The 56900-nt window shown below is 72.5% G+C and carries 52 protein-coding genes, 1 pseudogene and 1 riboswitch (2 of these 54 cut by a window edge); of the genes and pseudogenes, 42 read left to right on the top strand and 11 right to left on the bottom strand.

The genetic code is table 11. The features are described from left to right. From carA to metK, 9 genes are all read left to right on the top strand, one after another. Positions 1–464, top strand: partial view of a glutamine-hydrolyzing carbamoyl-phosphate synthase small subunit gene (carA, locus tag ACLJWH_RS18600; RefSeq protein WP_411142839.1) — the 3' portion only. It extends 679 nt beyond the left edge of the window; 464 of the gene's 1143 nt are visible here — the last part of the coding sequence; its start codon lies off the left edge, out of view; the stop codon is at positions 462–464. Then, positions 457–3768, top strand: a complete 3312-nt coding sequence (gene carB / locus ACLJWH_RS18595; protein WP_411142838.1) for a carbamoyl-phosphate synthase large subunit — start codon at positions 457–459, stop codon at positions 3766–3768. The genes carA and carB overlap by 8 nt, the downstream gene beginning before the upstream one ends. Before the next feature lie 117 nt (positions 3769–3885). Next, complete coding sequence (locus tag ACLJWH_RS18590) at positions 3886–4995, top strand: quinone-dependent dihydroorotate dehydrogenase (protein ID WP_411142963.1); 1110 nt, start codon at positions 3886–3888, stop codon at positions 4993–4995. Then, positions 4992–5843: an orotidine-5'-phosphate decarboxylase gene (pyrF, locus tag ACLJWH_RS18585; RefSeq protein ID WP_411142837.1), complete on the top strand. Its 852-nt coding sequence runs from the start codon at positions 4992–4994 to the stop codon at positions 5841–5843. The genes ACLJWH_RS18590 and pyrF overlap by 4 nt, the downstream gene beginning before the upstream one ends. Positions 5844–6035: 192 nt before the next feature. Further along, a complete protein-coding gene (locus ACLJWH_RS18580; protein ID WP_019059734.1) occupies positions 6036–6359 on the top strand; it encodes an integration host factor in 324 nt (107 codons plus the stop codon). 38 nt (positions 6360–6397) lie between these two features. Continuing rightward, positions 6398–7015 (top strand): guanylate kinase, encoded by a 618-nt coding sequence (gene gmk / locus ACLJWH_RS18575; protein ID WP_411142836.1) that lies wholly within the window; start codon positions 6398–6400, stop codon positions 7013–7015. A gap of 70 nt (positions 7016–7085) precedes the next feature. Next, on the top strand, positions 7086–7358 hold the full coding sequence (gene rpoZ, locus ACLJWH_RS18570) for a DNA-directed RNA polymerase subunit omega (RefSeq protein ID WP_005319902.1): 273 nt from the start codon (positions 7086–7088) through the stop codon (positions 7356–7358). Between the two features lie 102 nt (positions 7359–7460). After that, positions 7461–8696: a bifunctional phosphopantothenoylcysteine decarboxylase/phosphopantothenate--cysteine ligase CoaBC gene (gene coaBC, locus ACLJWH_RS18565; protein ID WP_411142835.1), complete on the top strand. Its 1236-nt coding sequence runs from the start codon at positions 7461–7463 to the stop codon at positions 8694–8696. Between the two features lie 241 nt (positions 8697–8937). Next, complete coding sequence (gene metK, locus ACLJWH_RS18560; protein WP_397671800.1) at positions 8938–10161, top strand: methionine adenosyltransferase; 1224 nt, start codon at positions 8938–8940, stop codon at positions 10159–10161. A 215-nt stretch (positions 10162–10376) separates the two neighbouring features. Here the strand turns inward: metK and ACLJWH_RS18555 are convergent, their stop codons facing one another. Further along, positions 10377–11279, bottom strand: coding sequence for an ornithine cyclodeaminase family protein (locus tag ACLJWH_RS18555; RefSeq protein WP_411142834.1), 903 nt, complete (start codon positions 11277–11279; stop codon positions 10377–10379). A gap of 184 nt (positions 11280–11463) precedes the next feature. Then, positions 11464–11670, bottom strand: a complete 207-nt coding sequence (locus tag ACLJWH_RS18550) for a hypothetical protein (protein WP_411142833.1) — start codon at positions 11668–11670, stop codon at positions 11464–11466. A 742-nt stretch (positions 11671–12412) separates the two neighbouring features. On the opposite strand from ACLJWH_RS18550, the gene ACLJWH_RS18545 reads away from it, so the two are divergent. Beyond that, a complete protein-coding gene (locus tag ACLJWH_RS18545) occupies positions 12413–14548 on the top strand; it encodes a primosomal protein N' (protein ID WP_411142832.1) in 2136 nt (711 codons plus the stop codon). 288 nt (positions 14549–14836) lie between these two features. Here the strand turns inward: ACLJWH_RS18545 and ACLJWH_RS18540 are convergent, their stop codons facing one another. Beyond that, positions 14837–15382 (bottom strand): hypothetical protein, encoded by a 546-nt coding sequence (locus ACLJWH_RS18540; RefSeq protein WP_411142831.1) that lies wholly within the window; start codon positions 15380–15382, stop codon positions 14837–14839. 250 nt (positions 15383–15632) lie between these two features. Between ACLJWH_RS18540 and fmt the strand changes: the two genes are divergently transcribed. The 15 genes from fmt (at position 15633) to ACLJWH_RS18465 (ending at position 31922) form a co-directional block, all read left to right on the top strand. Further along, a complete protein-coding gene (gene fmt, locus ACLJWH_RS18535; RefSeq protein WP_411142830.1) occupies positions 15633–16568 on the top strand; it encodes a methionyl-tRNA formyltransferase in 936 nt (311 codons plus the stop codon). A 121-nt stretch (positions 16569–16689) separates the two neighbouring features. Beyond that, positions 16690–18123, top strand: coding sequence for an RsmB/NOP family class I SAM-dependent RNA methyltransferase (locus ACLJWH_RS18530; RefSeq protein ID WP_411142829.1), 1434 nt, complete (start codon positions 16690–16692; stop codon positions 18121–18123). A 220-nt stretch (positions 18124–18343) separates the two neighbouring features. Then, positions 18344–19024 carry a ribulose-phosphate 3-epimerase gene (rpe, locus tag ACLJWH_RS18525; protein WP_411142828.1) on the top strand — a complete coding sequence of 227 codons (681 nt, stop codon included), beginning with the start codon at positions 18344–18346 and terminating at the stop codon, positions 19022–19024. A 231-nt stretch (positions 19025–19255) separates the two neighbouring features. Beyond that, complete coding sequence (locus ACLJWH_RS18520) at positions 19256–20272, top strand: sugar-binding transcriptional regulator (RefSeq protein WP_411142962.1); 1017 nt, start codon at positions 19256–19258, stop codon at positions 20270–20272. Between the two features lie 144 nt (positions 20273–20416). Continuing rightward, a complete protein-coding gene (locus ACLJWH_RS18515) occupies positions 20417–20887 on the top strand; it encodes a ribonuclease domain-containing protein (RefSeq protein WP_411142827.1) in 471 nt (156 codons plus the stop codon). After that, positions 20884–21327: a barstar family protein gene (locus ACLJWH_RS18510; protein ID WP_411142826.1), complete on the top strand. Its 444-nt coding sequence runs from the start codon at positions 20884–20886 to the stop codon at positions 21325–21327. The genes ACLJWH_RS18515 and ACLJWH_RS18510 overlap by 4 nt, the downstream gene beginning before the upstream one ends. A gap of 174 nt (positions 21328–21501) precedes the next feature. Next, positions 21502–22941, top strand: a complete 1440-nt coding sequence (locus ACLJWH_RS18505; RefSeq protein ID WP_411142825.1) for a GuaB1 family IMP dehydrogenase-related protein — start codon at positions 21502–21504, stop codon at positions 22939–22941. Positions 22942–23316: 375 nt separating this feature from the next. Further along, the gene (locus ACLJWH_RS18500) at positions 23317–24789 is read left to right on the top strand and encodes an amino acid permease (RefSeq protein ID WP_411142824.1); all 1473 of its coding nucleotides are present in this window, start codon (positions 23317–23319) and stop codon (positions 24787–24789) included. 10 nt (positions 24790–24799) lie between these two features. Beyond that, on the top strand, positions 24800–25255 hold the full coding sequence (locus ACLJWH_RS18495; protein ID WP_411142823.1) for an Lrp/AsnC family transcriptional regulator: 456 nt from the start codon (positions 24800–24802) through the stop codon (positions 25253–25255). Between the two features lie 377 nt (positions 25256–25632). Next, the gene (locus ACLJWH_RS18490; RefSeq protein ID WP_411142961.1) at positions 25633–26994 is read left to right on the top strand and encodes a DUF4157 domain-containing protein; all 1362 of its coding nucleotides are present in this window, start codon (positions 25633–25635) and stop codon (positions 26992–26994) included. A 166-nt stretch (positions 26995–27160) separates the two neighbouring features. Further along, positions 27161–27973, top strand: a complete 813-nt coding sequence (locus ACLJWH_RS18485) for a carbon-nitrogen hydrolase family protein (protein WP_411142822.1) — start codon at positions 27161–27163, stop codon at positions 27971–27973. Between the two features lie 209 nt (positions 27974–28182). Continuing rightward, positions 28183–29874 carry a flavin monoamine oxidase family protein gene (locus ACLJWH_RS18480; RefSeq protein ID WP_411142821.1) on the top strand — a complete coding sequence of 564 codons (1692 nt, stop codon included), beginning with the start codon at positions 28183–28185 and terminating at the stop codon, positions 29872–29874. A gap of 180 nt (positions 29875–30054) precedes the next feature. Beyond that, positions 30055–30510, top strand: a complete 456-nt coding sequence (locus ACLJWH_RS18475) for a GyrI-like domain-containing protein (protein WP_411142820.1) — start codon at positions 30055–30057, stop codon at positions 30508–30510. Positions 30511–30558: 48 nt separating this feature from the next. Further along, positions 30559–30969, top strand: a complete 411-nt coding sequence (locus ACLJWH_RS18470; RefSeq protein WP_411142819.1) for a hypothetical protein — start codon at positions 30559–30561, stop codon at positions 30967–30969. A 41-nt stretch (positions 30970–31010) separates the two neighbouring features. Further along, complete coding sequence (locus ACLJWH_RS18465; protein ID WP_411142818.1) at positions 31011–31922, top strand: GyrI-like domain-containing protein; 912 nt, start codon at positions 31011–31013, stop codon at positions 31920–31922. 79 nt (positions 31923–32001) lie between these two features. On the opposite strand, the gene ACLJWH_RS18460 is transcribed toward ACLJWH_RS18465, so the two are convergent. From ACLJWH_RS18460 to ACLJWH_RS18450, 3 genes are all read right to left on the bottom strand, one after another. Then, the gene (locus ACLJWH_RS18460) at positions 32002–32934 is read right to left on the bottom strand and encodes a TIGR03619 family F420-dependent LLM class oxidoreductase (RefSeq protein ID WP_411142817.1); all 933 of its coding nucleotides are present in this window, start codon (positions 32932–32934) and stop codon (positions 32002–32004) included. Between the two features lie 79 nt (positions 32935–33013). After that, positions 33014–33646, bottom strand: coding sequence for a DUF5995 family protein (locus tag ACLJWH_RS18455; RefSeq protein WP_411142960.1), 633 nt, complete (start codon positions 33644–33646; stop codon positions 33014–33016). A 271-nt stretch (positions 33647–33917) separates the two neighbouring features. Then, positions 33918–35324, bottom strand: coding sequence for a uracil-xanthine permease family protein (locus tag ACLJWH_RS18450; RefSeq protein WP_411142816.1), 1407 nt, complete (start codon positions 35322–35324; stop codon positions 33918–33920). Positions 35325–35557: 233 nt separating this feature from the next. On the opposite strand from ACLJWH_RS18450, the gene ACLJWH_RS18445 reads away from it, so the two are divergent. Next, positions 35558–36040, top strand: coding sequence for an acyl-CoA thioesterase (locus tag ACLJWH_RS18445; protein ID WP_411142815.1), 483 nt, complete (start codon positions 35558–35560; stop codon positions 36038–36040). Positions 36041–36146: 106 nt separating this feature from the next. On the opposite strand, the gene ACLJWH_RS18440 is transcribed toward ACLJWH_RS18445, so the two are convergent. Continuing rightward, on the bottom strand, positions 36147–37379 hold the full coding sequence (locus ACLJWH_RS18440) for an MFS transporter (protein ID WP_411142814.1): 1233 nt from the start codon (positions 37377–37379) through the stop codon (positions 36147–36149). A gap of 70 nt (positions 37380–37449) precedes the next feature. Here ACLJWH_RS18440 and ACLJWH_RS18435 point away from each other — a divergent pair, with 70 nt between their 5' ends. After that, positions 37450–38715: an ROK family transcriptional regulator gene (locus ACLJWH_RS18435; RefSeq protein WP_411142813.1), complete on the top strand. Its 1266-nt coding sequence runs from the start codon at positions 37450–37452 to the stop codon at positions 38713–38715. 22 nt (positions 38716–38737) lie between these two features. Here the strand turns inward: ACLJWH_RS18435 and ACLJWH_RS18430 are convergent, their stop codons facing one another. Continuing rightward, positions 38738–39517: an SDR family oxidoreductase gene (locus ACLJWH_RS18430; protein ID WP_411142812.1), complete on the bottom strand. Its 780-nt coding sequence runs from the start codon at positions 39515–39517 to the stop codon at positions 38738–38740. 175 nt (positions 39518–39692) lie between these two features. Then, positions 39693–39823: riboswitch (FMN riboswitch) on the top strand. Positions 39824–40010: 187 nt separating this feature from the next. Between ACLJWH_RS18430 and ribD the strand changes: the two genes are divergently transcribed. The 10 genes from ribD to ACLJWH_RS18380 all read left to right on the top strand — a co-directional run bounded on the left by ribD (position 40011) and on the right by ACLJWH_RS18380 (position 48749). Beyond that, complete coding sequence (gene ribD / locus ACLJWH_RS18425; RefSeq protein ID WP_411142959.1) at positions 40011–41105, top strand: bifunctional diaminohydroxyphosphoribosylaminopyrimidine deaminase/5-amino-6-(5-phosphoribosylamino)uracil reductase RibD; 1095 nt, start codon at positions 40011–40013, stop codon at positions 41103–41105. 1 nt (position 41106) lies between these two features. Further along, a complete protein-coding gene (locus ACLJWH_RS18420) occupies positions 41107–41760 on the top strand; it encodes a riboflavin synthase (RefSeq protein WP_411142811.1) in 654 nt (217 codons plus the stop codon). Then, positions 41757–42410 (top strand): nicotinamide riboside transporter PnuC, encoded by a 654-nt coding sequence (locus tag ACLJWH_RS18415; RefSeq protein WP_411142810.1) that lies wholly within the window; start codon positions 41757–41759, stop codon positions 42408–42410. The genes ACLJWH_RS18420 and ACLJWH_RS18415 overlap by 4 nt, the downstream gene beginning before the upstream one ends. Then, complete coding sequence (locus tag ACLJWH_RS18410; RefSeq protein WP_411142809.1) at positions 42407–43714, top strand: bifunctional 3,4-dihydroxy-2-butanone-4-phosphate synthase/GTP cyclohydrolase II; 1308 nt, start codon at positions 42407–42409, stop codon at positions 43712–43714. Before ACLJWH_RS18415 ends, ACLJWH_RS18410 begins: the two co-directional genes overlap by 4 nt. A gap of 91 nt (positions 43715–43805) precedes the next feature. After that, the gene (gene ribH / locus ACLJWH_RS18405; protein ID WP_411142808.1) at positions 43806–44291 is read left to right on the top strand and encodes a 6,7-dimethyl-8-ribityllumazine synthase; all 486 of its coding nucleotides are present in this window, start codon (positions 43806–43808) and stop codon (positions 44289–44291) included. A gap of 90 nt (positions 44292–44381) precedes the next feature. Further along, a complete protein-coding gene (locus ACLJWH_RS18400) occupies positions 44382–44666 on the top strand; it encodes a phosphoribosyl-ATP diphosphatase (RefSeq protein ID WP_411142807.1) in 285 nt (94 codons plus the stop codon). Positions 44667–44733: 67 nt separating this feature from the next. After that, on the top strand, positions 44734–45582 hold the full coding sequence (gene hisG, locus ACLJWH_RS18395) for an ATP phosphoribosyltransferase (protein ID WP_411142806.1): 849 nt from the start codon (positions 44734–44736) through the stop codon (positions 45580–45582). A gap of 63 nt (positions 45583–45645) precedes the next feature. After that, on the top strand, positions 45646–46098 hold the full coding sequence (locus ACLJWH_RS18390; protein WP_411142805.1) for a PH domain-containing protein: 453 nt from the start codon (positions 45646–45648) through the stop codon (positions 46096–46098). Positions 46099–46272: 174 nt separating this feature from the next. Next, on the top strand, positions 46273–47616 hold the full coding sequence (locus ACLJWH_RS18385; protein ID WP_052853593.1) for a hemolysin family protein: 1344 nt from the start codon (positions 46273–46275) through the stop codon (positions 47614–47616). Beyond that, complete coding sequence (locus tag ACLJWH_RS18380) at positions 47613–48749, top strand: hemolysin family protein (RefSeq protein WP_411142804.1); 1137 nt, start codon at positions 47613–47615, stop codon at positions 48747–48749. The genes ACLJWH_RS18385 and ACLJWH_RS18380 overlap by 4 nt, the downstream gene beginning before the upstream one ends. Before the next feature lie 33 nt (positions 48750–48782). On the opposite strand, the gene ACLJWH_RS18375 is transcribed toward ACLJWH_RS18380, so the two are convergent. Together ACLJWH_RS18375 and ACLJWH_RS18370 are read right to left on the bottom strand one after the other, a co-directional pair. Beyond that, entirely contained in the window at positions 48783–50696 is a 1914-nt protein-coding gene (locus tag ACLJWH_RS18375; RefSeq protein ID WP_411142803.1) for an AAA family ATPase, read from the bottom strand. 484 nt (positions 50697–51180) lie between these two features. Continuing rightward, the gene (locus ACLJWH_RS18370; RefSeq protein ID WP_411142802.1) at positions 51181–51765 is read right to left on the bottom strand and encodes a uridine kinase; all 585 of its coding nucleotides are present in this window, start codon (positions 51763–51765) and stop codon (positions 51181–51183) included. A 177-nt stretch (positions 51766–51942) separates the two neighbouring features. Here ACLJWH_RS18370 and ACLJWH_RS18365 point away from each other — a divergent pair, with 177 nt between their 5' ends. Then, on the top strand, positions 51943–53331 hold the full coding sequence (locus ACLJWH_RS18365; protein ID WP_411142801.1) for a peptidase C39 family protein: 1389 nt from the start codon (positions 51943–51945) through the stop codon (positions 53329–53331). On the opposite strand, the gene ACLJWH_RS18360 is transcribed toward ACLJWH_RS18365, so the two are convergent. After that, a complete protein-coding gene (locus tag ACLJWH_RS18360) occupies positions 53284–53739 on the bottom strand; it encodes a tyrosine-type recombinase/integrase (RefSeq protein ID WP_411142800.1) in 456 nt (151 codons plus the stop codon). The genes ACLJWH_RS18365 and ACLJWH_RS18360 overlap by 48 nt on opposite strands. A gap of 589 nt (positions 53740–54328) precedes the next feature. Between ACLJWH_RS18360 and ACLJWH_RS18355 the strand changes: the two genes are divergently transcribed. From ACLJWH_RS18355 to ACLJWH_RS18340, 4 genes and pseudogenes are all read left to right on the top strand, one after another. Next, positions 54329–54670, top strand: a complete 342-nt coding sequence (locus ACLJWH_RS18355; RefSeq protein ID WP_411142958.1) for an ArsR/SmtB family transcription factor — start codon at positions 54329–54331, stop codon at positions 54668–54670. Next, positions 54667–56403 (top strand): SulP family inorganic anion transporter, encoded by a 1737-nt coding sequence (locus ACLJWH_RS18350; RefSeq protein WP_411142799.1) that lies wholly within the window; start codon positions 54667–54669, stop codon positions 56401–56403. Before ACLJWH_RS18355 ends, ACLJWH_RS18350 begins: the two co-directional genes overlap by 4 nt. After that, positions 56400–56846, top strand: a complete 447-nt coding sequence (locus ACLJWH_RS18345) for a pyridoxamine 5'-phosphate oxidase family protein (protein WP_411142798.1) — start codon at positions 56400–56402, stop codon at positions 56844–56846. Before ACLJWH_RS18350 ends, ACLJWH_RS18345 begins: the two co-directional genes overlap by 4 nt. Then, positions 56843–56900 (top strand): annotated as a pseudogene (locus ACLJWH_RS18340) (ATP-binding protein) (it continues 363 nt past the right edge of the window). Before ACLJWH_RS18345 ends, ACLJWH_RS18340 begins: the two are co-directional and overlap by 4 nt.

Genomic DNA, 56900 nt, shown 5'->3' with positions numbered 1-56900 from the left:
GGCCGGACGGGGTGTTCTTCTCCAACGGCCCCGGCGACCCGTCGACCGCCGACCACCCGGTCTCCGTCATGCGGAGCGTCCTGGAGCGCCGGACGCCGCTGTTCGGCATCTGCTTCGGCAACCAGATCCTGGGCCGCGCGCTGGGCTTCGGCACCTACAAGCTCAAGTACGGCCACCGCGGCATCAACCAGCCGGTGCAGGACCGCACCACCGGCAAGGTCGAGGTCACCGCGCACAACCACGGATTCGCCGTCGACGCACCGCTCGACAGCGTCTCCGACACCCCCTACGGCCGCGCCGAGGTCTCCCACGTCTGCCTGAACGACAACGTGGTGGAGGGTCTGCGCCTCCTCGACCAGCCGGCCTTCAGCGTCCAGTACCACCCCGAGGCCGCCGCGGGTCCGCACGACGCCGCGTACCTCTTCGACCGCTTCGTTTCCCTGATGGAGGGCCAGCGTGCCTAAGCGCTCCGATATCCAGTCCGTTCTGGTCATCGGTTCCGGTCCGATCGTCATCGGTCAGGCCGCCGAGTTCGACTATTCCGGTACCCAGGCGTGCCGCGTGCTGAAGGCCGAGGGCCTGCGCGTCATTCTGATCAACTCGAATCCGGCGACGATCATGACGGATCCGGAGATCGCGGACGCCACGTATGTGGAGCCGATCACGCCGGAGTTCGTGGAGAAGATCATCGCGAAGGAGCGGCCGGATGCGCTGCTGCCGACGCTGGGCGGGCAGACGGCGCTGAACACCGCGATCTCGATGCACGAGCAGGGGGTGCTGGAGAAGTACGGCGTCGAGTTGATCGGCGCGAATGTGGAGGCGATCCACAAGGGCGAGGACCGCGAGCTGTTCAAGGGTGTGGTGGAGGCCGTCCACGCCCGGATCGGCCACGGTGAGTCGGCGCGTTCGGTGATCTGCCACTCGATGGACGAGGTGCTGGCGGGCGTGGATTCGCTCGGCGGCTACCCGGTGGTGGTGCGTCCCTCGTTCACGATGGGCGGCGCGGGTTCGGGTTTCGCGCACGACGAGGAGGAGTTGCGGCGCATCGCGGGGCAGGGCCTGGCGTTGTCCCCGACCACCGAGGTGCTCCTGGAGGAGTCGATCCTGGGGTGGAAGGAGTACGAGCTGGAGCTCATGCGCGACCGGCACGACAATGTCGTGGTCGTGTGCTCGATCGAGAACTTCGATCCGATGGGCGTGCACACCGGTGACTCGATCACGGTGGCTCCGGCGATGACGCTCACCGACCGGGAGTACCAGACGCTCCGGGATGTGGGCATCGCCATCATCCGCGAGGTGGGGGTCGACACCGGGGGCTGCAATATTCAGTTCGCGGTGAATCCGGTGGACGGGCGGATCATCGTCATCGAGATGAATCCGCGGGTGTCGCGGTCGTCGGCGCTGGCGTCGAAGGCGACGGGTTTCCCGATCGCGAAGATCGCGGCGCGTCTCGCCGTCGGTTACACGCTGGACGAGATTCCCAACGACATCACGGAGAAGACCCCGGCATCCTTCGAGCCGGCGCTGGACTACGTCGTCGTGAAGGTGCCGCGATTCGCGTTCGAGAAGTTCCCGGCCGCCGACGCCACCCTCACCACCACCATGAAGTCGGTCGGTGAGGCGATGGCGATCGGCCGGAACTTCCCCGAGGCCCTGAACAAGGCCCTGCGGTCGCTGGAGAAGAAGGGCAGCGCGTTCGACTTCACCGCGGCGCCCGGGGACAAGGCGGCGCTGCTGGCGAAGGCGCGGGTGCCCACCGACGGGCGGATCAACACGGTCATGGCGGCGATCCGGGCCGGTGCCGGTGCGGAGGAGGTGTACGAGGCCACGAAGATCGACCCGTGGTTCGTCGACCAGCTCTTCCTGATCAAGGAGACCGCGGACGAGATCGCGGCGGCCGGCGAGCTCGGCCCGCAGATCCTCGCGGACGCGAAGCGGCTGGGCTTCTCCGACGCGCAGATCGCCGGGATCCGGGGGCTGGGCGAGGACGTGGTGCGCGAGGTCCGCCACGCACTGGGCATCCGCCCCGTCTACAAGACCGTCGACACGTGCGCGGCGGAGTTCGCCGCCCGCACCCCGTACTTCTACTCCTCCTACGACGAGGAGAGCGAGGTCGCGCCGCGCAGCAAGCCGGCGGTGATCATCCTGGGGTCGGGGCCCAACCGGATCGGGCAGGGCATCGAGTTCGACTACTCCTGTGTGCACGCGTCCTTCGCGCTGTCGCAGGCGGGGTTCGAGACGGTGATGGTCAACTGCAACCCGGAGACCGTCTCGACCGACTACGACACCTCCGACCGCCTCTACTTCGAGCCGCTCACCCTTGAGGACGTGCTGGAGATCGTCCACGCCGAGCAGCAGGCCGGGCCGGTGGCGGGCGTCCTCGTCCAGCTGGGCGGGCAGACCCCGCTGGGGCTGGCGCAGGCGCTCAAGGACAACGGCGTGCCGATCGCCGGGACGTCGCCGGAGGCGATCGATCTGGCCGAGGAGCGAGGGGCGTTCGGCCGGGTGCTGGCCGAGGCCGGACTGCCGGCGCCGAAGTACGGCACCGCGTTCTCCTTCGACGAGGCCAAGACGATCGCCGCGGAGATCGGCTACCCGGTCATGGTCCGCCCCTCCTACGTCCTGGGCGGCCGCGGGATGGAGATCGTCTACGACGAGGCGTCCCTCGCCGGGTACCTCACCCGGCACGCGGGGCTCATCTCCGAGCACCCGGTGCTGATCGACCGCTTCCTCGACGACGCCATCGAAATCGACGTCGATGCCCTCTACGACGGCCATGAGCTCTACCTCGGCGGGGTCATGGAGCACATCGAGGAGGCCGGGATCCACTCCGGTGACTCCGCGTGCGCGCTGCCGCCCATCACGCTGGGCGGGTACGACATCAAGCGGCTGCGGGCCTCCACCGAGGCCATCGCCCGCGGGGTGGGCGTACGGGGCCTGATCAACATCCAGTTCGCGATGGCCGGTGACATCCTCTACGTCCTGGAAGCCAACCCGCGTGCCTCGCGCACCGTGCCGTTCACCTCCAAGGCCACCGCGGTGCCGCTGGCCAAGGCCGCCGCCCGGATCTCCCTGGGCGCCACCGTCGCCGAACTGCGGGCCGAGGGCATGCTCCCCGCGACCGGCGACGGCGGGACCCTGCCGCTGGACGCGCCGATCTCCGTCAAGGAGGCCGTCATGCCCTGGTCGCGGTTCCGGGACGCGGCCGGCCAGGGCGTCGACACCGTTCTGGGCCCCGAGATGCGCTCCACCGGCGAGGTCATGGGCATCGACACCGTCTTCGGCACCGCCTACGCCAAATCCCAGTCCGGCGCGTACGGCGCCCTGCCCACCAAGGGCCGGGCCTTCGTCTCCGTCGCCAACCGCGACAAGCGCTCCATGATCTTCCCCGCCCGCGAACTGGTCGCCCACGGCTTCGAGCTGCTGGCCACCTCCGGCACCGCCGAAGTCCTGCGCCGCAACGGCATCAAGGCCACCGTCGTCCGCAAGCACAGCGAAGGCGAAGGCCCGCACGGCGAGAAGACCATCGTCCAGCTCATCCACGACGGTCAGGTCGACCTCATCGTCAACACCCCCTACGGCACCGGCGGCCGCCTCGACGGCTACGACATCCGCACCGCCGCCATCACCCGCGCCATCCCCTGCCTCACCACGGTCCAGGCCCTCGCCGCCGCGGTCCAGGGCATCGAGGCGATGTCCCGTGGTGATGTGGGCGTGCGTTCCCTCCAGGAACACGCGGAACATCTCACCGCCGCTCGCGCGGAGTAGGACGACAGAGGGGGACACCGGAAGCGGTGTCCCCCTCCTCATGGGACCGCCGAGGCCCCCTGGCCCCGTATCCCCGTATCCCGCTCCCGCCCGCTCTCTCGCGTGGAAGGCACGCCCGTGTACCACCTGTTCTTCAAGCTCATCTTCCAGCGCATGGACCCCGAGAAGGCCCACTACCTGGCCTTCCGCTGGATCCGCCTGGCGGCCCGGGTCCCCGTGCTGCGTACCTTCGTCGCGGCCGTCCTCGCGCCCCGCCACAAGGAACTGCGCGTCGAGGCGCTCGGCCGCCGGATGCACGGCCCGTTCGGGCTGGCCGCCGGCTTCGACAAGAACGCCGTCGCCATCGACGGCATGACGATGCTCGGCTTCGACCACGTCGAGATCGGCACCGTCACCGCCCAGGCGCAGCCGGGCAACCCCAAGAAGCGGCTGTTCCGGCTCGTGCCGGACCGCGCGCTCATCAACCGTATGGGGTTCAACAACGAGGGTTCCGCGGCCGTGGCGGCCCGTCTGGCCGCCCGCAAGCCGGTCTTCGCGACCACCGTCGGCGTCAACATCGGCAAGACCAAGATCGTCCCGGAGGACGCGGCGACCGCCGACTACGTCACCTCCACCGAACGGCTCGCCGCGCACGCCGACTACCTGGTGGTCAATGTCTCCTCCCCGAACACCCCGGGGCTGCGCAACCTCCAGGCCACCGACCACCTCCGCCCGCTGCTGACCGAGGTCCGCGCGGCCGCCGACCGTACGGTCACCGACCGCCGGGTGCCGCTCCTCGTCAAGATCGCGCCGGACCTCGCCGACGCGGACATCGACGCCGTCGCCGACCTCGCCGTCGAACTCGGCCTGGACGGCATCATCGCCACCAACACCACCATCGCCCGCGACGGCCTCGGCCTGACCTCCGGCCCGGCGCTGACCGCCGAGACCGGCGGCCTCTCCGGCGCGCCCGTCAAGCAGCGCTCCCTGGAGGTCCTGCGCCGGCTGTACGCCCGGGTGGGCGACCGGATCACCCTCGTCGGGGTCGGCGGCATCGAGACCGCCGAGGACGCCTGGCAGCGCATCCTCGCCGGCGCCACCCTCGTCCAGGGCTACAGCGCCTTCATCTACGAGGGCCCGTTCTGGTGCCGTGCCGTCCACCGGGGCCTCGCCGACCGGCTGCGCGACAGCCCGTACGCCACCCTCGCCGACGCCGTCGGCGCCGAGCACAAGAAGGTGACCGCATGACGACCCTGGAACCGTTCGGCGCCCGCCTGCGCCGTGCCATGGACGAGCGCGGGCCGCTCTGCGTCGGCATCGACCCGCACGCCTCGCTGCTGGCCGACTGGGGACTGAACGACGACGTCGCGGGCCTGGCGCGGTTCACCCGCACCGTCGTGGAGGCGCTCGCCGACCGCGTCGCCGTCCTCAAGCCGCAGTCCGCCTTCTTCGAACGCTTCGGCTCGCGCGGTCTCGCCGTCCTGGAGACGGCCGTCGTGGAGGCCCGCGAGCGCGGCGCGCTGGTCCTGATGGACGCCAAGCGCGGCGACATCGGCTCCACCATGGCCGCCTACGCCGCCACCTATCTGGACCCGGCCTCCCCGCTCTTCTCGGACGCCGTCACGGTCAGCCCGTTCCTGGGCTACGGCGCGCTGCGCCCCGCCGTGGACCTGGCCCGGAAGAACGGCTGCGGCCTGTTCACCCTCGCCCTCACCTCCAACGCGGAGGGCCAGGAGGTCCAGCGCGCGGTACGCGCCGACGGCAGCACGGTCGCCGCCACCATGCTCGGCCATCTCGCGGCCGAGAACGCCGGCGCCGAGCCGCTGGGGTCCTTCGGCGCGGTGGTCGGCGCCACACTCGGCGATCTCTCCGCGTTCGACCTGGCGATCAACGGCCCGCTGCTCGCGCCCGGCATCGGTGCCCAGGGCGCCACCCCCGCGGATCTTCCCGCCGTCTTCGGCGACGCGGTCCGCAATGTCGTGCCGAGCGTCAGCCGGGGTGTGCTGCGGTACGGTCCGGACCCCGAGGCGCTGCTCACGGCGGCGGCCCGATTCGCCGACGAAGTGCGGAAGGCGGTCGATCAGCCGGGACTTTAGTCCCGAAATGTCCTGGTCAGCAGAGTCTGACCAGGACTTTTCGTCTGTTCTCGCTGACTCCGGCGCGCTCGGCCGCTAGTCTCCGTCGAGAGCACCGCACGTAAGAGCGTTGCTCGTTGCTCCGCGGTTGCGGGGCGACTAGGTTCCACACCGGTCCGTATCCGACAGTTCGACATCCGAGGTGACGTAGGCGTGGCTCTTCCGCCCCTTACCCCTGAACAGCGCGCAGCCGCGCTCGAAAAGGCCGCCGCGGCTCGCCGGGAGCGCGCCGAGGTCAAGAATCGGCTCAAGCACTCCGGCGCATCGCTCCATGACGTGATCAAGCAGGGCCAGGAGAACGACGTCATCGGCAAGATGAAGGTCTCCGCCCTCCTGGAGTCGCTCCCCGGCGTGGGCAAGGTCCGCGCCAAGCAGATCATGGAGCGGCTCGGCATCTCCGAGAGCCGCCGTGTCCGGGGTCTTGGCTCCAACCAGATCGCTTCTTTGGAGCGTGAGTTCGGCAGCACCGGTTCCTGAGTTTCCCGGCACCACCGGGAAGCTGGAATAATCGCTGCATGGCTGCAACATTCCGGGGTACGACCCCCGTGCCCCCGGACGCTCGTCCGCGACTGACCGTGCTCTCCGGCCCCTCGGGGGTCGGCAAGAGCACGGTCGTCGCCCATCTGCGCACCGTCCACCCCGAGGTCTGGCTCTCGGTGTCGGCCACCACCAGGAGGCCGCGCCCCGGAGAGCGGCACGGTGTCCAGTACTTCTTCGTCGACGACGAGGAGTTCGACAAGCTCGTCGCCAACGGTGAACTGCTGGAGTGGGCCGAATTCGCAGGCAACCGCTACGGCACCCCGCGCAAGGCGGTCCTGGACCGCCTGGAGGCCGGCGAACCCGTTCTGCTGGAGATCGACCTCCAGGGCGCCCGTCAGGTCCGCGAGTCCATGGCGGACGCCCATCTGGTCTTCCTGGCCCCGCCGAGCTGGGAGGAACTGGTCCGCCGGCTCACCGGCCGGGGCACCGAGGCACCCGAGATCATCGAGCGCCGGCTGGCGGCCGCGAAGGTCGAGCTGGCCGCGGAGACGGAGTTCGATGTGACCCTTGTCAACACCTCCGTCGAGGACGTCAGCCGTGAGCTGCTAGCCTTGATGTTGCGTCAATCCGGGGAGCGGGACATCAGCGGCTGAGGCCGCCGGCCCCGGACCGCCGAGGATTTTGCGCTTTACACCGGCTCCATACCCCTTCGGAAGGCAGAGAGTGTCCTCTTCCATCACCGCACCCGAGGGCATCATCAATCCGCCAATTGATGAGCTTCTCGAGGCCACCGACTCGAAGTACAGCCTCGTGATCTACGCCGCCAAGCGCGCGCGCCAGATCAACGCGTACTACTCGCAGCTCGGTGAGGGCCTGCTCGAGTACGTCGGCCCCCTCGTCGACACGCACGTCCACGAGAAGCCGCTGTCGATCGCGCTCCGCGAGATCAACGCGGGCCTGCTGACCTCCGAGGCCATCGAGGGTCCGGCTCAGTAAGCAGTACACCGTCCATACCAAGGGCCCGGCAGCGCGACTGCCGGGCCCTTGGTGTGTCATAGGGGCATACGTACGGACCGAGGCTCGGGGAGCAGCGAAGCGATGGACAAGCGGGAGCGGGACCAGCCCAGGGTCGTCCTGGGGGTCAGCGGCGGTATCGCCGCGTACAAGGCGTGCGAGCTGCTGCGGCGGCTGACCGAGTCCGGGCACGACGTACGGGTCGTGCCGACCGCCGCCTCGCTGCACTTCATCGGCGAGGCCACCTGGTCGGCGTTGTCCAGCAATCCGGCCGGTACCGAGGTGTGGGAATCCGTCCACGAGGTCCCGCACGTCCGGATCGGGCAGGGCGCCGACCTCGTCGTGGTCGCCCCGGCCACCGCCGACCTGCTGGCCAGGGCCGCCCACGGCCTCGCCGACGACCTGCTGACGAACACGCTGCTCACCGCGCGCTGTCCGGTGGTCTTCGCGCCCGCCATGCACACCGAGATGTGGGAGAACCCGGCCACCCGGGAGAACGTCGCCACGCTGCGCCGCCGTGGCGCGATCGTCATCGAGCCGGCGGTCGGCCGGCTGACCGGTGTCGACACCGGCAAGGGCCGCTTCCCGGACCCGGTCGAGATCTTCGAGCTCTGCCGCCGGATCCTGGCCCGCGGCCCCGAGGCGCGGCCCGCGGACCTCGCCGGCCGGCATGTCGTGGTGAGCGCCGGCGGTACCCGTGAACCGCTGGACCCCGTGCGCTACCTGGGGAACCGCTCCTCCGGCAGGCAGGGCTACGCGCTCGCCCGCACCGCGGCGGCCCGGGGCGCCCGGGTCACGCTCGTCGCCGCCCATACCGAGCTGCCCGATCCGGCGGGGGTGGACGTGGTGCACATCGGGACGGCCGGCCAGCTGCGTGAGGCGGTGCTGAAGGCCGCGGCGGACGCCGACGCGGTCGTCATGGCGGCCGCAGTAGCCGATTTCCGGCCCGCTGTCTACGCCACCGGCAAGATCAAGAAGAAGGACGGTGAGGAACCGGAACCGATCACTCTGGTTCGTAACCCGGACATTCTCGCCGAAATTTCCGCCGACCGGGCCCGTTCCGGCCAACTCGTCGTCGGCTTCGCCGCCGAGACCGACGAGGTACTCGCCAACGGGCGCGCCAAGCTCGTCCGCAAGGGCTGTGACCTGCTGGTGGTGAACGAGGTCGGAGAGCACAAGACGTTCGGTGCGGCGGAGAACGAGGCGGTGATCCTCGCAGCCGACGGAACCGAGACCCCGGTGCCGTTCGGACCGAAGGAAGTGCTGGCCGACAGGGTGTGGGACCTTGTCTCGGCCCGGTTCGGCGAGGCTCGTTCCTGATTTCCGATATCGCCTCATCGGTCGTGTGAATTCCGGTGCGACCTCTTGACCGGGCCCGGTCCGCACCGTGATCGTCCCACTGTGGGCCGAAGTGTCCCAGGTCACGAGGGGTCCATAAATCGAGACTGCGTGCCCGAACGCCACCCATGACCGATAAACTGGCGGAAGGATCGAGCCGAGCGCAGCTCTCGGCCTTTCCGTCAATGATCAGCCAGCAGCCGCTGCAACCCCAGGGAGCGATGTGTCCCGCCGCCTGTTCACCTCGGAATCTGTTACCGAGGGCCACCCCGACAAGATCGCTGACCAGATCAGCGACACGATTCTCGACGCGCTCCTCAAGGAAGACCCGACATCCCGGGTCGCCGTGGAGACGCTGATCACCACCGGCCTGGTGCACGTGGCCGGCGAGGTGACGACGAAGGCGTACGCCGACATCCCCAACCTCGTCCGCAACAAGATCCTCGACATCGGCTACGACTCGTCCAAGAAGGGCTTCGACGGCGCTTCCTGTGGCGTCTCGGTCTCGATCGGCGCACAGTCCCCGGACATCGCCCAGGGTGTTGACACCGCGTACGAGAAGCGGGTCGAGGGCGCCGCCTCCGGTGACGGGGAAGACGAGCTGGACAAGCAGGGCGCCGGCGACCAGGGCCTGATGTTCGGCTACGCCTGCGACGAGACCCCGGAGCTGATGCCGCTCCCGATCAACCTCGCGCACCGACTGTCCCGCCGGCTGTCCGAGGTCCGCAAGAACGGGACGATCCCGTACCTGCGCCCCGACGGCAAGACCCAGGTCACCATCGAGTACGACGGCCACAAGGCCGTCCGCCTCGACACCGTGGTCGTCTCCTCGCAGCACGCCTCGGACATCGACCTGGACTCGCTGCTGTCGCCCGACATCCGCGAATTCGTCGTCGAGCACGTCCTCAAGGAGCTGGTCGAGGACGGCATCAAGCTGGACACCGACGGCTACCGCCTGCTGGTCAACCCGACCGGCCGTTTCGAGATCGGCGGCCCGATGGGCGACGCCGGCCTGACCGGCCGCAAGATCATCATCGACACCTACGGCGGTATGGCCCGGCACGGCGGCGGCGCCTTCTCGGGCAAGGACCCGTCCAAGGTCGACCGCTCGGCCGCGTACGCGATGCGCTGGGTCGCCAAGAACGTCGTCGCGGCCGGCCTGGCCGCCCGCTGCGAGGTCCAGGTCGCCTACGCGATCGGCAAGGCCGAGCCCGTCGGTCTGTTCGTCGAGACCTTCGGCACCGCCACCGTGGACACCGACAAGATTGAGCAGGCCATCGGCGAGGTCTTCGACCTCCGCCCCGCCGCGATCATCCGCGACCTCGACCTGCTCCGCCCGATCTACGCCCAGACCGCCGCCTATGGCCACTTCGGCCGCGAGCTGGACGACTTCACCTGGGAGCGCACCGACCGCGTCGACGCCCTCCGCAGCGCCGCGGGCCTCTGAGCCCTCGCCCTGCCACAGGTCGAAACCCACGGCCCCGGACCGATCGGTCCGGGGCCGTGGGTTTCGGGTGGCGCCGAGGCAGACCGGGCGCTCCCCGCTGAGGCGACACCTCGACACCTCGACACCTCGACACGTAGACACATCGACATGTCCGAGACGGCATTCACTGCCAGGAGGCGGCCCGCATTCTCGCCTGCCCGGCGGATGACGCCCGATCAGCGGGATGCCTCCCACAGCGCGGCCGCCACGGCGACCTCGGTGCCGGCCAGGCCGACGGAGCAGAAGACCGTCAGCTGGCCGGGGCCGGTCCGGGCCGCCGCCGACCCGCTCAGGACGGCGCCGAGCTCCACCATCCGATCGGGCGCGAACAGGTGCGGCTCGGGGTAACCGGCCGCCTGAGCACGGGAGTCCGTGAGGATCACCTCGGCCCGGTCCGCCAGGGCGGTGGGTACTTCGTGTCGCGAGCGGGTCTTGGGGCCCAGCGTCGTCACATGCGTCCCGGCCGCGAGGCAGTCGGCATCCAGGACCGGCACCGCACTGTTCGTGGCCACGATCACCACATCCCGCTCGCGTACGGCATCCTCCGGCTCGGCCACCGCACGCGCCCTGACCCCCAGTTCGTCGGCGGCCCTCGTGGCGAATGCGGCGGCGTGTTCCCGGTGCCGGGCCACCACCACGACGTCCGCCACCGGCCGCACTGCGCACAGCGCCCACAGCTGCGCCCACGCCTGCGCACCGGCGCCCACCAGTCCCAGGCGGACGGCCCCGGGCCTGGCCGCCGCGTCCACCGCGAGAGCGCCGATGGCTCCGGTCCGCCGTGCGCCGAGCTCCGTCCCGTGCACCAGCGCGCGCAACTCGCCGTCGTCGGAGCCCCAGACGGCCACCAGCTGTTCCGCACCGACGAGGGTGTCGTAGGCGCGGAAGCCGAACATGCGCCGGTCGTGCAGGTGCCCGGTGGTGAAGACCAGGTCACCGCCACCGATGTCCGCCCGGACCCGCGGCGGTGCGTGGAGCGTGCCCGCATGGTGAGCCAGCAGCGCCGCACGCACGGCACGGACCGTCGTCGCCGCATCGAGGCGGGCACGGACATCGTCGTCGTTGAACAACACCGGAGACATGGGCGCAACCTCTCACCGCGAACAGGGACGGCGGCCACTCTGCCGGGCCGGTGCCGCCCGGGTAACGGCCTTCCGCCGGAGAGCGGACCCGACCGAGGGCCCAGGACCGAGGGCGGATACGTCCGGTGCAACGGCCCGCCCCCGCGGAGGACACCGACGAGGCGGCCCGCGTCACTTCGACGGCTCAGCCCTGCGGACAGCCGGTCTCCGCGAGGTCCGCAGCGAGGTCGGCCAGGGTAATGCCGGGACGCAGCGCGGTGCCCACCGCGTCGGTCAGCGGACGCGAGGCCAGGACGTGGCGGACGACCGCCAGGCCGACCGGGAGCTCGTAGCAGTCTTCGGCGAACCGCTGGAACGTCTTCGCCGAGCGATCCGCCGGCAACAGGAACAAGTGCCCGGCGCCGTCCGGGTCTCCCGGCGCTGCCCTCGGGGAAGTCGATCGCGCCGGTCCGCCGGGCATCGTCCCCCGACTCCCGCCACAGACAAGCCATGACACGGGGAATCCCGTCCCCGTCCGAGAACGCGGGCTCCGCCACGAACGGCCGGAAGACCTCGGGAAGGCCCGTCGAGCACACCTGGCCAGGGCGCGCCCGTCTCGTAGGGGCTCATCGGTGATTCGTGCGCGAACCCCCGGACACAGGCGCCGGCGGCGGAGAAGACGATGGAGTACTCGTCGCCCGACCCGTCGCGCAGGGAGGCCATCGACTCGGTCCCGGACCACTGGGCCGCGAAGGAGTGGCGGTGGAAGGCCCGCTCGGGGCAGAGCGCCGCGTCCAGCACGGCCAGGGAACGGCAGTGCTCCCGCAGGACGGAGTCCCCGGCAGCTGCTGAGCGATGTCGTGAACGGCCATGCGCTCAGTCAAGGGCATGGGTCTGACACTCCGGGTTTCTGCCCGGGGCCTGCCGCATGAGACATCGGAGGGTGGCGCACGCTGCCCGGGGACGTACGGAACGGAAACCGTCGGGCGGGTCGGGACGGCCCGGCGGAAGGAAGTCCGGCGGAGAGTGAAGGGCGTCCGGCGCTGGGAAACGGTCCGGTCCTCGGCGGGCGATGACGCCGGGCGTCCGCGGGGGCCGCCGGGGTGATGGCTCGCCGACGGCCGTTGTCCGAGGCGTCTGCTAAGACTGATGCTGTGAGCAGGGAGAACGGGCGACCGGGGGCGGAGACGGGTGCGGGCGAGCAGCTGGCCCTCATCCGGGAGGCCGTGCGTGAAACCAAGGCGGAGCGGGCGAAGCCGCGGACCTGGCGGGGGGCCGAGCTGGCGGCCGGCCTGCCGGTGGCGCGGGTGCTCGTGGACAAGGGGCTGGTGCACCTCGACCGCTACTTCGACTACGCCGTGCCCGCCGCCATGGACGCCGAGGCGCAGCCCGGGGTGCGGGTGCGGGTGCGGTTCGGGGCGGGGGAGAAGGGGGGCCGGCGCGAGGGCGGCAAGCTGGTCGGCGGCTTCATCGTGGAGCGCGTCGCCGAGAGCGACTACCGCGGTGTGCTCGCGCCGCTCGCGCAGGTGCTCTCGTCCGAGCGGGTGCTGACCCCCGAGCTGCTGGCGCTCTGCCGGGCGGTCGCGGACCGCTATGCCGGGACCCTCGCCGACGTGGTGCAGCTGGCGGTGCCGCCCCGCCGGGCGCGTGCCGAGGCGAAGCCGTCCCCTGCCCCGCCGCCGCCCAACGCACCGCCCGATCCGGGCAGTTGGGAGCGGTACGCGGCCGGTGCCGGTTTCCTGACGGCGCTGGCGCGGGGGGACGCGCCGCGCGCGGTGTGGACGGCGCTGCCCGGTGCGACCTGGCCGCAGGAGCTGGCGCGGGCGGTGGCCGCGGCGTTGGCCTCGGGGCGCGGCGCCCTGGTGGTGGTGCCGGACGGGCGGGCTGCGGCGCGGGTGGACACGGCGCTCGACGAGCTGATCGGGCCGGGCCGCCATGTGCTGCTGACCGCCGACGCCGGGCCCGAGGAACGCTACCGGCGGTGGCTGGCCGTCAGCAGGGGCGCCGTCCGCGCCGTGATCGGGACGCGCGCGGCGATGTTCGCGCCGGTCGCCGAACTCGGGCTGGTCGCGCTCTGGGACGACGGCGACGGCAGCCACAGCGATCCGCACGCACCCCAGCCGCACGCCCGAGAGGTGCTGATCCAGCGCTCGGTCAGTGAGCGGGCCGGTTTTCTGCTCGGCGGCCTGAGCTGCACCGTCGAGGCCGCCCAGCTGGTCGAGACGGGCTGGGCGCGCCCGCTGGCCGCCGACCGCGAGCAGGTGCGGGCGGCGGCGCCCATGGTGCGTACGATCGGGGACGGCGACGAGGCGCGGGACGCGGCGGCGCGGGCCGCCCGGCTGCCGACGATGGCCTGGCAGGTGGTGCGGGAGGGGCTCCGGCGCGGACCGGTGCTCGTCCAGGTCCCGCGCCGCGGCTACGCCCCCCGGCTGGCCTGCGAACGCTGCCGGGCGCCGGCCCGCTGCCGGTCCTGCGCCGGCCCGCTGGAGTCACGGGACGCGGGCGAACTGGCCTGCGCGTGGTGCGGCCGGCCGGAGCCGGACTGGCACTGCACGGAGTGCGGCGGTACCCGGCTGCGGGCCCGGATCGTGGGGGCGAGGCGGACGGCGGAGGAGCTGGGCCGGGCGTTCCCGGCCGTCCCGGTGCGTACCTCGGGGCGCGACCATGTCCTGACGTCCGTGCCGGACGCCCCCGCGCTGGTGGTGAGCACGCCCGGCGCGGAACCGGTGGCGGAGGGCGGCGGATATGCGGCCGCACTGCTGCTGGACGGCTGGGCGCTGCTGGGCCGGCCGGATCTGCGGGCGGGGGAGGAGGCGCTCCGCCGCTGGCTGGGGGCCGCCGCGCTGGTCCGCGGTCATGCGGAGGGCGGCACCGTCGCGGTGATCGCGGAACCGACCCTGCGGCCGGTACAGGCCCTGGTGCGCTGGGATCCGGTCGGCCACGCCGTCCGCGAACTGTCCGAGCGGGCCGAGCTGGGCTTTCCCCCGGTCTCCCGGATGGCCTCGGTGGCCGGCCGCGCCGAGGACGTCGTCGAGCTGCTCAAATCGGCCGAACTCCCGCAGGGAGCCGAGGTGTTGGGCCCCGTACCCCTGCCGGTGCCGGACCTGGGCCGCCCCCGCAGACCGGGCGACCCGCCGCCGGGCGAGGAGTGGGAACGCACGCTGGTGCGGGTCCGGCCGGGGCAGGGCGCGGCGCTCGCGGCAGCGCTGAAGGCGGCCCGCGCGGCGCGGCTGGTCAAGCGGGCGGGGGAGCCGGTACGGGTCCGGATCGATCCGCCCGACCTCGGGTGAGGCGGGGCGGCCGGGCGGCGAGGCCGACGGGCGAGGCCGCCGTTGACGCGTGACGTGCGCGCCGGGGCTGTGGCGCGGCTGCGGCGTGGGGCGTCTGTGGTGCCCACGGGACCGGTGGACGGGGGCCGCCGCCCAGCGGCCGGGAGGGACGGCCGTACGAGCGGCCACCGGGCGGGCGCGAGACACGCGCCGGCACCGGTACGCGGCAGGACCGGTGGGGCGGGCGGTCCCGGAGCGTTGGCGCGCCGCCCCCGACGCCGGAGCCGGGGAGTGCGAGGGGTGTCGGCGTCAGCCGTTGCGCGGGCCGGGGAAGGCGCCGGGCCGGGCCTCTTCCCTGGTGGCCGCGGACGGCTGGGCGGGCATCGAACGGGCGGCGGGCACCGATGGCGCGGCGGGCAGGCCCGCGCCCACGGCCACCGTGCGGGCCGGGGCCGCCTCGGGCGACCGGACCACCGGCTCGGCGCCGTCGCCGGCGGGCTGGGCGGCGGACCGGCGGGCACCGTAACGGCGGTGCACCGCCTGCTTGGTGACGCCGAGCGCCGACCCCACCGCGTCCCAGGAGAAGCCCAGCGAGCGGTCGAAGTCGACCGCTGCCGTGACGAGCGTTTCGACGCTGTCCCGCAGCTCCTGGGCGAGGCGTACCGTCGGCGCGGGCGCGCGTCCGTAGACGACGAAGCCCGCGGAGGGCCCGGTGCGCCGCGGCCGGTAGACGTTGCCGAGCTGAGCGGTCAGGGTGCGCAGCGCGTCCACCTGCCGGCGGACCCGCTCGATGTCCCGCACCAGGAGATGCAGGCTGGCGCGCGCCTGGGCGTCGTGGGTTGCGTGGTCGGCCATGAGCAAGCCTCTCGAACCGGCGTGAAAAGGGAAACAGTGAAAGAGATCGGGCCGTCAAAGCGGCTCGATATAGGTCAATACTGTTTGACCAACGCGTCAGCAGCGGCTCTGGTCACGGTATGGGGGCGTACGACCTTCCGTGCAGGGCGCAGACGAGTTCGCGCGCCCCCGGGGCCACGGCCCATGACCGGGGGCCGGCCTCATAGACTGGTGCGCCGTTCCGCTGCGTGTGAGAGGTAGTGCGCCACCCATGAGGCTCGTCTTCGCCGGTACCCCCGAGGTCGCCGTACCCGCTCTCGATGCCCTGATCGCCTCGGACCGGCACGAGGTCGTGGCCGTCGTGACCAGGCCCGACGCCCCGGCAGGCCGTGGCCGAAGGCTGGTCGCCAGTCCTGTCGCGGAGCGCGCGCAGGAGGCGGGCATCGAGATCCTCAAGCCCGCCAGGCCGCGGGACGCGGACTTCCAGGCCCGGCTGCGGGAGATCGCGCCGGACTGCTGCCCGGTGGTTGCCTACGGCGCGCTGCTGCCGAAGTCCGCCCTGGGCATTCCCGCCAACGGATGGGTCAACCTGCACTTCTCGCTGCTGCCCGCATGGCGCGGCGCGGCGCCCGTACAGCACGCGGTGCTGGCGGGTGACGAGGTGACGGGTGCGGCGACCTTCCAGATCGAGGAGGGGCTGGACTCCGGTCCGGTCTTCGGGGTGGTGACCGAGGAGATCCGGCCGACGGACACCAGCGGTGATCTGCTCACCCGGCTGGCGTTCGCCGGCGCCGGGCTGCTCGTCGCCACGATGGACGGCATCGAGGACGGCACCCTGCACCCCGTACCGCAGCCCGCCGAGGGCATCTCCCTCGCTCCGAAGATCGAGGTCGAGGACGCCAAGGTGGACTGGACCGCGCCGGCGCTGCGGGTGGACCGCGTGATCCGCGGCTGCGCGCCCGCGCCCGGTGCGTGGACCGTCTTCCGCGGTGAACGCCTCAAGCTGATGTCGGTGTCCGCCGCGGACCACACCGGTCCGGAGCTCGCGCCCGGCGAACTCGCCGTCACGAAGAAGGCGGTGTACGCCGGTACCGGCAGCCACGCCGTCGAACTGCTCTGGGTCCAGCCCCAGGGCAAGAAGCCGATGAAGGCCGCCGACTGGGCGCGCGGCGCACGCATCGCGACCGGCGGGCGGCTGGGCGACTGAGACGGGCGGGGCCCGCCGGCCGTGGCCGCCCGCCCCGCCGGTCCTGCCCCGGATGTGCTGGCCACGGGGGCCGCGTAGGCTTGGGCGGACCTCTCCATCTCGTATCCGGAGCACCTTTTCTGTGAGCCAGCAGCCGCGTCGCCGCCCCAGCAAGCCCTACCGCCGCCCGCAGAAGGACCCGGTCAGGATCCTCGCGTTCGAGGCGCTGCGGGCGGTCGACGAGCGGGACGCGTACGCGAATCTGGTCCTGCCGCCGTTGCTGCGCAAGGCGCGTGAAGCCGGCGACTTCGATTCCCGGGACGCGGCGCTGGCGACGGAGCTGGTCTACGGGACGCTGCGGCGCCAGGGGACGTACGACGCGATCCTCGCGCAGTGCGTGGACCGGCCGCTGCGGGAGGTGGACCCGCCGGTGCTGGACGTGCTGACGCTCGGCGCGCACCAGTTGCTCGGTACCCGGATCCCGACGCACGCCGCCGTCAGCGCGAGCGTCGAACTCGCGCGGGTGGTGCTGGGCGACGGGCGGGCCAAGTTCGTCAACGCGGTACTGCGCAAGGTCGCGGCGCACGACCTGGACGGCTGGCTGGAGCGGGTCGCCCCGGAGTACGACGAGGACCCCGAGGACCACCTCGGCATCGTCCACGCGCATCCGCGCTGGATCGTCTCGGCTCTGTGGGACTCCCTCGGCGGCGGCCGCGCGGGCATCGAGGACCTGCTGGAGGCGGACAACGAGCGGCCCGAGGTGACGCTGGTGGCGCGGCCCGGCCGGGCCACCGCCGAGGAGCTGCTGGCCGCCGTCGGCGAGGACCGGGCGCTGCCCGGCCGCTGGTCCCCGTACGCGGTGCGGCTCGCCGAGGGCGGTGAGCCGGGCGCGCTGGACGCGGTGCGCGAGGGGCGGGCCGGTGTGCAGGACGAGGGCAGCCAGCTGGTGGCGATCGCGCTGGCGAACGCCCCGGTGGAGGGCACCGACCGCTTCTGGCTGGACGGCTGCGCGGGCCCGGGGGGCAAGGCGGCGCTGCTGGCCGCGCTCGCGGCGCAGCGCGGCGCGGCCCTGCTGGCGTCGGAGAAGCAGCCGCACCGTGCGCGCCTGGTGGCGCGCACGCTGGAGGGCAACCCCGGCCCGTACGCGGTCATCGCCGCGGACGGCACCCGGCCGGCCTGGCGGCCGGGCGCCTTCGACCGGGTGCTGGTGGACGTGCCGTGCACGGGCCTGGGCGCGCTGCGCCGGCGGCCGGAGGCGCGCTGGCGGCGGCGCCCCGAGGACCTGGGCGGCTTCGCGCCGCTGCAGCGCGAACTGCTCCGGCAGGCGCTGGCCGCGGTCCGGGTCGGCGGTGTGGTGGGCTATGCCACCTGCTCTCCGCACCTGGCCGAGACGCGGGCCGTGGTGGAGGACGTGATCAAGGGGCGTGGCGGCGCGGCGGTGGAAGCGGCGTGGATCGACGCCCGGCCGCTGATGCCGGGCGTGCCGGCGCTCGGCGACGGGCCGGACGTCCAGCTGTGGCCGCATCTGCACGGGACGGACGCGATGTATCTGGCGCTGCTGCGGCGGACGGCCTGAGGATCGCGGGAGCAGGAAAGACGGCGGCGAAGCGGGACACCGCCGGATCGGGACCACGGGACCGGTCCGTACGGCGGCGAAGAGACATCGGACCTCTCCCACCGCCGCCCGACGCTCGCGGGGCCCTGCCCAGGGTGCCGGGGAGCGGTCGGCCGCGCGTCCGGTGCCGGGCGCGCGGCCCGCGTCCCGTCTGCCGGGGCCGTCACGACATACTGAAGACATGGCCCTGATCAACCCCAGCATCCTGTCCGCAGACTTCGCCCGGCTCGCCGAGGAGGCGAAGGCCGTCGAGGGCGCCGACTGGCTCCATGTCGACGTCATGGACAACCACTTCGTGCCGAACCTCACGCTCGGTGTGCCGGTCGTCGAGTCGCTGAGCAAGGCGACCGACACCCCCCTCGACCTGCATCTGATGATCGAGGACCCGGACCGGTGGGCGCCGCAGTACGTCGAGGCCGGGGCCGGTTCCGTCACCTTCCATGTGGAGGCGGCGGCCGCCCCGGTGCGGCTCGCGCGGGAGATCCGGGCGCAGGGGGCGCGGGCGTCGATGGCCCTCAAGCCGGCCACGCCGATCGAGCCGTACGAGGATCTGCTGCCCGAACTCGACATGCTGCTGATCATGACCGTGGAGCCCGGCTTCGGTGGCCAGGCGTTCCTGGACATCATGCTGCCGAAGATCCGCCGGACCCGGGAACTCATCTCCCGGCACGGTCTGGAGCTGTGGCTCCAGGTGGACGGCGGGGTCTCGGCGGACACCATCGAGCGGTGCGCGGAGGCGGGCGCCGATGTCTTCGTGGCGGGCTCCGCGGTGTACGGCGCGGACGATCCGGCCAAGGCGGTCCGCGATCTCCGGGAGAAGGCCGAGGCGGCGACGGCGGCGAGCTGGGGCTGCGCGCACTGATTCCGGGGCCGGGAGTGGGGCCGGCGGACGAGGGGCGACGGGCCGGAGCCGGGGTGCCGGCCCGCGGTGCTGCCGCCGGGCCGTCGGCTGTCCGTGGCGCAACCGGGCGTTCATGTCCGTCGCGGCGGTCGTGGTCCCCGTCGGCCTCGGGTTTCTGAAAGGATGAGCAAAGACCCGATCAGATGCGCAAAAGGGGAGAATTTCGTGGTAGCCAGCCGCCCACAGTCCGGAATGGGCCCCGCCGAGCTGGTCCAGGCCGCGGCCATGGCCCGCCGCTTCTACCTTGAAGGCAAGTCCAAGATCCAGATCGCGGAGGAGTTCGGCGTCAGCCGGTTCAAGGTCGCCCGGGTGCTGGAGACGGCGCTCGAACGGGATCTCGTACGCATCGAGATCCGGGTGCCGTCCGAACTGGACGCGGAGCGCTCCGACGCCCTGCGGGCCCGCTACGGCCTGCGGCACGCGGTCGTCGTCGAGTCGCCCGCGGACGCGCCCGCCGCCTTCGGCGGGGGGACCCCCACCGAGGACGCCCCCGACCCGGAGAACCTCGGTGAGGTCGCGGCCGGCCTCCTGGGCGAACTGGTCAACGAGGGCGATGTGCTGGGCCTGGCCTGGGGTCGGTCGACCATTCACATGGCGGCCGCGCTGCACCGGCTCCCGCCGTGCACCGTCGTCCAGCTGACCGGCGTGTACGACGCGGGCACCGCCGACCGCGGGTCGGTCGAGGCGGTGCGCCGCGCGGCCGATGTCGCCGGCGGCGAGGCGCACCCCATCTACGCGCCGATGCTGCTGCCCGACCCGGCGACCGCCGCGGCGCTGCGCGGCCAGACCGGTATCGCCCGCGCGTTCGAGTACTTCGACAAGGTCACCGTCGCCTGTGTCTCCATCGGCTCCTGGGCGCCGGGCATCTCGACCGTCTACGACATGCTGTCGGAGCAGGAGCGGGAGCACTACGCCTCGCTCGGCGCCGCCGCCGAGATGTCCGCCCACCTCTTCGACGCCGACGGCCGCCGCATCGGCCGCGATCTCGGCGAGCGCTGCATCACCGTCGAGGCGGACCGGCTGCGGCGGATCCCCGAGGTCGTCGCCATCGCCGGCGGCCGGCGCAAGGCCGCGGCGATCGGCGCGGTGCTGCGCTCCGGACTCGTGACGAGCCTGGTGACCGACACCGCCGCCGCCGACCATCTGCTGCTGGAGACCGGCCCGGGACCGCGCCCCGCCCTGGACCGCGCGGACCCTGACGGGGTGTGACACGGGCGGGTTGTGACACGGGCGGGCGCACCCGCGGCGGCGTGACCGGTGCGGGCGCGCCCGGTGTGCCGCGCCGCGCCGCCCGTGGTGCCGGGCGCGAAATCCGGCGGGCAGCGCGGGCGTGGCTGTGACAGCATCGGCGCCATGATGATCAGCTCCACGTCGCACCGGGCCACCGCCGCTGTCGGCGCACTGCTCGCCGGGTTGCTCCTCGTCCTGACCGGCTGTTCCACCGGCGGTGGTGGCAAGGGGAGTCCGCACGGTCCGGCGCCGTCCGGCACCAGCGCCACCGGGACGCGGTCGCCCGGCGCCGCCGGAACGCCGGGCTGGGCGAAGGGGATGCCCACCGTCCCGGCCGGCCAACTGCCGTCCCAGGCCCGGGACACCCTCCGGCTCATCGATTCCCGCGGGCCCTTCCCGTACCCGAAGGACGGGACCGTCTTCGGCAACCATGAGCGGCTGCTGCCCCGTCAGTCGCGCGGTTACTACCACGAGTACACCGTCCCCACGCCGGGCTCGAAGAACCGGGGTGCCCGCCGCATCATCTCCGGTGACGGCCACGAGACGTACTACACCGACGATCACTACCGGTCCTTCAAGGCGGTGCTCCGATGACGGGTTCCGTGCCCCGGCCGCTGGCGGCGGTGCTCGACGGCAGTACGCCCCCGGGTGTGCTGCCCTGGCCTGCGGACCGTCCGGTGGCGGAGGCGCTGGCCGCGGCCCGGGACGCCGGCTGGAGCGGTGCGGTCCTCGACCTGGCAGGGGTCGCGGACAAGGCGGAGTTCATGACGCGGTGCGCCGGCTCGCTGCGGCTGCCGGACTGGTTCGGCCGGAACTGGGACGCGCTCGCCGACTGCCTCACCGACCTGTCCTGGTGCCCCGCCACCGGCGGCCGGCTGCTGGTCGTGACCGGCTGGCAGGGCTACGCGTCCGCCGCACCGGACGACTGGAGCGTCGTCGAGGGCGTGCTGGCCGACGCGGTCGGGTACTGGCGGGGTACCGCCACCGGGCTGGCCGTGATCATGGTGCGGGGCCGGGCGGGCCAGGGCGCCTGAGGGGCGGCCCGGAGACCGTTCAGCGGTCGCTCGGAGATCCCCCAGAGGAACAACGGTTCGCCTGTTTCGGCCGGGATGAGGGATGATGTCCTAGGAGCCGCAGCCCGATCCGGTGCCGGTTCGACGCTGACTCCCCACCCGCCCATACGTAAAACCGCAGGTGAGAGAGTCAGTATGCGTTTCCTGAACGATGCGAAGCCGCCGTACGACCTGACGTACGACGATGTGTTCATGGTGCCCAGCCGCTCCGCGGTGGGTTCCCGGCAGGGTGTGGATCTGTCCGCCCCCGACGGAACCGGTACCACCATCCCCCTGGTGGTCGCCAACATGACGGCCATCGCCGGCCGCCGGATGGCCGAGACCGTCGCCCGCCGCGGCGGCCTGGTCGTCATTCCGCAGGACATTCCGATCGATGTCGTCACCGAGGTCGTGTCCTGGGTCAAGCGCCGGCACCTCGTGCTGGACACCCCGATCGTGCTGGCGCCGAGCGCGACCGTCGCCGACGCCCTGTCGCTGCTGCCCAAGCGGGCCCACGGCGCGGGCATCGTCGTCGAGGCCGGCCGGCCGGTCGGCGTCGTCACCGAGCACGACCTGGCCGGGGTGGACCGCTTCACCCAGGTGTCCGAGGTGATGTCCAGGGACCTGCTGGTCCTGGACGCGGACATCGACCCGCGGGAAGCCTTCAACCAGCTGGACGCCGCCCACCGCAAGCTGGCGCCCGCGGTCGACGCGGACGGCAAGCTGGTCGGCATCCTCACCCGTAAGGGCGCGCTGCGCGCCACCCTCTACACCCCCGCCACCGACGCCGAGGGCAAGCTGCGGATCGCGGCCGCCGTCGGTATCAACGGCGATGTGGCGGGCAAGGCCAAGGCGCTGCTGGACGCCGGTGTGGACACGCTCGTCGTGGACACCGCGCACGGCCACCAGGAGTCGATGATCGCCGCGGTCCGGGCCGTCCGGGCACTGGACCCGAAGGTGCCGCTCGTGGCGGGCAACATCGTCGCCGCCGAGGGCGTGCGCGACCTGATCGAGGCCGGCGCGGACATCATCAAGGTCGGGGTCGGCCCCGGCGCGATGTGCACCACCCGCATGATGACCGGTGTCGGCCGCCCGCAGTTCTCCGCGGTGCTGGAGTGCGCGGCCGAGGCCAGGAAGTTCGGCAAGCACGTCTGGGCCGACGGCGGCGTACGGCACCCGCGCGATGTCGCGATGGCGCTGGCCGCGGGCGCCTCCAACGTCATGATCGGCTCGTGGTTCGCCGGCACCCTGGAGTCCCCCGGCGACCTCCAGCACACCGCCGACGGCCGGCCGTACAAGGAGAGCTTCGGCATGGCCTCCGCGCGTGCGGTGCGCAACCGCACGAGCGAGGAGTCGGCCTACGACCGGGCCCGCAAGGGGCTGTTCGAGGAGGGCATCTCCACCTCGCGGATGTTCGTCGACCAGGCCCGCCCCGGCGTCGAGGACCTGATCGACTCCATCATCGCGGGCGTCCGCAGCTCCTGCACGTACGCGGGCGCCGGTTCCTTGGCGGAGTTCGCCGAGAAGGCCGTGGTCGGGGTGCAGAGCGCCGCCGGTTACGCCGAGGGCAAGCCGCTGCACGACAGCTGGAGCTGAGCCGCCGGGGCCGTGGCCGGTCCCCGCGCGCCGTTTGCCGGCCCCGCACCGACCCGGTGCGGGGCCGGCCGCGTTCCGGCAGGCGGCGCCGGACGCGCACTCCGGCAGGCGGACCCGCCGAAAGCCGTCATACGATCGGACAGTGGCGCGCAACGAACCACCGCCCTCCGCTCCGGGTGCGCAACGATCGGTCGCAGTTGCGCAAGGAACCTGCATTACGGCAGGTCAGCGCTGGGCCGTAAGGTCAGGCGCTGTACGTGGAGTGGCGGTGACCGCCTGCTCGGCGGTCTCCTGCGGTGGGTATTTCGTCGTGCCCGCGTACCGACCGCTGCCGGTCGCCGTCAGACGACCGGCAGCGATGAAGGAGCCACCCCAGTGTTGGAGCACGGCGCAGCCCCACCCGCGGGGGGCGGGAACCCCCGGCCACCCGTCGCCGGAGGTCTCGGCACCCGGCTGATGCGACGCAAGCCGGTCGAACGGCTGGTCGCCGAGAGCGGGCGCGGCGAGGGCGGATCGCTCCGCCGCTCGATGGGCGTATGGCAGCTGACCATGATCAGCATTGGCGCCACGCTCGGCACCGGCATCTTCGTGGTCCTCGGCGAGGCGGTGCCCAAAGCCGGCCCGGCCGTCATCCTCTCCTTCGTCCTGGCCGGTATCACCGCCCTGTTCTCCGCCCTCTCCTACGCAGAGCTGGCCGGCACCATCCCGGTCTCCGGCTCCTCGTACTCCTACGCGTACGCCACGCTCGGCGAACTGATCGCCTGGATCTGCGGCTGGTGTCTGATCCTGGAGTACGGCGTCTCGGTCGCCGCCGTCGCCGTCGGCTGGGGCCAGTACCTGAACGAGCTGCTGGCCGGCACGGTCGGCTTCACCATCCCCGAGGCGCTGGCCGCCCCGCCCGGCAACGGTGGCGTCTTCAATCTGCCGGCGCTGCTGGTCGTGATGCTCGCGATGGTCTTCCTGCTGGGCGGCGCCAGGGAGAGCGCCCGCGCGAACACCATCATGGTCACCGTCAAGATCGTCGCCCTGCTCCTGTTCTGCGGGGTCGCCCTCCAGGGCGTCCGCTCCGGGAACTACGCCGACTTCATGCCGATGGGCATGGCGGGTGTCAGCGCCGCGGGCGCGACCCTGTTCTTCTCCTACATCGGCTTCGACGCGGCCTCCACGGCGGGCGAGGAGGCCAAGAACCCGCAGCGCGATCTGCCGCGCGCGATCATGCTCTCGCTGGTGCTCGTCACCCTGCTGTACTGCCTGGTCGCCGCGGTGGCCGTGGGCGCGCTGCCGTGGCGTGAGTTCGCCGGTTCGGAGGCCGCGCTGGCCGGGATCCTCAAGACCGTCACCGGACAGAACGTCTGGGCCGTGCTGCTCGCCTTCGGCGCCGTCGTCGCCATCGCCAGCGTCGTGCTGACCGTGCTCTACGGGCAGACCCGCATCCTCTTCGCGATGTCCCGCGACGGCCTGATGCCGAAGGTGTTCTCCCGGGTGCACCCCAGGACCGGCGCGCCGCGCGCCAACACCGTGATCGTCTCGCTGTTCTGCGGAGTGCTCGCCGCCGCCGTCCCGCTGGGCCAGCTGGCCGACGCCACCAGCATCGGCACCCTCTTCGCCTTCGCGCTGGTCAACGTCGCGGTGATCGTGCTGCGCCGGACCCGCCCGGACATGCCGCGCGCCTTCCGTACGCCGCTGGCCCCGCTCTTCCCGGCGATCGGCTTCCTGCTGTGCATCTACATGATGGGCAACCTCGGCCCGGTGACCTGGGTGGTCTTCGGCGTCTGGATGGCCGTGGGCCTTGTGGTCTACTTCGGATACGGCATGCGCCGGTCCCGGCTGACCACGGCAGAGAAGTGATCCACCCGCAGTGCGACTGAACGACCTCGACGAACGCATCGTCCACGCCCTCGCGGAGGACGCCCGCCGCAGCTACGCCGACATCGGCCAGGAGGTCGGCCTGTCCGCGCCGGCCGTCAAACGCCGCGTGGACCGGCTGCGGGCCGACGGAGCCATCACCGGTTTCACGGTACGCGTCGATCCGGCCGCGCTGGGCTGGGAGACCGAGGGTTTCATCGAGCTGTATTGCAGCCGCAACACCTCGCCGGAGGCGATCCACCGCGGTCTGGCGCGCTACCCGGAAGTGGCGGCCGCCTCCACCGTCACCGGTGAGGCGGACGCCATCGTCCAGGTCTTCGCCTCCGACATGCGGCATTTCGAACGGGTGCTGGAGCGGATCGCGGGGGAGCCGTTCGTGGAGCGGACCAAGTCCGTACTGGTGCTCTCGCCGCTGCTGCGGCGGTTCGGCTCGGGGGCGCCGGGCTGAGGGGCCGTCGTCGAACAGCCCCTTCCCCGGGCTCCGTCCGGGAGGTGACCGCGGGCCCTTGGCGTCCGGTCCGGCCGGCTGCCGGCAAGTGCGCACCGCGTCCCTGCGATCTGCCCCCATCTCTGCCCTTTTGTACCTTCCGCTGCGGGCCGGCCTCCCGTATCTCTGGCAAGAGGCCGAACGGGCGGCCGCACAAGAAGGGTGATGACGTGACACGAGCAGTGCGCAGGCAATCGGACAACGGCGAGCCTGCCCACCTCTCCCCGGCGAAGCCGGCCCGCGAGGCGACCACCGCTTCCGGCGGCGCGGCACCGCCTCTGTCGCCCGCCGGCATCCAGGCGCTCCAGCGCGCGGCGGGGAACTCCGCGGTGGCGCGGATGCTGGCGCGGGACGAGCACACACACGGGCCCGGCTGCGGTCACGGGGCGCCCGCGCCCGTACAGCGCTCCAGCGTCCACACGACGCTCTCCTCCTCGGGCCGGCCGCTGGACGGTGCGCTGCGGACGGAGATGGAGGCCAGACTGGGGGCCGATTTCGGGGACGTACGCCTCCACACGGACGCGGCGGCCCAGCGGTCCGCCGCCGAGGTGGGTGCGCGGGCCTACACCTCCGGCAGCCATGTGGTGATCGGGGACGGCGGCGGGGACAAGCACACCCTGGCCCACGAGCTGACCCATGTGATCCAGCAGCGCAAGGGCCCGGTCGCCGGTACCGACAACGGCAACGGGCTGAGCGTCAGCGACCCCGGCGACCGCTTCGAGCGCGAGGCCGAGGCCAACGCGCGGCAGGTGATGTCGGGCGCGGTACCGCAGCGGGCGGCCGACGAGGGGGCCGCGGAGCGCGTGGGCCCGGCAGCCGGGGAACCGGCCGCGGTGCAGCGTGCCGAGTTCCGGCAGACCACGGCCACGAACGCGACCGACCGCGATGTCGTCCTGCGCATGCTGGACCGGATCTCGCGCATCGCGCTGGACACCATCACCAAAGAGAACGCCAACGACGTCCACCGCAAGACCAAGCAGCCCAACCGCAGTGCCAAGAAGATCACGCCGCACCTGGCGGCGACCCTGCTGCCCGGCAACACCCTCGCCATCGCGGGTAACACGGGCAAGCGCAAGGTCACCGACCTCGACAAGAAGAATGTGAACGAGGAGATCCGGAAGTTCGTCGAGCAGACCGCCGCGGCCGAGGGGCACGGCACCCCCAAGGACCGTACAAAGCTCCGCGCGCAGGTCGCCGGCGACTACGCCACGGCACACCCGGGAGCCGAGGGGCTGGAGACGCTCACCGCGGCTCTGGAGAGGCCCATCGAGTGGTTCGTGGTCGGCCAGGACGAGCCGGACAGCAAGATGGGCGCCCAGCACGGCGAGATGACGCTGCTCGGCGAACACGTCAGGAACTGGAAGGCGAATCCGGGCGACCCGGCGCATCCGAAGACCGTCATGATGGGCGGCGTCAAGAAGGCGTGTCTGTCCTGCCGGTGGGCCTTCGACGCCGTCAACGAGGTCGTCGGCGCCGAGTACGGCTACCGGGTGCAGGCCGCGGGCTCCCACGAGCAGTTCTTCCCCGGCTGGATCATGCCCGAGTGGATGCGCAACGAGCCGGGGCTGCGTGAGGCCATGGTGGAGAAGACCGGGCAGCTCCCCGGCGTGGCACTCGTAGGCGACGAAATGGTGGGTGCCATGTCGGAACTCGTGGGCAGCCACGACCCGGACGCCTCCGGCTCGGAGTGGGAGGAGTGACGGCCGGCCGGCTGACCTGCGCCTACGCCGCGCAACGAATCGCCGCCGAGTCGCTTTAACGCGCAACGAATCATCCATCGACGCGCAACGGTGCCGCCTTGTCCCCCCTCCTCGGCGGCCCGTAGCGTCAAGGCGTCCCACCCGTACCGTCCCGCCGAGGGGTCCCATGTCGTCGCTGCGTACCGCCCTGCTCCAGAGTTCGGGACGGCCCGGTGACGTGGCGCACAATCTGCGGGTGCTGGCCGGGGCGGCGCGTGAGGCGGCCGCGGCCGGTGCCGGACTGCTCGTCTGCCCCGAGCTGTTCCTCACCGGCTACGCCATCGGCGCCGACGTCCACCGCCTCGCCGAGACCGCCGACGGCGACAGCGCACGGGCCGTCGGCCGGATCGCCGCCGAGCACGGTCTCGCGGTGCTCTACGGCTACCCCGAGCGCGCGCCGCGGGACTCCGGCGACGATGCGGTCCACAACTCCGCGCAGCTGATCGGCCCGGACGGCACCCGGCTAGCGAACTACCGCAAGACGCACCTCTTCGGCAGCTTCGAGCGCGAGTGGTTCACGCCGGGCGAGCGGCCCGTCGTCCAGGCCGAGCTGGCCGGTGTCCGGATCGGCGTGCTGATCTGCTACGACGTGGAGTTCCCGGAGAACGTCCGGGCGCACGCGCTGGCCGGCACCGATCTGCTGCTGGTGCCCACCGCGCAGATGCACCCCTTCCAGTTCGTCGCCGAGTCCGTCATCCCGGTACGCGCCTTCGAGAGCCAGCTGTACATCGCCTACGTCAACCGGGTCGGTACGGAGGGCGAGTTCGAGTTCGTCGGACTCAGCTGCCTGGCCGGGCCCGACGGCGTCGTCCGCACCCGCGCAGGCCGCGGCGAGCAGCTGGTGCAGGCCGACGTCGACACCGCCTTCCTGAAGGAATCACGGGAGACCAACCCGTATCTGCACGACCGGCGGCCGGAACTGTACGGCCCGCTGACGTGAGGCGACCGGCCGACGCGAAGTGACCCGGCCTAGCGTGATCCGACCTGATGTGAACTGACCCCACCCCATCCGACCGCGTCCGATCCGGCCGACCGGCCCCGACGCGAGATGACGTGCCGTGGACCCGATGGTCCCGGCCTGCCCTGCCCTGAACCACCCGGTGCCCCGCGCAGCCCGCCGGCCGCCCGCCCGCAAGGAGTCCGTACCCGATGACGTCCACGGTGCCCACCGCCGCCCACCACGCGGATGCCCAGCCGCCGATCACCATGTTCGGCCCGGACTTCCCGTACGCCTACGACGACTTCCTCGCCCACCCGGCGGGTCTGGGCCAGGTCCCGGCGGTCGAACACGGCAAGGAGGTCGCGGTCATCGGCGGCGGCCTCTCCGGCATCATCACCGCCTACGAGCTGATGAAGATGGGCCTCAAACCCGTCGTCTACGAGGCGGACCGGATCGGCGGCCGGCTGCGCACCGTCGGCTTCGACGGCTGCGATCCCTCGCTGACCGCCGAGATGGGCGCGATGCGCTTCCCGCCCAGCTCGACAGCGCTCCAGCACTACATCGACCTGGTGGGTCTGGGCACCGAGCCGTTCCCCAACCCGCTGGCCGCCGCCACCCCCTCCACCGTCGTCGACCTCAAGGGCGAGACGCATTACGCGCGCACCGTGGACGACCTCCCCGAGGTCTTCCGCCAGGTCATGGACGCCTGGAACGCCTGCCTGGAGGAGGGCGCGGACTTCTCCGCCATGAACCGCGCGCTCCGCGAACGGGACGTACCGCGTATCCGCGAGATCTGGGCCCGGCTCGTCGAGAAGCTCGACAACCAGACCTTCTACGGCTTCCTCTGCGACTCCAGCGCCTTCTCGTCCTTCCGGCACCGGGAGATCTTCGGCCAGGTCGGCTTCGGCACCGGCGGCTGGGACACCGACTTCCCCAACTCCATCCTGGAGATCCTGCGCGTCGTCTACACCGAGGCCGACGACCACCACCGCGGCATCGTCGGCGGCAGCCAGCAACTGCCGCTGCGCCTGTGGGAACGGGCCCCGGAGAAGATCGTCCACTGGGCCCAGGGCACCTCGCTCGCCACGCTGCACGACGGTGCGCCGCGCCCCGCGGTGACCCGGCTGAACCGCACCGCGGGCAACCGCGTCACGGTCACCGACGCGGCCGGTGACATCCGCACGTACGAGGCGGCCGTCTTCACCGCGCAGTCCTGGATGCTGCTGAGCAAGATCGCCTGTGACGAGGCGCTGTTCCCCATCGACCACTGGACGGCGATGGAGCGCACCCACTACATGGAGTCGTCCAAGCTGTTCGTCCCCGTCGACCGGCCGTTCTGGCGGGACACCGACGAGCGGACCGGCCGGGACGCGATGAGCATGACGCTCACCGACCGGATGACCCGCGGTACGTACCTCCTCGACAACGGCCCGGACCGGCCCGCCGTCATCTGCCTCTCCTACACCTGGTGCGACGACAGCCTCAAGTGGCTGCCGCTGAACGCGGGCGAACGGATGGAGGTGATGCTGAAGTCGCTCTCGGAGATCTACCCCGACGTCGACATCCGGTCCCACATCATCGGCAACCCGGTCACCGTCTCCTGGGAGAACGAGCCCTACTTCATGGGCGCCTTCAAGGCCAACCTGCCCGGCCACTACCGCTACCAGCGGCGGCTGTTCACCCACTTCATGCAGGACCGGCTGCCCGCGGACAAGCGCGGCATCTTCCTCGCGGGCGATGACATCTCGTGGACGGCGGGCTGGGCCGAGGGCGCCGTCCAGACCGCGCTGAACGCGGTGTGGGGCGTGATGCACCACTTCGGCGGCGGCACCGACGCGTCCAACCCGGGCCCCGGGGACGTCTACGACGAGATCGCGCCGGTCGTACTCCCGGAGGACTGACCGGCGGGCCGGTCCGGCCGGGGACGGCGGGCGGCGGGTACGGGGGTCCCGCCGCCCGCCCAGGTGCCGGAGCCCCGGCGCCAGGCCGGAGCGGGCACACACCAGCCTCTTGGGCCGCTCCCGCGGTGTGCTGCCCCGCATGGCACGTATTGCACAGAGCGGTCCCTCTACGGTGAAGCCATGATGATCGCTCCTCGGCAGTTTCGCGCAGATCCGTTCACCGTCCTCGGATACGGCATCCGCACCCATGGCGACGCGTCGGCCGGCGACATCCCGGCGCTGTGGAAGAAGGTCATGGCCGATGACGCGCTCACCCGTGTGCCGGGACGCCGCACCGACGACGTCTACGCCGTCTACACGCACCTTGAGCGCGCAGGCCGCAGCAGAGAGGGGTGGTTCACGTTCCTCATCGGAGTGGCCGTCGATCCGTCGACGGTGATCCCGGAGTCCATGACGATGGTCTCGGTGCCCGCTTCGGAGCGGGTCGGGTTCTCCGTTCCCGACGGCGACCCTTCGCGCGTTCTCGAAGCGTGGCAGGCGGCCTGGTCCTACGACGATGCGCGCAAGACGTTCCTCTGCGAGTACGAGCGGTACGGGGCCGACGGCTCGGCTTCCGTCAACCTCGGTGTGCGCTGACATGAAGACGGTGAACCGCCCGGGCGCGGCGGAGGGGACGGCGCCCCGATGAGCGTCCGTGGCGACGTCCCTGCCCTCAGCCCCGAGGTGGCAGCGGCGTTCGACGGAATCGGCGCTCCCGCGCGCGGCGTACTGCTCTCGGTGCGCGAGCTGATCTTCACGGTCGCGGCGGAGCTCCCCGGGACGGGCGGTGTGCGCGAGTACCTGGCGTGGGGCCAGCCGGCCTATCGTCCGCTGCGCGACGGTGTCGGCACGGCCGTCCGGCTCGGCGAGCACGGCCCGGGGACGCCCGCCCTGTTGGTCCACTGCCGGACGTCGCTCATTCAAGATTTCCGCAGTGTCGCCGGGCATATGGAGTTCAGCGGCCGCCGGGCGGTGCTCCTCGGTCCCGGGGCCCCGCTGCCGCTCGCCGAGCTTCGGATCATGATCGAACTCGCGCTGAGTTACCGTGGTCGGTGAGGTGCCCTGGCGCAGACGGACACAAGTGGCTGGGGGCGGCGATGACCCAGGTGCGCACGTGGATCGAGTACGAAGACCGGTTCGATGCGGTCCTCACCCACATTTACGACCACTTGGACGAGCCCCTGGACCTGGTCAGGCTCGCCGAGGTAGCCGGTTTTTCCCCGAGGCACTGGCACCGGATCTTCGTATCGGCGTTCGGTGAATCCCTGCCCGCTCTCGTCAAGAGGGTGCGTCTCCAGCGGGCGGTGTCGCTGCTGGTCTCGGGCACGATGCCCATCCGCCGGATCGCGGTCGAGTGCGGCTACCCGGACCTGTCGTCCTTCACCCGGGCGTTCAGGGCGGGAACGGGGACCACCCCGGCCTGGTACCGCGACCACGGCAAGCACATCGATCTCCGCTCGGCCCGCGTGCACCGGGACCCCGAGTCCTTCGATGTGGAGATACGGACGCTGCCGCCGATCGACTGTGTCGCCGTGCGCCACCACGGGTCGTATCTACAAATCGACCGGACGTTCCACGACCTGCGCATCTGGCTGGGGGCCCACGGCTACGACCTGGCGGACCAGGAGATGTACGGCGTGTTCCTCTCGGATCCGACGCAGACCGCAGAGGCAGACCTGGAGGCGCTGGCCTGTGTGACCCGGCCGCCCGGACTCGCCGGCGAGCTCGGACCACTGTCCCCCGACGCGGTCGACGTCGAGTATTTCACCCTGCGGACCGGCCCCTATGCCGTACTCACGCATGTCGGCGCCTACGCGGACATGCCCGACACCTACGCCTGGCTCTTCGGGTGCTGGGTTCCGCACGCCGGCCGTCGGCTCTCCGACGACCCGGTCGTGGAGCACTACGTCACGAGCCCGCGGGACGGCGCCCCGATCGGCATGACGACCGAGTTGCTCCTCCCTCTCGCCTCCGCACACCGGGTGACCCCCTCGCATCCGCCCCGCTGAGTCCGCCCGGCACCCGGTTCGAGCCTGGTGCGCAGGGCGGGGCCTACGAGAGCCGGACCCTGACCTCTGCCGTGCACACCTACAGCCCCGCCGCGCGCACCGCGGCGTACAGCCCGGCGGCCCGGTCGGTCAGTTCCGCCGTGTCCCGGCAGTGCGTCTGCACGTCCAGCAGCACCTCGTGCGCGCCCGCCGCGGCGGCCCCCGCCAGGTCCTCGACGATCTGGTCGTGGCTGCCGCGGTACGGGGGCCGGTCCCGGCCCGGCAGCGGCTTCCCGGTCGGCTCCGCGCCGACCCGCAGGCAGACGTCGAGCGCTCCGGCCGCCCGGCCGTGCCGCTCCGCCGCCGCCGTCAGCCGCGCCAGTTGCGTGCGGAGCCGGTCTCCGGTCAGGTGGGCCGGGAGCCAGCCGTCGGCGCGGCGCGCCACCCGCTCCAGGGCCCGGCCGCCGGCCCCGGCCAGATAGACCGGGATCGGTCGGGCGGGCTTGGGGCCGACCGAGGCCGGCGCGATCTCGGTGTAGGTGCCGCGGTACGACACCGGATCGGGGCCCCAGACCGCCGCGCAGACGTCCAGCAGCTCGTCCAACTGGGCGCCGCGGTCGGCGAAGTCGGTGACCCCGGCCGCGCGGTACTCGTCCCGCGACCAGCCGGTGCCCAGCCCCGCCAGCACCCGGCCGCCGCTGGCCGCGTCGAGCGTCGCCAGCGTGCGGGCGAACGGGAACGGCGCGTGCAGCCCCGAGACCAGCACGCTGCTGCCCAGCCGGACCCGGTCCGTGACGGCGGCGGCCAGGGTGAGCGTGACCAGCGGGTCGGCGCACGCGCGGTAGAGGTCGGGCCAGGGCACGCCGTCGATGCCGTACAGGCCCTCCAGGGGTTCGCGGGGCAGCACCGTCCGCTCGAAGACCCATACGCTGTCGTACCCGATACGTTCCGCCGCGCGGGCGACCTCCGGCACCGCGTGTCCCAGGTCGTACTGCGCCATCTGGGGGAGCCCCAGTCCCAGCCGTATCGTCATGGGACGCACCCTACGGCCGCCGGCTGCGGAGGGGAATCCACGTGGTGGGCGTCGGCCGGTCGCGCCCCGGGGCGGCGGGTCAGGTCAAGGGGGTGAGCAGACACCGGCCGATCAGGCCGACGCCCGCGTCCAGCCGCGCGGCGAACTCCTGGGCCGCTTCGGGCAGTCGGCGCGCGCCCCACAGCATCCGGGCCGCGGCCCAGGCGCCGTCCCGGGCCATCTCCAGGCTCCAGCAGCCGGCGAGATGGGTGAGCGGATCGGCGAGCTCCAGCAGGTCGGGACCGGGCATCAGGCTCTCCCGGATCCGCTCCTCCAGACTCGTCAGCACGGCCCCGATCCGGTCGAAGTCCTCCTGAAGCGCGGGCGGTTCGCAGTCCAGCGCATGGCAGGTGTCCACCACCGCGAGTGCCAGGTCGTGCCCGATGTGCGCGTTGATACCGGCCAGCGCGAACTGGAGCGGACGGATACCCGGGTGGCCGCGGAGCTGGAAGAGCGGCCGCCAGCAGGCCGGTGGCCGCAGCCCCGCGGCCTCGGCGTCCACCGCGGCGAAGTAGCGCCGTGCGAACCGGACATCCAGCTCGCCGGCGGCCACCGGATCCTCGAACGCGCCGTCCCCCAGACGCCGCGCCACCGTCTCGGTGACGGTCAGGTAGACGTGGTTGAAGACGGCCACACCGTCCCGCGCGGGCAGTGCGGCCTCCAGCGCCCGCATCCGCGCCAGCACCCCTGCCACGCCGCCGCCCGCCGGGTCCGTGGCCGCGGGTGCCGTGCCGTCGGCGGGCCGGCGCGCGGCCCGCCCGGTCGTGTCCGGCCGGCCGGGCCCGCCGTACCGCTGAGTGATCGTCATCGACTCAGCGTGACACCCGGAGCGTCCGTCCCGTCGCCCGCCAGGGGGTGTTGACCGGATCGGGGTAACCACCGGCGCGCCCGCTTGTGATGTCCCGGGCCGCCCCGGAGACCGGGAACGGCCTCGGGGCCGGAGGTCAGGCCCGGTCGGTGCCCGGGGGCCGGTCGCCGTCCGGGCTGTCGTACGAGGAGGTGCCCTCGTCCAGCAGCGGCGGCTGCTCCTTGAGGTGGGCGGGGGCCATCGCCCGCAGGACGTGGTAGCCGGAGAGCACCACGATCGTGCCCAGCGCGATACCGCTCAGCTCGAAGTTGTCGCTGATCTTGAGGCCGACGCCGCCGACGCCGATGATGACGCCCGCGGCGACCGGTACGAGGTTGAGCGGATTGCGCAGGTCCACCTTGTTGTGCACCCAGATCTGGGCGCCGAGCAGGCCGATCATGCCGTACAGGATGACGGTGATACCGCCCAGGACGCCCCCGGGGATCGCGGCCACCACCGCGCCGAACTTCGGGCACAGGCCGAACAGCAGGGCGAAACCGGCCGCCGCCCAGTAGGCCGCGGTGGAGTAGACCCGGGTCGCCGCCATCACGCCGATGTTCTCGGAGTAGGTGGTGTTGGGCGGGCCGCCCAGTGCGGTGGAGAGCACGGAGGCCGCGCCGTCCGCGGAGATCGCGGTGCCGAGCTTGTCGTCCAGCGGGTCACCGGTCATCTCGCCGACCGCCTTGACGTGTCCGGCGTTCTCCGCGACCAGCGCGATCACGACGGGGAGCGCGACCAGGATCGCCGACCACTGGAAGCTGGGGCCGTGGAAGGACGGCAGGCCGATCCAGTTCGCCGAGCCGACCGCGGAGAAGTCCAGCCGCCAGTGGTCGACGAGCTGCCCGGCGCCGTTGACCGAATGGATCATGCCGAAGGCCCGGTCGAAGACCCAGGAGATGCCGTACCCGAAGACCAGGCCGAGGAAGATCGCGATCCGGGACCAGAAGCCGCGCAGACAGACCACGGCGAGCCCGGTGAAGAGCATCGTCAGCAGCGCCACCCACTGGTCCTGCGGCCAGTACGTACGCGCCGTCACGGGTGCCAGGTTGAAGCCGATCAGCATCACCACCGCACCGGTCACCACCGGCGGCATCGCGGCGTGGATGATCCGCGCGCCGAAGCGCTGGACCGCGACCCCCACGAGGAAGAGCGCGACGCCGACGACCAGGACCGCGCCGGTCACGGTCGCACTGGTGCCGCCCTGTGCCCGGATGACGGCGGCGACGCCGACGAAGGAGAGCGAACAGCCCAGATAGGAGGGCACCCGGCCGCGGGTGGCCAGCAGGAAGATGACCGTCGCGACACCGGACATCATGATCGCGAGGTTGGGGTCGAGTCCCATCAGGACCGGTGCGACGAAACTCGCGCCGAACATCGCGACCACGTGCTGCGCGCCCAGGCCCGCGGTGCGCGGCCACGACAGCCGCTCGTCCGGTCTGACCACGGCTCCCGGGGCGGGGTTGCGACCGTCGCCATGCACGGTCCAGCGCACGCCGAGACCCATGACTGCTCCACTTCTTCGCACGGTGATGACCGGGCAATGTTAGTGCGGGGTAATTCCGCTTTGTCCTGGTAAGTAACGGTCCAAGGTCTATGTCCTCGGTCACTCGTCACGGCGGACGAAGCATTCTAAGCAGCCGCTTTACGATGGGGCCGACCCGTGACGGCGGCGCCCCGGTCGCGACAGCGGCACCGCCGAGGGCACCTATCGCACCAAGAACTTCAGGAGCACCACCCGTGAGCGTCGAACCCCGCCGGCCCGTCCACCCCGTCCCGTACGGAGAACTGGTCCCCGTCACCGTCCACTTCGACGACCTCGACGCGCTCGGCATGCTCCACAACGCCCGCTACCCGCTGCTGGTCGAACGCGCCTGGACCACCTACTGGCACGACCACGGTTACGGCTTCGACGGCGACTGGGCCGCCGCGGGGGACATGTGCAACGTCATCAAGGAGGTGCGGGTCTCCTACGAGCAGCCGGTCACCCGCCCCGGCCACTACGCCGCCCACCTGTGGATCGAACGCCTCGGCCGCACCGGCCTCACCTACGGCTTCCGGCTCTGCTCCGCCGACGGCGCCGAGACCTATGCCCGGGGCCACCGGGTGCTCGTCCGGGTCGATCCGCAGGCCCTGCGGCCCACCCCCTGGTCCGACCGGGCCCGCGCGACAGCGGCGGCGCTGCTGCGCCCGCAGGAGGCGACGGAGGCGGACGCGGCCTGAGCACGGGCGGCCGGGGGCGGTGCGGAACCGGCCCCCGGCCCGGCCTTGGCCGGGCGGCCGGTGATCAGAAGGGCTCCCGGCCGGTGGTCGCAAGGGTTTCGGGGGGTCACCCGGGCTTCAGCTCGGCGGCCTCACCGGACGCCGCCGCCGTACGCCCCGGCATCCGCAGCACCCGGGCGCCGGCGATCAGCCCGCAGGCCAGCACCGTGACCATCACGAACGACATGGTCAGCGAGGTCGCCTGGGCTATCCCGCCGATCGCGGAGGGCGCGATCAGACCGGAGGCGTAGGTGATCGTGGCGACGCCCGCGATGGCCTGGCTGGGGGCCGGACCGCTGCGCGCGGCGGCCGCGAAGGCCAGCGGCACCACGACCGCGATGCCCAGCCCCACCAGGGCGAACCCGCCCATCGCCGCCACCGGGTGCGGCGCCGTCACGATCAGTACGCCGCCGGCGGTCGCCAGCACCCCGCTGGTCCGTACGGTGCGCACCGCGCCGAAACGGGCCACCACCTTGTCACCGGCCAGCCGGGCGAGGGCCATCGTGCAGGCGAAGGCGGTGGTCGAGGCGGCCGCCAGGCCCGCGTCGGTACCCAGTTCGTCGCGGAGGTAGACCGCCGACCAGTCCAGGCTGGCGCCCTCCGCGAAGACCGCGCAGAACCCGATCGCCCCGATGACCAGCGCGGACTTCGGCGGCAGGGTGAAGCGTGGCGGCGGGTGCTCGTCGGGGGCGCGGCGCAGGTCCAGTACGCCCTGGCAGGCGAGCGCGCCGAGGACCGTCAGCACGAGCGCGGCGCCGGCCAGATGGAGCCGGGCGTCCGCCCCGGCGTGCGCCGCGACGGTGCCGGCCGCCGAGCCGAGCAGGGCGCCCACGCTCCACATGCCGTGCAGCCCCGACATGATCGGCTTGCCGAGCCGGTCCTCGGTCTCCACCCCCAGCGCGTTCATCGCCACATCCGACATACCGGCGCTCGCGCCGTACGCCAGCAGCGCCGGGCAGAGCGCGTACAGGCTGGGGGAGAGGGCGGGCAGGGCCAGCGCCAGCGTCCAGAGCGCGAGGAGCCCGCGCAGTGCGGTGCGGGCGCCGAAGCGGTGGCTGATCCGGCCGGCGAGGGGCATGGCCAGGGACGCGCCGATCGCGGGGAAGGCGAGGGCCAGGCCCAGCTGGCCCGCGGTGATGCCGGTGTGGTCCTGGATCCAGGGGATGCGGGTGGCGAAATTGCCGGTCACCGCGCCGTGGACGAGGAAGACGAGAGCGATGGCCCAGCGCGCGCGGCGCAGCCTGTTCGCGGGGTGTTGCGGGGAGGGTGGGGTCGCGTCGGGGACGCCGTGGCCGGCCATGGCGGTAAACTATCAGGAACCCTTCCTGTTAATAAGGGACAAGAGGGAGACGGTCTGGAAGGATCCGGCCATGCATGCACTGCGCGCGGCGGCCGCCGGCCGCACCGCCTCCCCGAGCACCGCACGGCTGATCAACGACCGCATCGCCCTCCAACTCCTCCAGTCCGAGGGCCCGTTGACGGCCGGTCAGCTCACCTCGCTGACCGGTCTCTCCCGGCCGACCGTCGCGGATCTCGTCGACCGCCTCCAGACAGCGGGCCTGATCGCCGTCGTCGGCGAGAGCGGCGCCCAGCGGCGCGGGCCCAATGCCAAGCTGTACGGCATCGTCGCGGACCGGGCCCATCTCGTCGGCCTCGATCTGCGCGCCCACAGCGTCACCGTCGCGGTCGCCGACCTCCTCGGCCGGGTACGCGCCGAGCGCGCCGTCCCCATCGGCCCCGACGACCCGCCCGGCCGGGCCGTCGCGACCGCCCTCGCCGCCCTGGACACGGCCCTCGACGCGGCGGGCGCGGGCCGCCCGCACGCCATCGCCGTCGGCGCTCCCGGTCTGGTCGACCCCGCCACCGGCCGGTTCGGCGGCACCGACTGGATCCCCGCCTGGCACGCGGCGCTGGTCGGCGCGCTCCAGGACCGGACGGCCGCACCGGTGCTGCTGGAGAACGAGGTCAACCTCGCCGCCCTCGCGGAACAGCGCGACGGTGCCGCCACCGACCGCGACACCTTCGTCCTGCTCTGGCTGGGGCACGGCACCGGCGCCGCGGTGGTCCTGGACGGCAGGCTGCGGCGCGGTGCCTCCGGCGGCACCGGCGAGATCGGTTTCCTGCCCGTCCCCGGCACCGACGGGCTCCCCACGGCCGGCGGCTGCGACGGCGGCTTCCACTCCCTGGCCGGCTCCGCCGCGATCTGCGCGCTCGCGGCGGTACACGGACTGCGGCCCGGCGCGCCCGCCCCGGGAGCCGCACCCGATGCCGGTGCCGATGTTGACACCGACACCGACACCGATGCCGACGCCCCGCCCGCCGAATCCGTCGTCCGGGCCGCCGTCGCCGCCGGCGCCGGGGGCGACGCGTTCCTCGACGCGCTGGCCGCCCGGATCGCCCTCGGCGTGGCGGCCGTCTGCGCCGTGCTCGACCCGGGGTGCGTCGTCCTCGGCGGCGAGATCGGCCGGAGCGGCGGCGACCCGCTCGCCACCCGGGTGGCCGGACACCTCGCGCGGATCTCCCCGCTGTCCACCGAGGTACGCGCGGGCACGGTCGGCGGGCGGGCGGTGCTGCACGGCGCGGTGCTCGCCGCGACGGACGCCGCGCAGAACGAGCTGTTCGCGCCCGCGCGCTGACGCCCGCCGGCCGGTCCCGCCCTCAGCGGTCCGTCGCGCCGCCGGTCCGCGCCGCCAGGAAGTCGCCGTAACCGAACCGGCCGGCCGCCTGGTCGAGTGCGAGGTTCTCGCCCCGCGACAGCGCCCCGAACGCGGCCCCCGGCAGCCGCAGCGGCACCAGCAGCCGGCGCCGCCCGCCGGCCCGCAGTGTCCGGTGCACCAGCTCGCGCACGTCGTACGCCTCGGGGCCGCCCAGGTCCGCGACCCGCCCGGCCGGCTCCCCGGCCGCCAGCTCCGCCAGCCGGGCGGCGACGTCCCGCACGTCGACCGGCTGCACCCGTACCCCGGACGGCACCGGCAGCACCGGCAGCCGCGCCCCGGCCTTGACGAAGCGCAGCACGAGGTCGTGGAACTGCGTGGTGCGCAGCACCGTCCAGCCGAGCCCGGACGTCTCGACCGCACGCTCCACCGCGAGCTTGGTGCGGTAGTAGCCGATCGGGATCCGGTCCACGCCGACGATGGAGATGTAGACCAGATGGGGGACGCCCGCCGCCCGCGCCGCCGCGATGAGCCGGCCGGCCGCCTCCTCGTCACCGCCCGCCGGCGCCGTGGCGCAGTGCACGATCACGTCCACGCCCGTCACCGCCGTGGCCAGCCCGGTGCCGTCCCGCAGATCGACCGCGTACGCCGTCAGCCGCGGCCGCCCGATACCGGTGTGCGGCCGCCGGCTCAGCGAACGGACGTCGTGGCCGTCGCCGAGGAGCCGGTCGACCAGGGCCCGTCCGAGCGTGCCCGTACCGCCGGTCACCAGAATCGTCGCCATCGCGCATCACTCCTTGGGTGGAGAAAGTGAGAAGAGTCTTTCCCCCTGTGACACGGCGCGCCCGCCGGGTGTGACAGGCCGGCCGGGCCCAGGTCTGTGAGACAGCCCACAAGGCTTCGCCCGCATGGGCGACGATCAGCCGTGGCAGACTGAAGCCGTACTGAGATAAAAGCAGCAGCGCACTCCGGGGTCGGTGTAATTCCGAGCCGGCGGTAACAGTCCGCGACCCGTCCGCAGCCAGCGGCCGGTTGAGCAGGTGAAATTCCTGCACCGACGGTGAAAGTCCGGATGGGAGGCAGTGCGCGGCGGGCGAGCATCGGTACACCGCCGTCGACGGCGCGTCCGGCTATTTCCCCGGGCGAGCTCTCTCTTTCCGGCTGTGGTGTGCCCGTGGTCTCGTTTCCGCTTCTGTCGTTTCCGACAGCCCCGGAGTCCGTGCCCTGAGAGGCAGGAGGACCCGGTGGCCACCACACCCCCCGTCGAGACCGCCGCGATGAGCCGGGCCGTCGAGCTCGCCGCGCGCGGCATCGGGCACACCAGCCCCAACCCCGTGGTCGGCTGTGTCGTCCTGGACTCCGCGGGCCGTACGGCGGGCGAGGGCTGGCACCAGCGCACGGGCGGACCGCACGCCGAGATCCACGCACTGCGCGCCGCGGGGGAGCGGGCCAGGGGCGGCACCGCGGTCGTCACCCTGGAGCCCTGTAACCACACCGGCCGCACGGGTGCCTGCGCCCAGGCGCTGATCGACGCGGGGATCGCCCGCGTCGTCTACGCCGTCCCCGACCCCACCCCGACCGCGACCGGCGGCGCCGCCACCCTGGCCGAGGCCGGTATCGACGTCGCGGCCGGACTGCTCGCCGACACCGCCGCCGCCGGGAACGAAGCCTGGCTGACATCGGTCCTGCTCGGGCGCCCCTTCGTCCTGTGGAAGTACGCCGCCACGCTCGACGGCCGGATCGCCGCCGCCGACGGGACCAGCCGCTGGATCTCCTCGCCCGAGTCGCGCGCCGATGTGCACCGGCTGCGGGCCGCCGCGGACGCCGTCATCGTCGGCTCCGGCACCGCCCGCGCCGACGATCCGCAGCTCGGCGCCAGGGTCAGCGGACTCGCCGACACCGAGGTCAGCCAGCCGCTGCGGGTCGTCGTCGACTCCGGCGCCGCCGCCGTCAAGGCCGGTGCCCGGGTTCTGGACGGCACCGCCCCCACCCTCATCGCGGTCGCCGAGGACGCGGACGCCGCGCATCTCGACGGCCTCGCCCCGATCGTCCGGCTGCCGCGCGCCGCCGAAGGGCCCGGCCTGCACATCCCCGCCCTGCTCCAGGCGCTGTACGAGCGCGAGGTGCGCTCGGTCCTGCTCGAAGGCGGGCCCACGCTCGCCGGGGCCTTCTTCGCGGCCAAGGCCGTCGACAAGGTCATCGGCTACCTCGCGCCGGTACTGCTCGGTTCCGGGCCGGTGACCCTCGGCGACGCCGGCATCACCACCATCGCCCAGGCGCTGCGGCTCGACGTGACCGACACCGCACGGCTCGGCCCCGATCTGCGCATCACCGCCACCCCCGTCCGTCACACCCGTCCTGAGGAGAACTGAAGTGTTCACCGGAATCGTCGAAGAACTGGGTGAGGTCGTCGCCGTCGAACATCTCGGTGACAGCCCCTCAGCCACCGCCGGGGACGCCCCCGGCCACGCCGCCCTGCTCCGGCTGCGCGGCCCGGTCGTCGCCGAGGGCGTGAAGCACGGCGACTCCATCGCCGTCAACGGCGTCTGCCTGACCGTCGTGGACCACGACGGCGACGAGTTCACCGCCGATGTGATGGCCGAGACCCTGCACCGCTCCAGCCTCGGCGCGCTGGCCCCGGGCTCGCGGGTCAACCTGGAACGGCCCATGACGCTCGGCGGCCGGCTCGGCGGACACCTCGTCCAGGGCCATGTGGACGGCACCGGCACCGTCACTGAACGCATCCCCGGTGAGCAGTGGGAGGTCGTCCGGATCTCGCTGCCCGCCCCGCTCGCCCGCTATGTCGTCGAGAAGGGCTCCATCACCGTCGACGGCGTCAGCCTCACGGTCGTCGACGCCGCGGACGACCACTTCACCATCAGCCTCATCCCCACCACCCTCGCCCTGACCACCCTGGGCATCAAGAAGGTCGGCGACCCCGTCCACCTGGAGGTCGACGTGCTCGCCAAGTACGTGGAGCGGCTGCTCGCCGCCGGCGTCCGGGACCCGCAGGAGATCGTCCGGTGACCGCGCTGACCTGGCTGAACGCCGAGGCGTTCACGGTCTTCGGACAGCACATCATCTGGTCCGACATGATCGGCAACACCATCGGCCTGGCCGCCCTGGCCCTCGGCTGGTGGCGCTCCATCTGGACCTGGCCGGCCCAGTTCCTCTCCGGCCTCATCCTCGTCGCCGCCTACGGCTCCGCCCACCTCAGCGGCGGCGTCGGCAAGCAGCTCCTGATCATCGGGGTGGCGGTGTGGGGCTGGCGCGCCTGGCAGCGCGGCCGCCGGCAGGCCCAGGACGGCTCCATCGCCGTCCGCTTCGCCACCTGGCGCGAGCGCGGTCTGCTGCTGGGCGGCACGGCGGTCGGCACCGCCGCCGTCGGCGGAGTGTTCACCCTGCTCCCGCAGCTCTCCTGGAACCCCTGGCCGGACGCCTACATCTTCGTCGGCACCCTGGCCGCGATGGTCGCCCAGGCGCGCGGCCTGGTCGAGTTCTGGTTCGCCTGGCTGCTCGTCGACCTCGTCGGCGTACCGCTCGCCTTCAGCAGCGGACTCGCCTTCTCCGGCCTCGTCTACGTCGTCTATCTCGCCCTCGTCGCGTGGGGCATGCGTGACTGGTGGCTGCGCTCGCGCGCGAGCGGCCGTCCCGCCCTGGAAGGAGCTGTGGCATGACCGCACTGGAGAACTGGGACGACACCGAGGACACCGAGGGCCCCGAAACCGCCGACGGCATCGCCCTGGACCCCGTCGAGCGGGCCATCGCCGACATAGCCGCGGGCCGCCCCGTCGTCGTCGTGGACGACGAGAACCGCGAGAACGAGGGCGACCTCGTCATCGCGGCGGAGAAGGCCACCCCCGAGGCCGTCGCCTTCATGATGAGCGAGTGCCGCGGACTGATCTGCGCCCCCATGGAGGGCCCGGACCTGGACCGGCTGGAACTCCCGCAGATGGTCGAGCACAACACCGAGTCGATGCGGACCGCCTTCACGGTCTCCGTCGACGCCGCCGCCGCGCACGGCGTCAGCACCGGCATCTCCGCCGCCGACCGCGCCACCACCCTGCGGCTGCTCGCCTCCGGCGCCGCCGCCGCGGGCGACTTCGTCCGGCCCGGCCACGTCTTCCCGCTGCGCGCCAAGACCGGCGGCGTCCTGGTCCGCAACGGCCACACCGAGGCCGGCGTCGACCTCGCCCGGCTCGCCGGACTGCGCCCGGCCGCCGCCATCGTCGAGATCGCGGGCGAGGACGGCGCGATGCTGCGGCTGCCCGAACTCGTGCTGTTCGCCCGCAAGCACGGACTGTCCATCATCTCCATCGAGGACCTGATCGCCTACCGCCGGGAACCCGAGCCCGCCGTCCGCCGCGAGGCCCGCACCCGGCTGCCCACCGCGCACGGCGAGTACACCGCCTACGGCTACCGCTCCACCGCCGACGGCGTCGAGCACATCGCGCTGGTCGCCGGTGAGCTCGGCGACGGTGAGGACGTCCTGGTCCGGGTCCACTCCGAATGCCTGACCGGCGACGTCTTCCACTCGCTGCGCTGCGACTGCGGCCCCCAGCTGGACGCGTCCCTGCGGCGGATCGCCGAGGCAGGCCGCGGCGTCGTCATCTACCTCCGCGGCCACGAAGGGCGCGGCATCGGACTGCTGTCCAAACTGCGCGCCTACGAACTCCAGGAGCGCGGCCGCGACACCCTCGACGCCAACCTCGAACTGGGACTGCCCGCCGACTCGCGTGACTACGCGGCGGGCGCCCAGATGCTCCTGGACCTCGGCGTGCGCTCACTGCGCCTGATGACCAACAACCCCGACAAGACCGACGCCCTGGTGCGGCACGGCCTCACCGTCACCGGCCGCGAGCCGATGCCCGTCCAGGCCGGCGAACACAATCTGCGGTATCTGCGCACCAAGCGGGACCGGATGGGGCACGACCTGCCCTGGCTGGACCCCGGCACCACGGCCACCTGCCAGAACCAGTGACACAGCGGACCGGACAGGCCGCCACCGGCCCCGGAACCGGCGAACCGTCAGCACACCGAGCAGCAGCACCATCACCCGTAGGAGGAGAATCGTGAGCGGCAAGGGCGCACCCGAGCTGACCGTGAAGAACTGTGCCGACCTGCGGGTAGCCGTCATCGCCGCGCAGTGGCACGAGAAGGTGATGGACGGGCTCGTGGACGGCGCGCTGCGCGCCCTGGCCGATCTCGGCATCGACGAGCCGACGCTGCTGCGGGTGCCCGGCGCCTTCGAGCTGCCGGTCGTCGCCAAGGTCCTGGCCGGCCGCGGCTACGACGCGGTGGTCGCCCTCGGTGTGGTCGTCCGCGGCGGCACCCCGCACTTCGACTACGTCTGCCAGGGCGTCACCCAGGGCCTGACCCAGGTCGCGGTGGACACCGGCGTCCCGGTCGGCTTCGGCGTGCTCACCGTCGACGACGAGCAGCAAGCCCTGGACCGGGCCGGCCTCGACGGATCGACCGAGGACAAGGGCCACGAAGCGGTCACCGCCGCGGTCGCCACCGCCGCCACCCTGCGCTCCGTCTCCGAGCCCTGGCGCTGAGCGGCCCGGCTCCGGACGGCCGAACGGCCGCCGACGCGGCACCGTCACCCGGCGGAGCCGCTGCACGCTGCCGAGGCCGCAGCGCGTAGGGTGGGGATCACCATGTCCAAGAAGACGTTCGAGGAGCTCTTCGCCGAGCTCCAGCAGAAGGCCGCCACCGGCGACCCCGCCACTTCCCGTACCGCCGAGCTGGTCCAGGCCGGTGTGCATACCATCGGCAAGAAGGTCGTCGAAGAGGCCGCCGAGGTCTGGATGGCCGCGGAGTACGAATCCGACGAGGCCGCCGCCGAGGAGATCTCGCAGCTCCTCTACCACCTCCAGGTCATGATGATCGCCAAGGGCATCTCCCTCGACGACGTCTACGCCCACCTCTGAGCCGTCCGGCCCGGCCGCACCCCACCACCCCTGCCCAACGCCCCACCGCACGAAGGAATCCGCTCTCATGCTGCGCATCGCTATTCCCAACAAGGGTTCACTGTCCGAGCCTGCGTCGGCGATGCTCCATGAGGCCGGCTACCGCCAGCGCAAGGACCGCAGGGAACTGGTCCTGGTCGACTCCGGCAACGAGGTCGAGTTCTTCTTCCTGCGCCCGCGCGATATCGCTGTCTACGTCGGCTCCGGCAAACTCGACATCGGCATCACCGGCCGCGACCTGCTGCTGGACTCCGGCTCACCGGCCGAGGAGATCATGCAGCTCGGCTTCGCCGGCTCGACGTTCCGCTACGCGACCCGTCCGGGCACCGCGCAGGACGTCACCGAGTTCGGCGGCATGACCATCGCCACCTCCTTCTCCGGCCTGGTCACCCAGCACCTCGCCGACAACGGCGTGGACGCCTCCGTCGTGCACCTCGACGGCGCCGTGGAGACCGCCATCCAGCTGGGCGTCGCCGAGATCATCGCGGATGTCGTGGAGACCGGCACCACCCTGCGCAACGCCGGTCTGGAGGTCATCGGCGAGCCGATCCTGAAGTCGGAAGCGGTCGTCATCCGCCGCACCGGCGCCCCGGAGGACGACCCGAAGGTGCGCCAGTTCCTCCGCCGTATGCAGGGCGTCCTGGTCGCCCGCCGGTACGTGATGATGGACTACGACATCCGCGTCGAGCACGTCGAGAAGGCCGTCGGCCTCACGCCGGGCCTGGAGTCGCCGACCGTCTCCCCGCTGCACCACGAAGGCTGGGTCGCGGTCCGCTCGATGGTCCCGTCCAAGGACGCCCAGCGCATCATGGACGAGCTCTACGACCTCGGCGCCCGCGCGATCCTGACCACCGGCATCCACGCCTGCCGACTGTGACCGGCGGCCGCCGGCCGCCAGTTCGCCCCGCCCCTCCGACGACGGAAGACCGACGACGTGTCCGTGTCCGCGCCCCTGCCCAGCCTCCCGGTGACCTTCCGGCCGACCCGCACCCGGGCCGTGCTGTACGCCGTCGGCATCGCCCAGCTCGCCGCCCTCACGGCGATCGCGTTGCTGCTGCCGAAGCTGACCGGCGGTGAGCGGATCAGCTTCATCCTCACGGGCGTCCTCGTGCTGGCCGTCCTCCTGCTGCTCAGCCGCCCCAAGGTGGTCGCCCGGCAGGAGGGCGTCACCGTCGTCAACCTCACCACCAAGCGCGAACTGGCCTGGGCCCAGGTCCTGCGCGTCAACCTCCGGGCCGGCGACCCCTGGGTCCATCTGGACCTCGCCGACGGCACCAGCCTGCCCGCCATGGGCATCCAGCCCGGTATCGCCAAGGACCAGGCGATCCGTGACGCCCGAGCGCTGCGGGCCCTCTGCGAGGACCGCGGCGCCGGCGACCACGCGGCCCGGTGACCTTGCCCCGATCCGCGCCCCGCTGATTACTCTGTTCTCCGGGGCGCGTTCCGTGCCCCGCCCCGTCAGTGGGCACCTGCGACCAGAGGAGTGACTCCCTCCAGCAATGGACGGATCGTCCTGTAGTACCTGCGCCGCCCCTCCGGAACCTCCGCATACCACGGAGGCGGCGGCATGACCGGCCCCCTGCTGCTGCTCGCCGCGGCACTCGTCCTGATCCTGGCCAACGGGTTCTTCGTGGCCGCGGAGTTCGGACTCGTCACCGTCGAGAAAGCGGACGCCGAGCGGGCCGCGGCCGACGGCGACCGCCGCGCCCGCACCGTCGTCTCCGCGCTGCGCGAACTCTCCTTCCAGCTGTCCGGCACCCAACTGGGCATCACCATCACCTCATTGGTGGTCGGCATGCTCGCCGAACCGGCGCTGGCCCATCTGCTGTCCGGCCCGCTGCTGGCCACCGGTCTGCCCCGGGGCGCGGTGCCCGGCATCGGTGTCGTCATCGGCATGCTGCTGGCCTCCGCCGTCCAGATGGTCATCGGCGAACTGGTGCCCAAGAACTGGGCGGTCTCCAGGCCGCTCCAGGTCGCGCGCTTCGTCGCCGGGCCGCAGCACGCCTTCGCGCGGTTCTTCCGCCCGGTGATCACACTGCTGAACACCGTCGCCAACCGCCTGGTGCGCGGCCTGGGCGTGGAGCCGACCGACGAACTGGCCTCCGCCCGCACCCCGGGTGAACTGGTCTCGCTCGCCCGGCACTCCGCGCAGGCCGGCGCGATCGAGCAGGACACCGCCGACCTCTTCGTCCGCACCCTCTCGCTGGGCGGTCTGACCGCCGAGAACGTCATGACGCCGCGGGTGCGGGTCAGCGCCCTCCAGTCGTCCGCCACCGCCGAGGACGTCGTGAACCTCACCCGCGCCACCGGCCTGTCCCGCTTCCCCGTCTACCGCACCCGGATCGACGAAATCGTCGGCATGGTGCACCTCAAGGACGCCCTGGCCGTCCCGTCGCAGGAGCGGCTGCGTACCCCGGCCGGCCGGATCGCGGTACCGCCGCTGCTGGTGCCCGAGACGCTTCCGGTGCAGCCGCTGCTGGAGCGGCTGCGCAGCGAGCAGCCGATCGCGGTGGTCGTCGACGAGTACGGCGGCACGGCCGGCGTGGTCACGCTGGAGGACATCATCGAGGAGCTCGTCGGCGAGGTCCGCGACGAGCACGACCGGGTGGACCTGCCCGAGCTGGGCCAGGCCCCGGCCGAGGACGGCCGCCCCGCGTGGGACGCCGACGGCGGCTGCCGGGTGGACACCCTGCGGCGGATCGGCCTGGCGGCCCCGGACGGCCCGTACGAAACGGTGGCAGGACTGGTGGCACACATACTCGGCCGGATCCCGGCCCCCGGCGACACCGCCGAACTCGACGGCTGGCGGCTGCGGGTGCGGCTGGTCTCGCACCACCGCGCCGAGCGGATAAGGATCGTGCGGACGGCCTCCGCCGCCCTGGCCGCCGGTGCCGCGGAGGTGGCCCGGTGAGCGCGGTCCAGCTCCTGATCGCGGTGTTGCTGGTCCTCGCCAACGGATTCTTCGTCGGCGCCGAGTTCGCCCTCGTCTCCGTACGCCGCAGCCAGATCGAACCGCTGGCGACCGCGGGGTCCACCCGGGCCCGGCAGGTCCTGCACGGTCTGGAGAACCTCCCGCAGATGATGGCCGCCGCCCAGTTCGGCATCACCGTCTGCTCCCTGACGCTCGGCGCGGTCGCCGAACCGACCGTCGCCGGCCTCCTGGAGCCGGCCTTCCAGGCGGTCCGTCTCCCCGAACCGCTGGTCCACCCCCTCGGCTACGTCATCGCCCTGGCGCTGGTGGTCTTCCTGCATCTGGTCATCGGCGAGATGGTCCCCAAGAACCTGGCGATGGCGGCGCCCGAGAAGACCGCGCTGTGGTTCAGCCCCGGCCTGGTCGCCTTCGCCCGGCTGTGCCGGCCGGTCACCGCGCTGCTCGGCGCCTGCGCCCGGGGCGTGCTCCGGCTCTTCGGCGTCGAGCCGAAGGACGAGGTCGAGGCGGTCTTCACCAGCGAGCAGCTCACCCATCTCGTCGAGGACTCCGGCCAGGCGGGCCTGCTCGGCCCGGCCGAACAGGAACGGCTCTCGGACGCCCTGGAGCTCGGCAGCCGCCCCGTCACGGACGTCCTCCTCGGCCGGACGGGACTGGTCACCATCGATCCGACGGTGACCCCCCGCCAGGTGGAGGAGCTGACCGTCCGGACCGGCTACTCCCGCTTCCCGGTGTGCGCGCCCGGCGGCGCCTTCATGGGCTATCTGCACGTCAAGGACGTCCTGGACCTGGAGGAGCGGGACCGCGCGGTGCCGCAGCGGATCTGGCACCCGATGGTGACGCTCCGCGCCGAGCTGCCGCTGGACGACGCCCTGACGGCGATGCGCAGATCGGCCTCCCATCTGGCGGCCGTCGCCGACGCGGCCGGCCGGGTGCTGGGCCTGGTCGCCCTGGAGGACGTGATGGAAATGCTGGTCGGAGAGGTCCGCGACCCCGCGCACCGCACGGCACCGGCGGCCCGTTCCCGGCCGGAGCCGGCGGACGCGGGGGAGCGCATCGCCGAACCGCGCGCGGGCGCCGCGCGGCCGGCGGACGTACGGGCACTGGCCGGCTGACGGGCGCGCGGCGCGTACGGCGCCGCGCGCTCCCTACAGGTCCAGCTCCTTCGGCGGCGGCCCCTGCGGACCCGGGCCGCGGCCGGAGCGGACCTCGCCGTAAGCCTGCATCAGATCCGGCAGCCGCAGGGTGGCGAGATCGTCGCGGCTCGGGATGCCGGGCCAGGTGGACAGCCGCAGATCGCGGTAGGCGCAGCTCTTCTCGTAGAGGGTGCGCAGGAAGCGGCCGTTGCCGAGTTCGTCGATCCAGCCCTGGTCGACGACATGGCCGCTGATGCTGCACAGCTCGTCGAGGGCCTCCTCGTCCCAGCGGTCGCCGTTCTCGGCGGCCAGCACCTCGCCGATGGCGGTCAGCTCCCGGGGCCGGTAGCTGGGGAAGTCGACCCGGGTGGTGAAGCGGGACGAGAGGCCCGGGTTCGCGGCCAGCAGCCGGTCCATGCCCTCCGGATAGCCGGCCAGGATGACGACCAGCCGGTCACGGTTGTCCTCGGCGCGCTTGAGCAGCACCTGGAGTGCCTCGTCGCCGTACGCGTCGCCCTTGCTGTACCCGGAGTTGGACAGGCTGTACGCCTCGTCGACGAAGAGCACCCCGCCCAGCGCCGAATCGATCAGCTCATTGGCCTTGACTGCGGTCTGGCCGAGGAACTCGCCCACCAGATCGGCGCGTTGGGCCTCCACGAGGTGGTCGCCGCCGAGCAGCCCCAGCGCGTAGAAGACCCGCCCGAGTATCCGGGCCACGGTCGTCTTGCCGGTGCCCGAGGGGCCGGAGAAGACGAAATGCCGTTTGGGCGGCTGCACCGGCAGCCCCTGGCCGGTCCGTAGCCGCGCCATCCGCAGCTGCGCCGACAGCGCCCGCACCTGACGCTTGACCGGCTCCATGCCGACCATCCGCTCCAGCTCCGCCAGCGCCCGCTCCAGCAGGACCGGATCGGCGGGCCCGGCGGGCGGCCGCCCGACGCCGCGCGGGCCGGGCGGCGCGGCCTTGACCCGGGCGGCGGTGCCGCCGCCGGCCGGCCCGCCGCCCAGCTCCGCCAGATCGCCGTCCGGCCCGTCCGCCTCACCGGTCGTGAGCAGCTCGCGGCCGTCCATGGGGTCCAGCGGGGCGAGCGGATCGAGATCGGTGCCGGCCTCCTGACCGAGTCCCGGGGCGGTGACCGCCGCCAGGTCGGGACCCTCCTCGAAGCCGTCCGACGCCGCGATGGCGGCGAGCCGCGCCGAGGTGTCCATGAACGACGGGTCGACGCGGTGCACCGCGCGGTAGAGGGGAAGCGCGGCGGCGCTGCGGCCGGTGCCCTCGTGGGCGCGGGCGAGCCAGTAGCGCAGCTCCTTGCGCTGCGGCTGCTCGCTGCGGCAGCGCATCAGCGCGGCGGACAGCAGCGGCTCGGCCTGTCCGTACATCTCCAGCCGCACCCGGGCCATACCGCCGAACAGCCCGGCCTCGATGCCCAGGGCCGGATCGCCCACCAGCGGCTCGGTGTGCCGTACGAGCTGGTCCCAGTCCTTGACGAGGTAGGCGCGGCAGGCGTGCAGAAAGCGGACCTGCGGATCGGCGTCGACGGGCGGGCAGCCGGCCAGTGCCTGGTCGAGTTCGGCGACATGGCGGCCGTCCAGCCAGTGGGAGGCGTGTGCGAGCAGCAGGTCGCGGCCGGTCTCCAGTACCGGCTGCACCCACCAGCCGAGCCAGTACCAGGAATTGAGGGTGCGTCGGTGACGGACGCGCTGCTCGCCGAAGCGGTCGCGGTGGCGGTGCATGCGCAGCAGGGCGGTGGCGGTGTCGGCGCGCAGCGCGTGCAGGCCCAGCCAGGCGTCGGCCATCGTCGGGTCGAGCCGGACCGCGGATCGGAACTCCTCCTCGGCCTGCGGGTAGGCGCCGACGGTGTAGGCGTCGACCGCGCGCAGCCAGGCGAGCTCGGCCGGGGCGGGTGCGCCCTGCATGCCGGATTCCATCACGTCCCCCCACAAAACGTCCCCCCGTGTGCCGCCGGGCGAGTGCCGGGCCGCAGCCTCACGAACCGGTGTACGGCGGGCGGGAGTTGGGTGTCGCCGCGCGCAGCTCGGCCCGCGTCCTTCGGTGACACGGACTCGCATCGTACCCGCGCCGTCGGTGCAGGCCGTAGAGGGCCGCAGGAGGGAGAACGGGGGAACGAGAGGGAAAGAGAAGGCCCGGCGGCGTGAAGAAAGCGGTGACCGACGGTGAGCAACCGGCGGCGCGGGGCCTGGCGGGAGAGCGGTATACACAGAACGAAGCCCCCGATCACGGGGGAACAACCGGGGGCTTCGCGTCTGCGGGCGGTCCGTAGAACCGCACATTGAGAACGTAAGTCCTGTACGCCCCCCAGGTCAAGCCGAGTTGGGGCACTCGGCGCGACCCTGTCGGCGTGCGGCCGTGCGCCGGCCGCAGTTGGCTACGGAGCGTGAGATGTTGGGCAAGTCAGGGCGCCTTGGAGGTCCCCTTGTGCACCACGTAACCCATCTCCCCCTGATGCACCAGGAGATCGGCATACGGGCGCGAAGGGTCCGCCGCGAAGTGCGCGCGCTCCGCCGGAATCCAGCCACCCCAGAAACCGGAGAGCTCCGGTCCGTCCCGGAGTTGACCCCTTTCCCAGGAGTCCTCGTCGGGCAGCTCCATCCACAGCAGGCACGCCAGATACGGCCGCAGCGCGCGGCGGCCCGCGCCGACCCCCTCGACGACCACGACGGGCGCGGGCGCCAGCTCCCGTTCCCCGGTGAACTCCCGGCGCACCCAGTCGTAGACCTCGTAGCGCGCGCGCTCCCCCCGGGACAGCGGCGCCAGCACCTGCTCGCGGAACCGCCCGCGCCACGAGAACAGCTCGTCATGGGTGGCGAGATCATCGGTGTGTACCACCGGCGCACCGCCGAGTGCCTCGGCCAGCCGCCCGGCGAAGGTGCTCTTGCCGGACCCCGCGTGCCCGTCCACCGCGATCAGCCGCACCGGCCCGCAGGAGGGCGGCAGCGTGCGCAGCCGGGTGGCGAGCAGGTCGAGAGCGCGGTCCATCACACCAGCGTACGTCAGTGGTCCACACCAATATTTGTGCCACGGCTCGCGCCGAACCGCTGGCCGAAGGCGGTGCGGACGGAGATAGTTGAGCCTCGAAGTCCCGCCTGCGTACGCCTGTTGTCCGGACCGCCACCCCGTACCCGCTCGCCCGCATCCGACTGGGGGACCACCACCATGACCAGCTCAGCGCCCCGGCGCACCGTCCTGGCCGCCGCGCTCGCCGCCGCGGCGGGCGCCGCCACCCCCTTGGCGCACGCCGACGGCGCCCCCCGCGCCGCCGCCCCGACCGTCACCACTCCCCGCGCCGCCGGGCGCCGATCGAAGAGCCTCGTGGACTATCACGCCTGGACCACCGCCGCCGACTGGAGCACGGGCAAGGCGGACGGCACCCGCGTCGCCCGGGGCCCGCGCCCCGGCGTCCGGATCGCCACCCCCGCCGGCACCGTCGACTACCAGGACCCGCACTCCGGGAAGACCGCCACCTGGGAGTACGCCATCTGGACCGCCCCGGTGCACACCCTCGCGGTCCCCGCGACCGAGGCCGTCGCCTCCTGGAACGCGCACACCCCACCCGGCACCTGGATCGCCGTCGAACTGCGCGGCACCTACAGCGACGGCGGTCACACCCCCTGGTACGTCATGGGCCGCTGGACGGCGGGCGACGGCGATGCCGACATCCGGCGCACCTCCGTCGACGGCCAGCAGGACGGCAAGAGCAGCGTTTCCACCGACACCCTGGCCGTCGACGCCCCGGCGAGCGGCCTGCGGCTGACCGCCTACGCCCTGCGCCTCACCCTCTTCCGCACGCCCGGAACGACGCGCACCCCGACCGTCTGGCGGCTGGGCGCGATGGGCTCGGACATCCCCGACCGCTTCGAGGTGCCCGCCTCGCGGCCCGGCACCGTCGGCCGGGAACTGGCCGTCCCGCGCTACTCGCAGGAGATCCACAAGGGGCAGTACCCGGAGTACGACAACGGGGGAGAGGCATGGTGCAGCCCGACCTCCTCCCAGATGATCATCGAGTACTGGGGCCGCGGGCCCACGCCCGCCGACCTGGCCTGGGTCAACCCCGACTACGCCGATCCCCAGGTCTGCCACGCCGCCCGCCACACCTTCGACCACCAGTACCGGGGCTGCGGCAACTGGCCCTTCAACGCCGCCTACGCCGCCACCTACCAGGACCTCCAGGCCGTCGTCACCCGCCTCGGCTCCCTCACGGACGCCGAGCGCCTGATCGACGTGGGCATCCCGGTCATCACCTCGCAGTCCTTCCTGGCGACCGAACTGGACGGTGCGGGTTACGGCACCTCCGGCCATCTGATGACCATCGTCGGCTTCACCGAGGACGGCGATGTCATCGCCAACGACCCGGCCTCCGCGGACGACCCGGCGGTCCGGCACGTCTACCGGCGCCGCGAGTTCGAGAACATCTGGCTGCGGACGAAGCGGTACGACGAAAAAGGCCAGGTCAAGAGTGGTTCCGGGGGCGTCTGCTACCTCTACTTCCCGGTGAGGTCAGCACCGAGTCAGCACCGGGTCCTGCGCGAGCTCGGAATCCGCTAGCGGTCGGGCCGCCGGACCGGCCGGCAGCTCCTCCGGGAGGTGGCCCTGGAAGCTCGTCGCCACCAGGTGGCGGCAGCGCTCACGGCCGTCCTGAGTGAGGTGACCGTACCGATCGACCGTGACCTTGATGGACTGGTGTCCGAGCCACCGGGAGACCTCGTGGAGGGAGACTCCGTTCGTCAGGGGCATGGTCGCCCAGGTGTGGCGGAGGCCGTGCGGTGTGTATGCCGGGAGTCCCAGCCGCTTGAGGGCGCGGTCCCAGGAATTGCGGACGAGTCCGGGATACGTCATCCCGCTTCGCTGGTTGAGGACGGGGAATCGGTCGGCGAAGGCGGTGAAGAAGCCCGGTACCGGAACGTCGCGCCATTCACCTTCTTTCCGGTGTTTCAGCGGCGCGTACCGGGCCATGAGGATTCCGTCCTTGTCCCGATACCGGACAATCTGGCGCCGCAGCCGCAACGTGCCGTCCCGGAAATCCTCGGCACCGCCTCGCCTGGCACGGTGTCACCCCGGCTGACCAGCAGGCACTGGTCGCAGCGCGCAGATCCGCGGACCGGTTCAGCCGCAGCGCCACGAAGGCCCTGTTCAGCCGCAGCGCCACGAAGGCCCTTGAGCGCGCCCGCCACCAGTTCACCCAAGAACCCGGCAGCAGCACCGGGCCGTGCGTCCAGCGGCGATCGATCTCATCCGCCTCGGTCGGACCGCGGTGTATCTCAGTTGTGCTCTTGCCGGTGTCGCTGCGGCAGCGTGTGACCGATGCGCTCCTGCCAGGGGCCGTTGTCGGCGGCGGCCTTCTCGCACGCGGGGAACCTGCCCCGGAACTGGCCTTCGGCACTCCGACCGTAGCCAAGCGGGCCGTCCTCATCGGGATCTTGAATTGCAAAAGTCTGCAATTGCCTACATGCTGTTCCGGTCGTGCCCGTACGTAGCCGCGGGCACGACGCTTACCGTTTGCCCGCCCGAGGTGTGGCTGGGTGTGGAGTGATCGAGGATGTCCGTGCAGGTTCCGCTGTATCAGGCCAAGGCCGAGTTCTTCCGGATGCTGGGGCATCCGGTGCGTATCCGTGTGCTGGAGCTGTTGCAGGACGGGCCGATGCCGGTGCGGGATCTGCTCGCGGCGATCGAGGTGGAGCCGGCGGCGCTGTCCCAGCAGCTGGCGGTGCTGCGCCGCTCGGGCATCGTCACCTCCGCCCGGCAGGGCTCGACCGTCGTCTATGAGCTGGCCGGCGGGGACGTGGCGGAGCTGATGCGGGCCGCGCGGCGGATTCTGACCGAGATGCTCGCCGGGCAGAACGAGCTGCTGGCCGAGTTGCGGGAAGCCGAGGTCGCCGCACGGTGAGCGTTCTCTTCGGCCGGGTGTGGGCCCCGGTCCGTGCTCTGCTGCCCGCTCGTGCCGATCTCGCGGCGATGGGCCGTCAGCCGCGCCGGGATCTGCTGGCCGGGCTGACCGTGGCGATCGTCGCGCTGCCGCTCGCGCTGGGTTTCGGGGTCTCCTCCGGTCTGGGGGCGGAAGCCGGTCTGGCCACCGCGGTGGTGGCGGGCGCCCTGGCCGCTCTCTTCGGCGGCTCGAATCTCCAGGTCTCCGGCCCGACCGGTGCGATGACCGTGGTCCTGGTGCCGATCGTGGCCCGGTACGGGCCCGGCGGAGTGCTGACGGTCGGGCTGATCGCCGGTGTGATGCTGATCGCGCTCGCCGTCGCGCGGGCCGGGCGCTATATGCAGTACGTACCGGCCCCCGTGGTCGAAGGCTTCACGCTGGGCATCGCGTGCGTGATCGCTCTCCAGCAGGTACCCAACGCGCTGGGGGTGGCCAAGCCGGAGGGCGACAAAGTCCTGGCGGTGGCCTGGCGGGCGGTCGAGGAGTTCGTACGTCACCCCAACTGGACGGCCCTCGGGCTGGCGCTGGCCGTGGCCGCCATCATGCTGCTCGGTGCCCGGTGGCGCCCCGCGATCCCCTTCTCGATCGTGGCGGTGATCGCCGCGACCGTCGCCGCGCAGCTCTTCTCTTTGGACGCCGCCCCTCCGATCGGTGACCTTCCGGCCGGGCTGCCCGCGCCGTCGCTGGCCTTCCTCGATGCGGCCGCGCTCGGCTCGCTGCTCGCCCCGGCGGTGGCGGTGGCGGCCCTGGCCGCGCTGGAGTCGCTGCTGTCGGCCTCCGTCGCCGACGGCATGACGGTCGGCCAGAAGCATGATCCGGACAAGGAGTTGTTCGGTCAGGGGCTGGCGAACCTCGCCGCGCCGCTGTTCGGCGGCGTCCCGGCGACCGGCGCCATCGCCCGCAGTGCCGTCAACGTCCGTACCGGCGCCGCCTCGCGGCTGGCCGCGCTCACCCACGCCGCCGTCCTCGCCGTCATCGTCTTCGCCGCCGCGCCGCTGGTCTCCCGCATCCCGCTGGCCGCGCTGGCCGGGGTGCTGCTGGCCACCGCCGTGCGCATGGTCGAGGTCGGCTCGCTGCGCGCCATGGCGCGCTCCACCCGCTCGGATGCTCTCGTCCTGGTGCTGACCGCGGTGGCGACGCTGGCCCTGGACCTGGTGTACGCGGTGATCCTCGGGCTGCTGGTGGCGGGGGCGCTGGCGCTGCGCGCGGTGGCCAAGCAGGCCCGCATGGAACAGGTGCCCTTCACGCCGCATCTGCCCGGCCAGGACAGCGACGAGGAACACGCCCTGCTCGCCGAGCACATCGTCGCCTACCGCATGGACGGGCCGCTGTTCTTCGCCGGCGCGCACCGGTTTCTGCTGGAACTGTCCGAGGTCGCCGACGTGCGGGTGGTCATCTTGCGCATGTCCCGGATCACCACCATCGACGCGACCGGCGCCCTTGTCCTCAAGGACACCGTGGAACGGCTCAACCGCCGCGGCATAGCCGTCCTGGCCTCCGGGATCCGGCCCGGCCAGCGCCGAGTCCTGGATTCCATAGGCGCGTTGGACCTGCTGCGCTACGAGGGGCGGGAATACGCCACCACCCCCGAGGCCATCGCCGGTGCCCGCGCCCACCTGGAGTGCGCCGGAATCCTGCCCCATTCCGCGCCGCACAAGACGACACCTGTGGTCACCGAGGAGCGCGCCCGGTGACCACCACCCGCCGCATGATCGATGTCTCCGGAGAGGAGGTCCGCTACCTGCGGGAAGGCGCCGCACACGGGCGGCTGGTCCACGAACAGCGGGAGGCGACCGCCCTGCGGCCCGCCTCACCTGTCCGGGAGTGCGGGCGGTTGATCGTCCGCACTCCCGCCCCCGCCGCGGCCCTCCTCGGCCGTGTCACCGGGACCTGCCACGCCGATCACCTCGGCCCGAAGACCGGCACGGGCTGGGCGGTGACCGCCTCCGGGCCGGCCGAGGTCATCACCGACCCGGATGAGTCCGCGCACTACCGGCGCACGCTGCCCGGCTGGACCCACGGCCCGCACGACACCCTGGTCCGCATCCACCCGCAGGCCATCCACGGCTACCGCTTCACCCGCGCCACCAGCAGCCGGAAGGCGGCAGGCGGCACGGACGGGCCCGCGTCCCGGTGACCTCCCGGCCCGTCGACTTGCCGCTGCGCTCCGTGCTCATCGCGCAGACCGTTC

Origin of the sequence: Streptomyces sp. x-80 (genome assembly GCF_046549095.1) — a bacterium.
GTDB lineage: Bacteria > Actinomycetota > Actinomycetes > Streptomycetales > Streptomycetaceae > Streptomyces > Streptomyces celluloflavus.
This window is presented reverse-complemented; position numbering and strand designations above follow the sequence as displayed.

Coding starts and splice junctions, on each gene's coding strand:
- ACLJWH_RS18520 (WP_411142962.1), top strand. CDS start 19,256: ATGGGCCCCGCCGAGCTGGTCCAGGCCGCGGCCATGGCCCGCCGCTTC.
- ACLJWH_RS18555 (WP_411142834.1), bottom strand. CDS start 11,279: ATGTCTCCGGTGTTGTTCAACGACGACGATGTCCGTGCCCGCCTCGAT.
- ACLJWH_RS18365 (WP_411142801.1), top strand. CDS start 51,943: ATGACCAGCTCAGCGCCCCGGCGCACCGTCCTGGCCGCCGCGCTCGCC.
- ACLJWH_RS18515 (WP_411142827.1), top strand. CDS start 20,417: ATGATGATCAGCTCCACGTCGCACCGGGCCACCGCCGCTGTCGGCGCA.
- ACLJWH_RS18410 (WP_411142809.1), top strand. CDS start 42,407: ATGACCGCACTGGAGAACTGGGACGACACCGAGGACACCGAGGGCCCC.
- ACLJWH_RS18430 (WP_411142812.1), bottom strand. CDS start 39,517: ATGGCGACGATTCTGGTGACCGGCGGTACGGGCACGCTCGGACGGGCC.
- ACLJWH_RS18510 (WP_411142826.1), top strand. CDS start 20,884: ATGACGGGTTCCGTGCCCCGGCCGCTGGCGGCGGTGCTCGACGGCAGT.
- pyrF (WP_411142837.1), top strand. CDS start 4,992: ATGACGACCCTGGAACCGTTCGGCGCCCGCCTGCGCCGTGCCATGGAC.
- ACLJWH_RS18490 (WP_411142961.1), top strand. CDS start 25,633: ATGCTGGCGCGGGACGAGCACACACACGGGCCCGGCTGCGGTCACGGG.
- coaBC (WP_411142835.1), top strand. CDS start 7,461: ATGGACAAGCGGGAGCGGGACCAGCCCAGGGTCGTCCTGGGGGTCAGC.
- hisG (WP_411142806.1), top strand. CDS start 44,734: ATGCTGCGCATCGCTATTCCCAACAAGGGTTCACTGTCCGAGCCTGCG.
- ACLJWH_RS18465 (WP_411142818.1), top strand. CDS start 31,011: ATGACCCAGGTGCGCACGTGGATCGAGTACGAAGACCGGTTCGATGCG.
- ACLJWH_RS18375 (WP_411142803.1), bottom strand. CDS start 50,696: ATGGAATCCGGCATGCAGGGCGCACCCGCCCCGGCCGAGCTCGCCTGG.
- ACLJWH_RS18475 (WP_411142820.1), top strand. CDS start 30,055: ATGATGATCGCTCCTCGGCAGTTTCGCGCAGATCCGTTCACCGTCCTC.
- ACLJWH_RS18480 (WP_411142821.1), top strand. CDS start 28,183: ATGACGTCCACGGTGCCCACCGCCGCCCACCACGCGGATGCCCAGCCG.
- rpe (WP_411142828.1), top strand. CDS start 18,344: ATGGCCCTGATCAACCCCAGCATCCTGTCCGCAGACTTCGCCCGGCTC.
- ACLJWH_RS18440 (WP_411142814.1), bottom strand. CDS start 37,379: ATGGCCGGCCACGGCGTCCCCGACGCGACCCCACCCTCCCCGCAACAC.
- ACLJWH_RS18385 (WP_052853593.1), top strand. CDS start 46,273: ATGACCGGCCCCCTGCTGCTGCTCGCCGCGGCACTCGTCCTGATCCTG.
- ACLJWH_RS18485 (WP_411142822.1), top strand. CDS start 27,161: ATGTCGTCGCTGCGTACCGCCCTGCTCCAGAGTTCGGGACGGCCCGGT.
- ribD (WP_411142959.1), top strand. CDS start 40,011: ATGAGCCGGGCCGTCGAGCTCGCCGCGCGCGGCATCGGGCACACCAGC.
- ACLJWH_RS18360 (WP_411142800.1), bottom strand. CDS start 53,739: ATGGCCCGGTACGCGCCGCTGAAACACCGGAAAGAAGGTGAATGGCGC.
- ACLJWH_RS18370 (WP_411142802.1), bottom strand. CDS start 51,765: ATGGACCGCGCTCTCGACCTGCTCGCCACCCGGCTGCGCACGCTGCCG.
- fmt (WP_411142830.1), top strand. CDS start 15,633: ATGAGGCTCGTCTTCGCCGGTACCCCCGAGGTCGCCGTACCCGCTCTC.
- ACLJWH_RS18505 (WP_411142825.1), top strand. CDS start 21,502: ATGCGTTTCCTGAACGATGCGAAGCCGCCGTACGACCTGACGTACGAC.
- gmk (WP_411142836.1), top strand. CDS start 6,398: ATGGCTGCAACATTCCGGGGTACGACCCCCGTGCCCCCGGACGCTCGT.
- ACLJWH_RS18460 (WP_411142817.1), bottom strand. CDS start 32,934: ATGACGATACGGCTGGGACTGGGGCTCCCCCAGATGGCGCAGTACGAC.
- ACLJWH_RS18450 (WP_411142816.1), bottom strand. CDS start 35,324: ATGGGTCTCGGCGTGCGCTGGACCGTGCATGGCGACGGTCGCAACCCC.
- ACLJWH_RS18455 (WP_411142960.1), bottom strand. CDS start 33,646: ATGCGGGCGCTGGAGGCCGCACTGCCCGCGCGGGACGGTGTGGCCGTC.
- ACLJWH_RS18435 (WP_411142813.1), top strand. CDS start 37,450: ATGCATGCACTGCGCGCGGCGGCCGCCGGCCGCACCGCCTCCCCGAGC.
- ACLJWH_RS18470 (WP_411142819.1), top strand. CDS start 30,559: ATGAGCGTCCGTGGCGACGTCCCTGCCCTCAGCCCCGAGGTGGCAGCG.
- ACLJWH_RS18540 (WP_411142831.1), bottom strand. CDS start 15,382: ATGGCCGACCACGCAACCCACGACGCCCAGGCGCGCGCCAGCCTGCAT.